This is a genomic window from Mesorhizobium atlanticum, assembly GCF_003289965.1.
GTDB lineage: Bacteria > Pseudomonadota > Alphaproteobacteria > Rhizobiales > Rhizobiaceae > Mesorhizobium > Mesorhizobium atlanticum.
On the sequence record NZ_QMBQ01000005.1, the window covers coordinates 553,701 to 608,927 of the forward strand.

The 55,227-nt window shown below is 64.7% G+C and carries 58 protein-coding genes (1 of these 58 cut by a window edge); 18 read left to right on the plus strand and 40 right to left on the minus strand.

All coding sequences use genetic code 11. The features are described from left to right. Positions 1-196 precede the first annotated feature (196 nt). The 3 genes from DPM35_RS20160 to DPM35_RS20170 form a co-directional block, all read right to left on the minus strand. Positions 197-772: a YceI family protein gene (locus DPM35_RS20160; protein ID WP_112128982.1), complete on the minus strand. Its 576-nt coding sequence runs from the start codon at positions 770-772 to the stop codon at positions 197-199. 65 nt (positions 773-837) lie between these two features. Then, positions 838-1,410 (minus strand): cytochrome b, encoded by a 573-nt coding sequence (locus DPM35_RS20165; RefSeq protein ID WP_112128983.1) that lies wholly within the window; start codon positions 1,408-1,410, stop codon positions 838-840. Positions 1,411-1,729: 319 nt separating this feature from the next. Beyond that, positions 1,730-2,620 (minus strand): LysR family transcriptional regulator, encoded by an 891-nt coding sequence (locus tag DPM35_RS20170; RefSeq protein WP_112128984.1) that lies wholly within the window; start codon positions 2,618-2,620, stop codon positions 1,730-1,732. 96 nt (positions 2,621-2,716) lie between these two features. On the opposite strand from DPM35_RS20170, the gene DPM35_RS20175 reads away from it, so the two are divergent. Continuing rightward, positions 2,717-3,712, plus strand: a complete 996-nt coding sequence (locus tag DPM35_RS20175) for an aldo/keto reductase (protein ID WP_112128985.1) — start codon at positions 2,717-2,719, stop codon at positions 3,710-3,712. 246 nt (positions 3,713-3,958) lie between these two features. Here the strand turns inward: DPM35_RS20175 and DPM35_RS20180 are convergent, their stop codons facing one another. The 9 genes from DPM35_RS20180 to infC all read right to left on the minus strand — a co-directional run bounded on the left by DPM35_RS20180 (position 3,959) and on the right by infC (position 12,307). After that, positions 3,959-4,561 (minus strand): nucleotidyltransferase family protein, encoded by a 603-nt coding sequence (locus tag DPM35_RS20180; RefSeq protein WP_112128986.1) that lies wholly within the window; start codon positions 4,559-4,561, stop codon positions 3,959-3,961. Positions 4,562-4,600: 39 nt separating this feature from the next. Then, positions 4,601-7,009 carry a phenylalanine--tRNA ligase subunit beta gene (pheT, locus tag DPM35_RS20185; RefSeq protein ID WP_112128987.1) on the minus strand — a complete coding sequence of 803 codons (2,409 nt, stop codon included), beginning with the start codon at positions 7,007-7,009 and terminating at the stop codon, positions 4,601-4,603. After that, a complete protein-coding gene (locus tag DPM35_RS20190; RefSeq protein WP_112128988.1) occupies positions 7,006-7,458 on the minus strand; it encodes a GFA family protein in 453 nt (150 codons plus the stop codon). The genes pheT and DPM35_RS20190 overlap by 4 nt, the downstream gene beginning before the upstream one ends. Next, positions 7,455-8,552 (minus strand): phenylalanine--tRNA ligase subunit alpha, encoded by a 1,098-nt coding sequence (gene pheS / locus DPM35_RS20195; RefSeq protein ID WP_112128989.1) that lies wholly within the window; start codon positions 8,550-8,552, stop codon positions 7,455-7,457. Before pheS ends, DPM35_RS20190 begins: the two co-directional genes overlap by 4 nt. Positions 8,553-8,712: 160 nt before the next feature. Next, on the minus strand, positions 8,713-9,114 hold the full coding sequence (gene rplT / locus DPM35_RS20200) for a 50S ribosomal protein L20 (RefSeq protein WP_071100686.1): 402 nt from the start codon (positions 9,112-9,114) through the stop codon (positions 8,713-8,715). Positions 9,115-9,151: 37 nt separating this feature from the next. Then, positions 9,152-9,355 (minus strand): 50S ribosomal protein L35, encoded by a 204-nt coding sequence (gene rpmI, locus DPM35_RS20205; protein WP_027166935.1) that lies wholly within the window; start codon positions 9,353-9,355, stop codon positions 9,152-9,154. A 220-nt stretch (positions 9,356-9,575) separates the two neighbouring features. Next, on the minus strand, positions 9,576-10,856 hold the full coding sequence (locus DPM35_RS20210) for a hypothetical protein (protein WP_181592079.1): 1,281 nt from the start codon (positions 10,854-10,856) through the stop codon (positions 9,576-9,578). 176 nt (positions 10,857-11,032) lie between these two features. After that, positions 11,033-11,680, minus strand: coding sequence for a methyltransferase family protein (locus DPM35_RS20215; RefSeq protein ID WP_112128991.1), 648 nt, complete (start codon positions 11,678-11,680; stop codon positions 11,033-11,035). 90 nt (positions 11,681-11,770) lie between these two features. Continuing rightward, positions 11,771-12,307, minus strand: a complete 537-nt coding sequence (gene infC, locus DPM35_RS20220; protein WP_112128992.1) for a translation initiation factor IF-3 — start codon at positions 12,305-12,307, stop codon at positions 11,771-11,773. A 213-nt stretch (positions 12,308-12,520) separates the two neighbouring features. On the opposite strand from infC, the gene DPM35_RS20225 reads away from it, so the two are divergent. The 4 genes from DPM35_RS20225 to DPM35_RS20240 all read left to right on the plus strand — a co-directional run bounded on the left by DPM35_RS20225 (position 12,521) and on the right by DPM35_RS20240 (position 15,910). Next, positions 12,521-13,291, plus strand: coding sequence for an alpha/beta hydrolase (locus tag DPM35_RS20225; RefSeq protein ID WP_112129126.1), 771 nt, complete (start codon positions 12,521-12,523; stop codon positions 13,289-13,291). 2 nt (positions 13,292-13,293) lie between these two features. Then, positions 13,294-14,436: a benzoate/H(+) symporter BenE family transporter gene (locus tag DPM35_RS20230; RefSeq protein WP_112128993.1), complete on the plus strand. Its 1,143-nt coding sequence runs from the start codon at positions 13,294-13,296 to the stop codon at positions 14,434-14,436. A gap of 115 nt (positions 14,437-14,551) precedes the next feature. Further along, positions 14,552-15,031 (plus strand): DUF2852 domain-containing protein, encoded by a 480-nt coding sequence (locus DPM35_RS20235; RefSeq protein WP_112128994.1) that lies wholly within the window; start codon positions 14,552-14,554, stop codon positions 15,029-15,031. Positions 15,032-15,151: 120 nt separating this feature from the next. Further along, a complete protein-coding gene (locus tag DPM35_RS20240; RefSeq protein ID WP_112128995.1) occupies positions 15,152-15,910 on the plus strand; it encodes a M48 family metallopeptidase in 759 nt (252 codons plus the stop codon). Positions 15,911-16,173: 263 nt separating this feature from the next. Here DPM35_RS20240 and DPM35_RS20245 read toward each other — a convergent pair whose 3' ends face one another. After that, on the minus strand, positions 16,174-16,389 hold the full coding sequence (locus DPM35_RS20245; RefSeq protein ID WP_112128996.1) for a hypothetical protein: 216 nt from the start codon (positions 16,387-16,389) through the stop codon (positions 16,174-16,176). A gap of 110 nt (positions 16,390-16,499) precedes the next feature. Between DPM35_RS20245 and DPM35_RS20250 the strand changes: the two genes are divergently transcribed. The 6 genes from DPM35_RS20250 (at position 16,500) to DPM35_RS20275 (ending at position 22,204) form a co-directional block, all read left to right on the plus strand. Then, complete coding sequence (locus DPM35_RS20250; RefSeq protein ID WP_112128997.1) at positions 16,500-17,159, plus strand: phosphoribosylanthranilate isomerase; 660 nt, start codon at positions 16,500-16,502, stop codon at positions 17,157-17,159. A gap of 86 nt (positions 17,160-17,245) precedes the next feature. Further along, a complete protein-coding gene (gene trpB / locus DPM35_RS20255; protein WP_112128998.1) occupies positions 17,246-18,466 on the plus strand; it encodes a tryptophan synthase subunit beta in 1,221 nt (406 codons plus the stop codon). 2 nt (positions 18,467-18,468) lie between these two features. Beyond that, entirely contained in the window at positions 18,469-19,308 is an 840-nt protein-coding gene (gene trpA / locus DPM35_RS20260; protein WP_112128999.1) for a tryptophan synthase subunit alpha, read from the plus strand. 39 nt (positions 19,309-19,347) lie between these two features. Then, positions 19,348-20,274 carry an acetyl-CoA carboxylase, carboxyltransferase subunit beta gene (accD, locus tag DPM35_RS20265; protein ID WP_112129000.1) on the plus strand — a complete coding sequence of 309 codons (927 nt, stop codon included), beginning with the start codon at positions 19,348-19,350 and terminating at the stop codon, positions 20,272-20,274. A gap of 137 nt (positions 20,275-20,411) precedes the next feature. Further along, the gene (locus tag DPM35_RS20270; protein ID WP_112129001.1) at positions 20,412-21,737 is read left to right on the plus strand and encodes a bifunctional folylpolyglutamate synthase/dihydrofolate synthase; all 1,326 of its coding nucleotides are present in this window, start codon (positions 20,412-20,414) and stop codon (positions 21,735-21,737) included. A gap of 47 nt (positions 21,738-21,784) precedes the next feature. After that, positions 21,785-22,204, plus strand: coding sequence for a VOC family protein (locus DPM35_RS20275; RefSeq protein ID WP_112129002.1), 420 nt, complete (start codon positions 21,785-21,787; stop codon positions 22,202-22,204). Between the two features lie 6 nt (positions 22,205-22,210). Here DPM35_RS20275 and DPM35_RS20280 read toward each other — a convergent pair whose 3' ends face one another. The 14 genes from DPM35_RS20280 to DPM35_RS20350 all read right to left on the minus strand — a co-directional run bounded on the left by DPM35_RS20280 (position 22,211) and on the right by DPM35_RS20350 (position 40,420). Further along, positions 22,211-22,435 (minus strand): plasmid stabilization protein, encoded by a 225-nt coding sequence (locus DPM35_RS20280; protein WP_112129003.1) that lies wholly within the window; start codon positions 22,433-22,435, stop codon positions 22,211-22,213. Positions 22,436-22,512: 77 nt separating this feature from the next. Continuing rightward, positions 22,513-22,794: a cupin domain-containing protein gene (locus DPM35_RS20285; RefSeq protein WP_040987071.1), complete on the minus strand. Its 282-nt coding sequence runs from the start codon at positions 22,792-22,794 to the stop codon at positions 22,513-22,515. Between the two features lie 145 nt (positions 22,795-22,939). Continuing rightward, positions 22,940-23,263, minus strand: coding sequence for a thioredoxin (trxA, locus tag DPM35_RS20290; protein ID WP_112129004.1), 324 nt, complete (start codon positions 23,261-23,263; stop codon positions 22,940-22,942). Between the two features lie 74 nt (positions 23,264-23,337). Next, positions 23,338-26,850, minus strand: coding sequence for a double-strand break repair helicase AddA (gene addA, locus DPM35_RS20295; protein ID WP_112129127.1), 3,513 nt, complete (start codon positions 26,848-26,850; stop codon positions 23,338-23,340). After that, on the minus strand, positions 26,847-29,966 hold the full coding sequence (gene addB, locus DPM35_RS20300; protein WP_112129005.1) for a double-strand break repair protein AddB: 3,120 nt from the start codon (positions 29,964-29,966) through the stop codon (positions 26,847-26,849). Before addB ends, addA begins: the two co-directional genes overlap by 4 nt. Beyond that, complete coding sequence (locus DPM35_RS20305) at positions 29,963-30,685, minus strand: nucleotidyltransferase family protein (protein WP_112129006.1); 723 nt, start codon at positions 30,683-30,685, stop codon at positions 29,963-29,965. Before DPM35_RS20305 ends, addB begins: the two co-directional genes overlap by 4 nt. Continuing rightward, entirely contained in the window at positions 30,682-32,193 is a 1,512-nt protein-coding gene (gene tsaE / locus DPM35_RS20310) for a tRNA (adenosine(37)-N6)-threonylcarbamoyltransferase complex ATPase subunit type 1 TsaE (protein ID WP_112129007.1), read from the minus strand. The genes DPM35_RS20305 and tsaE overlap by 4 nt, the downstream gene beginning before the upstream one ends. Positions 32,194-32,203: 10 nt before the next feature. Next, on the minus strand, positions 32,204-34,783 hold the full coding sequence (locus DPM35_RS20315) for a sensor histidine kinase (RefSeq protein WP_112129128.1): 2,580 nt from the start codon (positions 34,781-34,783) through the stop codon (positions 32,204-32,206). A gap of 190 nt (positions 34,784-34,973) precedes the next feature. Continuing rightward, on the minus strand, positions 34,974-36,374 hold the full coding sequence (ahcY, locus tag DPM35_RS20320) for an adenosylhomocysteinase (protein WP_112129008.1): 1,401 nt from the start codon (positions 36,372-36,374) through the stop codon (positions 34,974-34,976). A gap of 167 nt (positions 36,375-36,541) precedes the next feature. Next, positions 36,542-36,838: an HPr family phosphocarrier protein gene (locus DPM35_RS20325; protein WP_041000039.1), complete on the minus strand. Its 297-nt coding sequence runs from the start codon at positions 36,836-36,838 to the stop codon at positions 36,542-36,544. Then, entirely contained in the window at positions 36,835-37,236 is a 402-nt protein-coding gene (locus DPM35_RS20330) for a PTS sugar transporter subunit IIA (RefSeq protein WP_027166957.1), read from the minus strand. The genes DPM35_RS20325 and DPM35_RS20330 overlap by 4 nt, the downstream gene beginning before the upstream one ends. A 164-nt stretch (positions 37,237-37,400) precedes the next feature. Next, positions 37,401-37,862: an HPr kinase/phosphorylase gene (locus DPM35_RS20340; protein ID WP_112129010.1), complete on the minus strand. Its 462-nt coding sequence runs from the start codon at positions 37,860-37,862 to the stop codon at positions 37,401-37,403. A 10-nt stretch (positions 37,863-37,872) separates the two neighbouring features. Further along, a complete protein-coding gene (locus DPM35_RS20345; protein ID WP_112129011.1) occupies positions 37,873-39,657 on the minus strand; it encodes a sensor histidine kinase in 1,785 nt (594 codons plus the stop codon). Between the two features lie 61 nt (positions 39,658-39,718). Beyond that, complete coding sequence (locus DPM35_RS20350; RefSeq protein WP_095819116.1) at positions 39,719-40,420, minus strand: response regulator transcription factor; 702 nt, start codon at positions 40,418-40,420, stop codon at positions 39,719-39,721. 340 nt (positions 40,421-40,760) lie between these two features. On the opposite strand from DPM35_RS20350, the gene DPM35_RS20355 reads away from it, so the two are divergent. The 3 genes from DPM35_RS20355 (at position 40,761) to DPM35_RS20365 (ending at position 43,706) form a co-directional block, all read left to right on the plus strand. Next, on the plus strand, positions 40,761-42,371 hold the full coding sequence (locus tag DPM35_RS20355; RefSeq protein ID WP_112129012.1) for a phosphoenolpyruvate carboxykinase: 1,611 nt from the start codon (positions 40,761-40,763) through the stop codon (positions 42,369-42,371). A 189-nt stretch (positions 42,372-42,560) separates the two neighbouring features. Beyond that, the gene (arfB, locus tag DPM35_RS20360; protein WP_112129013.1) at positions 42,561-42,998 is read left to right on the plus strand and encodes an alternative ribosome rescue aminoacyl-tRNA hydrolase ArfB; all 438 of its coding nucleotides are present in this window, start codon (positions 42,561-42,563) and stop codon (positions 42,996-42,998) included. 90 nt (positions 42,999-43,088) lie between these two features. Further along, a complete protein-coding gene (locus tag DPM35_RS20365) occupies positions 43,089-43,706 on the plus strand; it encodes an alpha-ketoglutarate-dependent dioxygenase AlkB family protein (RefSeq protein WP_112129014.1) in 618 nt (205 codons plus the stop codon). Here the strand turns inward: DPM35_RS20365 and DPM35_RS20370 are convergent. From DPM35_RS20370 to hisB, 13 genes are all read right to left on the minus strand, one after another. Continuing rightward, the gene (locus tag DPM35_RS20370) at positions 43,669-45,234 is read right to left on the minus strand and encodes a hypothetical protein (protein WP_112129015.1); all 1,566 of its coding nucleotides are present in this window, start codon (positions 45,232-45,234) and stop codon (positions 43,669-43,671) included. The two genes, DPM35_RS20365 and DPM35_RS20370, sit on opposite strands and share 38 nt — an antisense overlap. Next, positions 45,231-45,668 (minus strand): GtrA family protein, encoded by a 438-nt coding sequence (locus tag DPM35_RS20375; protein ID WP_112129016.1) that lies wholly within the window; start codon positions 45,666-45,668, stop codon positions 45,231-45,233. Before DPM35_RS20375 ends, DPM35_RS20370 begins: the two co-directional genes overlap by 4 nt. Further along, on the minus strand, positions 45,646-46,338 hold the full coding sequence (locus DPM35_RS20380) for a class I SAM-dependent methyltransferase (RefSeq protein WP_112129017.1): 693 nt from the start codon (positions 46,336-46,338) through the stop codon (positions 45,646-45,648). The genes DPM35_RS20375 and DPM35_RS20380 overlap by 23 nt, the downstream gene beginning before the upstream one ends. Beyond that, positions 46,338-47,372, minus strand: coding sequence for a glycosyltransferase family 2 protein (locus DPM35_RS20385; protein WP_112129129.1), 1,035 nt, complete (start codon positions 47,370-47,372; stop codon positions 46,338-46,340). The genes DPM35_RS20380 and DPM35_RS20385 overlap by 1 nt, the downstream gene beginning before the upstream one ends. 76 nt (positions 47,373-47,448) lie before the next feature. Next, a complete protein-coding gene (gene coaA / locus DPM35_RS20390) occupies positions 47,449-48,408 on the minus strand; it encodes a type I pantothenate kinase (RefSeq protein ID WP_112129018.1) in 960 nt (319 codons plus the stop codon). A 36-nt stretch (positions 48,409-48,444) separates the two neighbouring features. Continuing rightward, a complete protein-coding gene (locus DPM35_RS20395) occupies positions 48,445-48,768 on the minus strand; it encodes a phosphoribosyl-ATP diphosphatase (RefSeq protein WP_112129130.1) in 324 nt (107 codons plus the stop codon). A gap of 71 nt (positions 48,769-48,839) precedes the next feature. After that, positions 48,840-49,631 (minus strand): imidazole glycerol phosphate synthase subunit HisF, encoded by a 792-nt coding sequence (hisF, locus tag DPM35_RS20400; protein WP_112129019.1) that lies wholly within the window; start codon positions 49,629-49,631, stop codon positions 48,840-48,842. Continuing rightward, the gene (locus DPM35_RS20405) at positions 49,631-50,470 is read right to left on the minus strand and encodes an arginase family protein (RefSeq protein WP_112129020.1); all 840 of its coding nucleotides are present in this window, start codon (positions 50,468-50,470) and stop codon (positions 49,631-49,633) included. The genes hisF and DPM35_RS20405 overlap by 1 nt, the downstream gene beginning before the upstream one ends. Continuing rightward, positions 50,470-51,213, minus strand: a complete 744-nt coding sequence (hisA, locus tag DPM35_RS20410; RefSeq protein ID WP_112129021.1) for a 1-(5-phosphoribosyl)-5-[(5-phosphoribosylamino)methylideneamino]imidazole-4-carboxamide isomerase — start codon at positions 51,211-51,213, stop codon at positions 50,470-50,472. Before hisA ends, DPM35_RS20405 begins: the two co-directional genes overlap by 1 nt. A 3-nt stretch (positions 51,214-51,216) precedes the next feature. Further along, positions 51,217-51,507, minus strand: a complete 291-nt coding sequence (locus DPM35_RS20415) for a DUF1330 domain-containing protein (protein WP_112129022.1) — start codon at positions 51,505-51,507, stop codon at positions 51,217-51,219. A gap of 2 nt (positions 51,508-51,509) precedes the next feature. Further along, complete coding sequence (hisH, locus tag DPM35_RS20420) at positions 51,510-52,160, minus strand: imidazole glycerol phosphate synthase subunit HisH (RefSeq protein WP_112129023.1); 651 nt, start codon at positions 52,158-52,160, stop codon at positions 51,510-51,512. Position 52,161: 1 nt separating this feature from the next. Next, positions 52,162-52,638 (minus strand): DUF2628 domain-containing protein, encoded by a 477-nt coding sequence (locus DPM35_RS20425; RefSeq protein WP_112129024.1) that lies wholly within the window; start codon positions 52,636-52,638, stop codon positions 52,162-52,164. A gap of 4 nt (positions 52,639-52,642) precedes the next feature. After that, positions 52,643-53,239 carry an imidazoleglycerol-phosphate dehydratase HisB gene (gene hisB / locus DPM35_RS20430; RefSeq protein WP_042637559.1) on the minus strand — a complete coding sequence of 199 codons (597 nt, stop codon included), beginning with the start codon at positions 53,237-53,239 and terminating at the stop codon, positions 52,643-52,645. Positions 53,240-53,457: 218 nt separating this feature from the next. Between hisB and hslV the strand changes: the two genes are divergently transcribed. The 4 genes in view from hslV to hslU are tightly spaced (at most 23 nt apart) and all read left to right on the plus strand, a layout consistent with a single transcriptional unit that may run on beyond the window. Further along, positions 53,458-54,009, plus strand: coding sequence for an ATP-dependent protease subunit HslV (gene hslV / locus DPM35_RS20435; protein ID WP_112129025.1), 552 nt, complete (start codon positions 53,458-53,460; stop codon positions 54,007-54,009). Between the two features lie 23 nt (positions 54,010-54,032). Next, positions 54,033-54,560, plus strand: a complete 528-nt coding sequence (locus DPM35_RS20440) for a GNAT family N-acetyltransferase (protein ID WP_112129131.1) — start codon at positions 54,033-54,035, stop codon at positions 54,558-54,560. A 3-nt stretch (positions 54,561-54,563) separates the two neighbouring features. After that, positions 54,564-55,160, plus strand: a complete 597-nt coding sequence (locus DPM35_RS20445) for a DUF2585 domain-containing protein (protein WP_112129026.1) — start codon at positions 54,564-54,566, stop codon at positions 55,158-55,160. 5 nt (positions 55,161-55,165) lie between these two features. Next, positions 55,166-55,227: the beginning of an ATP-dependent protease ATPase subunit HslU gene (gene hslU / locus DPM35_RS20450; protein ID WP_112129027.1), read on the plus strand. The gene runs 1,249 nt beyond the window's last position; 62 of the gene's 1,311 nt are visible here — the first part of the coding sequence; its start codon is at positions 55,166-55,168; the stop codon falls past the right edge of the window.

Genomic DNA, 55,227 nt, shown 5'->3' on the forward strand with positions numbered 1-55,227 from the left:
CCACGCAGTGGGGAGAGGTGACCCGGCGAAGCCGGGACGGAGAGGGGCCTTCGTAGAGTACTAACCAAAGAGTGGAGCAGCTTCACGACAGCACACTTCTGCGAAGGCTCTGCCGTCGCGCAGGGCGCCCCCCGCTCCGTCTCGGGCTGCGCCCGAGCCACCTCTCCCCCGCGTTGCGGGGGCGAGGAAATAGCGCTCAGCCCCTTCTCCCCGTCAGCGTCATGTCGAAATCGACGACATTGGAATAGAGCGGCGTGCCGACATCCATGCCGTAGCGCGACCTGAGCACCTTGCCGGTGACGTGGAACTTGATGGTCCCGCCCTTCAATCCGCCGAGCTCGGCGGTGAACTTCTCCGGGAACGTCTTGCCGCGCGCCGTCAGCCGGCCGGTAACGACCGCCGTCGTGTCGCCGGTGCGGGTCACGCTGGTCGAGCGGAACTGGATTTCCGGATTGTTGGCGGCATCGAACACCGCGTCGGAACGCAGGAAGGCGTCGATGCGGCCCTGCCCGGTGCCGACGCTCTCGGGATAGATGGTGAGGTCGACCTTGGAATGGCCGACATCGCTATTGTCGATGCGGATCGTGCCCTTGAAGCGGCCGAAGGCGCCGTCGAAGCCGCCGCCGCCGGCCTTGCCGATGGTGAAGCGGATCGAGGAGCCCGACGGGCTGATCGTGTAGCTGCCGGCGGCGTCGCTGAGCGCGACCGCGGCAACGGCGGGCACGGCGAGGCAAGCGGCAAAAGCCGCCAATCCGAGGATGCGCGCGTTCATGGTTTTTCCTTCCGCAGATACGCATTTTCTGCGTTCTCGCCCCACCAACGAATGATGGCGCCGATCTATTCCCCGCCTGACGAAGGTGTGATCATGCGCGCCAGCACCTTGTCGCGCAGCAGGAAATGATGACGCAGCGCCGCCGCGATGTGCAGCACCACCAGCGCGATGCCGGCATAGGCGAGATACCAGTGCGCCGCCGACCAGAAGCTTTCCGCGGCATCGGATTCGGCCAAGGGCAGGTTGGGCATCACGAACAGGTTGAACGGCATGGTCGGGATTTCCAGCGTCGACACCGACACCAGCGCCCAGCCGGAGAGCGGCAGCGCGATCTGGAAGGCATAGAGCGCGAAATGCGCCAGCGGCGCGGTCCTGCGCTCCAGCGTGCCGACCGAGGCAGGCAATGCGGGCGCCGGGTTGCCGAGCCGCCAGGCGATGCGCAGGATGATCAGGCCGAGCAGCAGGAAGCCGAAGGATTTGTGCAGCTGGATCAGCTCGAAGGACGTCCGCTGGCTTGTCGTGCGCACCATGACATAGCCGAGCGCGAACTGACCGATGAAGATGACGCCGATCAGCCAGTGCAGGACGATCATCGCCCAGCCATAGCGGGTGGGGGTATTGGTGAGGGATGTCTGCATGGCCGAAGAACGCCGCCGAGATCAGCTTTCTTCCGAAAGTATCCTATGCCGTGTCTCGTAGACAATTCCAGACGCCAGCGCCGCCCCTCATTGCCCTGCCGGGTATTTCTCCCCGCAAACGGGGAGAAAGTGGCTGGCCGCGGCGTTGGCGTTCTTTCCCGCAGCGTTTGCGATTGGCGAAACCGCCGGCGACAGCCCCCTTCTCCCGTTCAACGGGGAGAAGATGCCGGCAGGCAGATGAGGGGCAGCGCCGGCGTTTGACAGGATTTTGCGATCAACGCTGAATTGATAGCCCGCTGTAGGGGCCTCCAACGATCGCCTACCCGCCCACCTTGAAGAAGTCCACGAACGCCCTCAGCGCCGGCCGCATCTGCCGGCGGCTGGGATAATAGACGAAGAAACCTTCGAAGGACGGGCACCAGTCCTCCAGCACGCGGATCAACCGGCCGTCGGCAAGCGCCGCTTGGACATAGGGCTCGAAGACGAAGGCGAGACCAGCACCGTCGACCGCCGCCTGGGCAATCAGATGGTCCTCGTCCAGGATCAGCGGCCCTTGTGCCGCGATCTCTATTTCCTCGCCGTCCTTCTCGAATTCCCAGCGGTAAAGGATGCCGCTGGAGAAGCGGAAGCGGATGCAGCGGTGGTCGGCCAGGTCGCGCGGATGGCGCGGTTTCGGCATCGTCGCGAAATAGGATGGCGAGCCGACCACCGCGCCGCGAAGATCGGGGCCGATGCGTACCGCGATCATGTCGCGCTGCAGGCTTTCGCCGAGCCGCACGCCGGCGTCGAAGCCGCCTTCGACCACATCGGTGAAGCGATCCTCGATGACGATCTCCAGCACGATGTCGGGATAGGCTGTGGCGAAGGCGCCGAGCCTGGGCGTGAGCGTCAGGTGGGCGGCCGTGCGTGGCACGGTGAGCCGCAGATTGCCCGCCGGCCGGTCGCGCGCCTCGACCGCCGTCTCCAGCGCCAGGTCGATCTCGGACAGCGCCGGGCGCAGCCGCTCAAGCAGTCGCGCGCCTTCTTCGGTCGGCGCGACGCTGCGCGTGCTGCGCGCCAGAAGCCGCACGCCGAGCCGCGCTTCCAGGCTCGACACCGCGTGGCTCACGGCCGAGGGCGCTATGCCGAGCTCGCGCGCGGCGCCGCGAAAGCTGGCGCATTGGGCGACCGTGGCAAGCACGGCGAGCTGAGAGAGGTTGGCGCGGTTCATTGATCTATGTTTTAGAACAAGCCGTGCAAAGGAGAGCCGATTATCGAACGGACTGCAAGGCCTTATTTCCTGCCCATCGCAACAAGGAGATGCGCCATGCAAACCCGCAAACTCGGAACTGAACTCGAAGTCTTCCCCGTCGGCCTTGGCTGCATGGGCATGAGCTTCGCCTATGGCGGCCAGCCGGAGGCGGAGGCCATCGCCACGCTGCGCCGCGCCGTCGAAATCGGCGTGACCTTCTTCGACACCGCCGAAGTCTATGGTCCGTTCGAGAACGAAATCCTGCTCGGCAAGGCGCTGAAGCCGGTGCGCGACAAGGTCACCATTGCCACCAAATTCGGCTTCAAGATTTCCGAGAACGGCTCAGGCACCGACCGCATCATAGGCGTCGACAGCCGCCCCGAGCACGTCAAGGCGGTGGCGGAAGCTTCGCTGAAGCGGCTCGATACCGACGTCATCGACCTCTATTACCAGCACCGTGTCGACCCGAACGTGCCGATCGAGGACACGGTCGGCGCCATGGCCGAGCTGGTGCGCGAGGGCAAAGTGCGTGCGCTCGGCCTGTCGGAAGTGAGCGGCACGACGTTGCGCCGGGCGCATGCCGTGCACCCGATCGCCGCGGTGCAAAGCGAATATTCGCTGTGGAGCCGCGATCCGGAGGACGAGGTCTTCGCCGTCTGCCGCGAGCTTGGCATCGGTTTCGTCCCCTACAGCCCGCTCGGCCGCGGCCTGCTCACCGGCACGATTGCCAAGCCCGACGTGCTCGGCGCCGGCGACTGGCGCCTGACCCTTCCGCGCTTCCAGGCCGAGGCGATGGAAGCCAACAACGCCGTCATCGCGATGCTGGAGAAGACAGCGGCCGAGAAGGGCGTGACCCCGGCGCAGCTGGCGCTCGCCTGGGTCCTGCACCAGGGCGATTTTATTGTTCCCATCCCCGGCGCGCGGAAGATCCGCCACCTGGAGCAGAACACGGCGGCTGCGGGGATTGAGCTGAGCGCGGCGGAAGTCGCGGCGATCGGCGATGCATTGTCGCCCGACAAGGTGGTCGGCAAGCGCTATACGGAGGAACTGCTGGCGCTGGTGAATGGGTGAGCGGACGAAGGGCGCTTTGGCCTTTCGTTGAGAGGTAGGTGCGAGGCCCCCTCTCTGGCCTGCCGGCCATCTCCCCCTCAAGGGGGGAGATCAGATGTCGCGCCGGCTTTCGCTGATCGCCAACGTTGCAAAGGCAGCGCGCCGGCGCCGAAGCCGCCAATCTCCCCCCTTGAGGGGGAGATGCCCGGCAGGGCAGAGAGGGGGGCCTCGCGCCGACGTTTCTTATCTACTCTTATCTACGCACCCCTACCAAGGCAGCACGCTAATCTCCGGCCAGCACTCCCTGGCCCGCTTCCCCTTCGCCTCATGCGTCCGCTGATTATCCAGCACCCGGTTCGGCGTGATGCGAAACGAAAAGACGTCATCCAGCCCGAACGGCGCCACCAACTCCAACGCCCCGTCAGCACCGAACCGCACCCCAACCGCATGCGTCTTCGACGCAAAATAGCTCACCGATTCGCTCGAACTCGCGTATCGCGGGCATTCCTGCCCGAATTTTTGCGGATACCACAGATGCACCCGCGCCTGGTTGCGCACCTCGACCGGCAACGGCAGCCCCTCGAAATGCGCTGCTGCCCGGCGGATCACCGCATCCTCGGCCTCGTAGGAAAGGTCGGCGTCGTCGAAATAGAACAGGTCGACATCCTTGATGCCGTAGCCCGGTGGCTTGCCGGTGAGATGGTTCCAGACGCTGTTATAGAGCGCGCCGGAAACCACCAGCCAGTCCGGCAAGGCAAGTTCTCGCACCCGCGCCAGCGTCTCTGCCAACAGCGGGTCAGCCGCGACGATCCTTAGGAACGCCGCGCGCTGATCTTCGAAGGGCAGGCCGGAATAGCGGAGATGGCTCATCGCCCTTTGGAGGGCGATTCGCCACCTGCCGGCAATGCCTTATGCTCTGAGCACGCCACCCGTCTGCTTGCTGACGTTCTCGACGATGCGCTTGGCCAGCGCCTCGAAATCCTCGTCGGTCAGGGTTTTTTCGACCGGCTGGATCGAGACCTCGATGGCGATCGACTTCTTGGCTTCGCCAAGTGAGGCGCCCTCGAAAACGTCGAACACCGAAACGCCGGTGACCAGCTTCTTGTCGGCGGCAAGTGCTGCCCGCACCAGGGTGCCGGCCTCGACCGTCTTGTCGACGACGAAGGCGAAGTCGCGCTTCACCGCCTGGAAGGGCGAGAGTTCCAGCTTCGGCTTGGTGCGCGTCGGCTTGGCCTTCGGCTCCGGCACGGCGTCGACGAACACCTCGAAGCCGCAGAGCGGACCTGAAGCGTCCAGCCCGTCCAGCGTCTTCGGATGGAATTCGCCGAAAGTGCCGAGCACGGTCTTGGGGCCGAGCTTGATCGTGCCGGAACGTCCCGGATGATACCAGGCCGGACCGCCCGGCTCGATCTGCAGCCGGTCGACCGGCGCGCCACAGGCTTCCAGTGCCGCGATCGCATCCGCCTTGGCGTCGAACACGCCGACCGGGCCTGAATTGCCGGCCCAGCTGCGGCCCGAACCTTCGAGCTTCGCCGTGCCGCGACGCACGCCGGCCGCTACGCGCCGCTGCTGTTCGGGCGTGTCACCCTCATAGGTGCCGGACACCTCGAACAGCGCCACGTCGCCGATGCCGCGGTCGGCATTGCGCTGCGCGGCGGAAATCAGCCCAGGCAGCAGCGAGGGCCGCATGTCGGACATGTCGGCGGCGATCGGGTTGGCGAGTTTCAGGCCGTTCTGGCCGCCGCCGAACAGCTCGGCGTGCTTGGCCGGGATGAACGACCAGGTCACGGCCTCCATCATGCCTCGCACCGCCAGCGCTCGCTTGGCGGCGCGGGTGCGCACCTGCAGCGTGGTCAGGATCTTGCCGTTGACGGCATCATGTGAGGTGAGCGGCTGCGGCGCGATGTTGTCGACGCCGTGGATGCGCATCACCTCTTCGACCAGGTCGGCCTTGCCGTCGACATCCGGCCGCCAGGACGGCACCTTCACCTTGACGACGTCGCCCGAGCCCTGCGGCTCGAAGCCGAGGCGGGTCAGGATACCGAGGGCTTCCTCCCTCGGCACCTCGATGCCGGTCAGCCGCTTCACTTCCGACAGCGGGAAGGTGACGACTTTCGCCTTATGGCCGGCATAGCCCGCCACCTCCATCTCGCTCGGCGTGCCGCCGCAGAAATCGAGCACCAGCTTGGTCGCAAGCTCCACGCCCGGCACCATGAATTCCGGATCGACGCCGCGCTCGAAGCGATAGCGCGCATCGGTGATGATGCCGAGCGCGCGGCCGGTGCGGGCCGTGGTGATCGGGTCCCAGAGCGCCGATTCGATCAGCACGTCGGTGGTGTTCTCGTCGCAGCCCGAGTGCTCGCCGCCCATGATGCCGGCGATCGATTCGACACCATTGTCGTCGGCGATCACGCACATTTCCGGCGTCAGCCTGTATTCGCGCCCGTCAAGCGCCAGCACCTTTTCGCCGTCCCTGGCGCGCCGCACCACGAGGTTGCCGGCGACCTTCTTCGCGTCGAACACATGCAGCGGCCGGCCGCGGTCGAAGGTGACGTAGTTGGTGATGTCGACCAGCGCGCTGATCGGGCGAAGCCCGATGGCGATCAGCCGCTGCTGCAGCCATTTCGGCGACGGGCCGTTCTTGACGCCCTTGACCAGCCGGAGCGCGAAGCCCGGGCAAAGCTCCGGCGCCTCGATCGTGACCTTGACCGGGCATAGGCCTTCGCCGGCATGCGGCATGATCGCGCCGCCGGTGAGGCGGCCGAGCCCGCTCGCCGCGAGATCGCGCGCGATGCCGTAGACGCTGGTCGCGTCCGGCCGGTTCGGCGTCAAATTGATCTCGATGACCGGATCGTCGAGATGCGCGTAAGCCGCGAAGCTGGTGCCGACCGGCGCGTCCTCGGGCAAATCGATGATGCCGTTATGCTCATCGGAGATTTGAAGCTCGCGCTCGGAGCACATCATGCCATGGCTCTCGACGCCGCGGATCTTGCCGACCGAGAGCGTCACGTCGATGCCCGGAACATAGGTGCCGGGCGCAGCGAAAGCGCCGATCAGGCCGGCGCGGGCGTTCGGCGCCCCGCACACAACCTGCACCGGCGGCTTGCCGTTGCCGGTGTCGACGGTCAGCACGCGCAGCCGGTCCGCGTCGGGGTGCTGCACCGCCGTCAGCACCTTGGCGATAACGAAGGGCTTCAGGCCGGCCTTGTCGTCGACATGTTCGACTTCGAGGCCGATCGCGGTCAGCCGCTCGACGATCTCGGCAAGCGAGGCGTCGGTCTCGAGATGGTCCTTGAGCCAGGAGAGGGTGAATTTCATGGTGCTGTTCCGTTTGGTCCTTGCCCTTCGGGCCCTTGTTGATTGGGTCGGGGCACGCTGGTCTTCAGATGCCTGGGCAAATCGTCCGGCATGTGCAGGAAGGGCAGTTGCTCACGCACATAGGCATGCAGCGTCGGCTTGAAATAGGCCGGCATGTCCATGGCGCCGAGCATGAAATAGATCTTGTTGTCGAGCCGCCGGTCGACATAGGCGATCGGCGAGCCGCAGATGCCGCAGAAGGAGCGCTCCACCGGGCCGTTGCGGTAGCTTTTCAGCGACTTGCCTTCGAGCGCGACCTGATCGGCCAGGAAGCCGACAAAGGCCGACACCGGCGCCCCGCTGGCGCGCCGGCAATCGCCGCAATGGCAATAGCTGATGTGGTGCGGCTCGGCCGAGGCCTCGAACCGCACCGCGCCGCAACGGCAGCCGCCGGTGTGTGGTGCCGTCATGCAGACAGCCCCCCGAACAGCGTCGGCAGGTCGAGCGGCCGGAACCCGTAGTGGCTGAGCCAGCGCACGTCGGCGTCGAAGAAGGCGCGCAGGTCCGGCATGCCGTATTTCAGCATGGCGATGCGGTCGATGCCCATGCCCCAGGCAAAGCCCTGATACTCGTCGGGATCGAGCCCGCCGGCGCGCAGCACGTTGGGGTGCACCATGCCGCAGCCCAGGATCTCCATCCAGTCGGAGCCTTCGCCGAAGCGAACTTCGCCCGGACGCGAGCGGTCGCACTGGATGTCGACCTCGAGGCTGGGCTCGGTGAACGGGAAGAAGGACGGCCGGAAGCGCATCTTGACGGAAGGCACCTCGAAGAAGGCCTTGCAGAACTCCTCCAGCACCCACTTCATGTTGGCGACATTGGCTGTCTTGTCGACCACCAGTCCCTCGACCTGATGGAACATCGGCGAGTGCGTGGCGTCCGAATCCTGCCGGTAGGTCTTGCCGGGGATGACGATGCGGATCGGCGGCTTCTGCCGCTCCATGGTGCGGATCTGCACGGGCGAGGTGTGCGTGCGCAACAGCTTGCGCTCACCCTTCTCGTCCGGCTGGAAGAAGAAGGTGTCGTGCATCTCGCGCGCCGGATGCCCCTCGGGGAAATTCAGCGCCGTGAAATTATAGTAGTCGGTCTCGATATCCGGACCTTCGGCGATCGAGAAGCCGAGATCGCCGAAGATCGCCGCGATCTCGTCGATCACCTGGCTGATCGGATGGATGCGGCCGCGCTCGGCCGGCGACTGGCGAACGGGGAGCGTGACATCGACCTTCTCGGCGGCGAGCCGGGCGGCGATCGCCACATCCTTCAGCTCCGCCTTGCGCTGGGTGAGCGCCTCGGTGACGCGGTTCTTCAAACCGTTGATCGCCGGGCCCTTCACCTGCCGCTCCTCGGCGCTCATGGCGCCCAGCGTCTTCAGCATTTCGGAGACGGAGCCCTTCTTGCCCAGCGCCGAGACGCGCACCGCCTCGATCGCGGCCTCGTCCGAGGCCGCCGCGATCTCGGCGAGCAACGAAGCTTCCAGGGCTTCAAGATTTCCAGCGGTGGCGTTCACGGCGAGATTCTTTCTATTCGGTGGCTGGCGTCAGCGTGCGTCACGATTTTGGTTACGCGGGTGCCATTTTGGTTACGTCGGGGGCCAAAAAAGAACCCGCGCCAGCCGTGCCAGCGCGGGTTCCCCAAATCAGTACTAGAAATGCTTGGGAAGCGCTGGCTTAGGCGACAGCGCTCTCAAAAGCATTCGGCGTGGTGTTCTTCAGATATTCGAGCGCGACCTTGGCCTTGGCCACCAGCGCGGCGAAAGCCTGCGGCTCGTGGATGGCCATGTCCGAAAGGATCTTGCGGTCGATCTCGATGCCGGCCTTGTTGAGGCCGTCGATGAAGCGGCCATAGGTCAGGCCGTGCTCATGCACCGCAGCGTTGATGCGCTGGATCCACAGCGCGCGGAACGAGCGCTTGCGGTTCTTGCGGTCGCGGTAGGCGTACTGCAGCGACTTCTCAACCGCCTGCTTGGCGATGCGGATGGTGTTCTTGCGGCGGCCGTAGAAACCCTTGGCGGCTTTCAGGACCTTCTTGTGCTTGGCGTGGGCGGTAACGCCTCTCTTTACGCGTGCCATGTCATGATCTCCTTAAAACGTTGTCCAAGCCGAGGGATTAGAGGCCGTTCGGCAGAAAATTCTTGATGACCTTCTTGCCGTCCGGTTCAGCCAGAACCATCGTGCCGCGGGCATCGCGAATGAACTTGTTGGAACGCTTGATCATGCCGTGGCGCTTGCCGGCGGCAGCCGACAGCACCTTGCCGGTGGCAGTAATCTTGAACCGCTTCTTGGCGGCCGATTTGGTCTTCATCTTGGGCATTTTGCTACTCCGTATTGGTGGCGCACCATCGCGCTTCTTTTCTCGCTTCGGGCCGACCAAAGCCCGAAAAGCAAATGAAACCGCCACGGCATGCCCTGCCGGGCGGTTTTCTTGGAACGGCGGTCCTATAGATCAAACAGGGCCGGTGTGCAACACCCGAAGCTGCGCGACCTCTTCAAGTCGCAGAAGACCAGAGACCGCTAACGCAGCGCTCCATTGGTCATGGATCGCCTCGTGTGGACTCGAGATTGAAAAGGACACGTTCCAACACATATTCATCGCCGTCGAAGACGAACTCGGCGCGATCAAATCCATAGCCCCAGTGCTCTGGAGCACCCGCCACCACTTCTTTCCCATCGATGGTCGTGGTCGCGGGCAAGGCCCACACCTTGTCTCTCAATTCCTTTGTTGGTGGCCGATCGCCCAGGTAGCAATAAGCGAAGCCTCGGTTCCGTCCGTCATCGACATCGACATTTGTTGTAATTACCGACTGTAGGGTTTCATAAGCCGCCGTCCTCGCGGCCTGCTCCACAGGCCATTTGTCCTGCCTCATCGAACTGTCCGCCGGATAGAACGCGGCCGCACCCTCGGTACTGCCTCTCAGCCCTACCAATTGCACCCCGTCGCGACGCAATGCCCCGAAGTCCGGGTCCCAGAAGCCTCCGTTTATCTCAAGGGCCAGCCCATCGTCGCGGGTCTGCTTTTTCGCCTTTTTTCGCGCTTCGCGAATTTCGCTCGTAAGAGAGGCTTGCGTGGTCGTGTCCAAGAGTGTCTGGGAGATTGTCCAGTAGCGGGCAGCGTTCGATGGCCGGTACTTGCGCACGATTTCCCGCTCCGGCCCGGACAGTCTCCAGCGGGAAAAGGCGGAGCAACTTCGTCCGAACGCCGGGTAGGTTCTTGTGAGGCCCAAGAGTCCGAGTTGATAGTCATTTTGTGCCGAATGATACTGACTGCGCGTGACGATGTTCTGCGGGCCATCGGCGCGGAAGGAATCGAACTCGGCGCGCGTCGCGCGCTCGACGGTCGCCTTGTCGAAGCGCAGCACCGATTTCGGGCTCCGATAGGCGTCGTCCGTCATGTAGCCGATACCGAACGCCACGGTATCGGCATTGTCGTAGACGACCATCACCGGCAGGAAATCCGCCGGCACACCGCCGTTTGCCGTCGTGTCGCCCCGGCAGGCGTCGGGCGCGCGCACCACTACCGCCTTGTTGTCGCTCATGCGCTGGCCCCAAACGGTTGGGATCAACCCAGCCTCGTACGTCGAGGAACTGTCTTTGTAGTGGATGTTGAGGACGTTGCAGCCGACGACGATGTCATAGTGCTGCTGCTCGCCCTTATAGGCAAAGTCCACCTTCAGGCGGAAATACGTGCCACGATCAACATAGGCATCCTTGGTAAAGGACCATTGCCCCATCCGCTGGTTGGCGGTTGCCGCCACCCAAGCCAAAGCCAGGAGAATGAACCCGCCGACGGCGGCAACGGCAGTCCTCACCCTCAAGCTTTGCTCCGTGTGAAAGACATTCGCAAATGTGGTGATGCCGACCTGACGCTCGACACAGAGCACCCCTCGGCGCTTTATTTGCCGCGATCATCGCTACACCATTCGTGTAGCCAGATTATTAACATGTCCGGAAGTTAGCCCGACACTTCGACAGTGCTTCTGTCCGTCAACTCTTACGGCAATCTGAACCACACCGGCAACATCCCCGACTGCTGCGCGCCGTCGATCAGCTCGAAGGCCGGCAGCGCCACCAGGAACACCAGGCCGTCGAGCAGCGTGTTCAACAGCAGGCGCGGCTTGAAGCTGCCGGTATCGCCTTCCTGGTAGAGCCGGAGGTTCGGGAAGAAACGCGGCACCTTGGCAAGATAGGCCGCATAAGGGGCGCCGAGAACTTCCTTCAGATACCGCTCCTCGCGCAGGATGACGATGTGGAACGCGCCGGCGCACAGCAATGCAAAGAGAATGATGCCTGAAAACGAGCCGATCTGCGCGCCGACGCCGGCGGCCGCCACCGTCGAGAACAGATAGAGCGGGTTGCGGGTGATCGAATAGGGCCCGCCGGTGACCACTTCGGAGGATTTGCGCCCGCCGATATAGAGCGTCGACCACAGTCGCCCGACTATGCCGAGGAAGATCAGGAGCACGCCGAACATCTCGATCGACTCGTGCACCGGCGTGTTTGGCGGAAAAGTCGACTGGCCGAACAGAAGCGCGGCAAACAGCACCACGATCAGAACGGCCAGCACGAGGCGGCGCATATGCTGATAGCCGCCGAGACCCGGCGTTTGCCGGGCAGGCTTGGACTTGACTTCATCGGCCATGAGGAAACCCCGATCGTCGAGCGGCGATCGGATAGAAAACAGGCGTCCCGCCGATCGTCGGGACGCCCTGCACCATGATTTTGGCGGGATTTAGCGCGGCGCCAGAACCATCATCATCTGGCGGCCTTCGAGCTTCGGTTCCGCCTCGACCTTGGCGATCGTCGACACTTCCTCGCGCACCTTGTTCAGAAGCTGCATGCCGAGCTCCATATGCGCCATCTCGCGGCCGCGGAAGCGCAGCGTCAGCTTGACCTTGTCGCCTTCCTCGAAGAAGCGCCGCACGGCCTTCATCTTGGTCTCATAGTCATGGCTGTCGATGTTCGGGCGCATCTTGATCTCCTTGATCTCGATGACCTTCTGGTTCTTGCGCGCTTCGGCCGCCTTCTTCTGGTTGGCGTATTTCAGCTTGCCGAGATCGAGGATCTTGACGACCGGCGGCACCGCGTTGGGCGATATCTCGACGAGATCGAGCCCGGCCTCTTCGGCCAGCAGCAGCGCGTCGTTGATGGAAACATCGCCGCGGTTCTGGCCGTCGGCATCGATAAGCTGGACCCGGGGCACCCGGATGTCTCGGTTGGAGCGCGGCCCGTCCTTGGTGGGTGCCGCTGCTTTGAAAGGTCTGCGAATGGTCGTGGTCTCCTCGGCCGTTTCGTTCAGGGTTCAGTAAATTCAAATTGCTGGACGCGCCTATGTGGGGAGCGCGGGGCGTGAGTCAATAGCACAGCCCGGTTGGAAAATCACCTGTCCGCTTGCCTTTACCTGCACCAAGCAAAGAAATGCCGCGAGCACTTTTCGTTGAACCACCGCCTGTGTCAAAAGACCGGCGGAAAGGACAAGCCCATGGCCGCCAGCGCTCCGGTTTTCATCGATGTGGACGGATCGAGCATCGCCGTCAGGCAGGCGCCCGGCGCCGCACCCGGCGTGGTGTGGCTCGGCGGCTACAAGTCCGACATGCTTGGCACCAAGGCCGAGGCCCTCGCGGCCTGGACCGGCGGCGAGGGCCTTGCCTATCTGCGCCACGACTATTCCGGCCATGGCGAGTCGGGTGGCGAATTCGCCGACGGCACGATCTCCAGATGGCTGGCCGAGAGCCTCGCAGTCTTCCGGCGCTTCAGCAAAGGCAAGCAGATCCTGGTCGGCTCCTCGATGGGGGCGTGGATCGCGCTGCGCATGGTGCAGGAATTGCGCCGGTCGGGCGATGACCGCGTGGCTGGTCTCGTGCTGCTTGCGCCGGCGCCTGATTTCACGGTCGAGTTGATCGAACCGGTGCTGACCAAGGCACAGAAGCGCGATCTTTCGAAAAAGGGATTTTTCGCCGAGCCGTCCGGCTATTCGGACGAGCCTTATATCTACACCCGAGCGCTGATCGAGGACGGCCGCGCCAACCGGGTCATGACAGGACCGATCGACACGCACTGTCCGGTGCACATATTGCAGGGCTTGGCCGATCCGGACGTGCCGTCCAGCCATGCGCTGAAGCTGGCATCGATGCTGCCCGCCGACGATGTGACGCTGTCGCTGATCCCCGATGGCGACCATCGTTTGTCCCGTCCCGAAGATCTCGACATGCTGAAGCGCGCCGTCGCCGACATGGTGAGGCGGGCCGCCTGACCATGCGCATCTCCATCCCGATATCCGCCTTCGTCGCGGCGATCGTCGGCTTTGGCGGCACGCTGGCCCTCGTCATCGCCGCCGCCAAGGCCGTCGGCGCCACACAGATCGAGACGGCGAGCGGCGTGACGGCGATCTGCCTGGCCATGACGATCGAATGCCTGTGGCTGTCCTGGCGCACGAAAATGCCGGTCATTACCGCCTGGTCGACGCCGGGTCTCGCGCTGATCGCGGCCTCCAGCGGTTTCACGATGCCGCAGGCCGTCGGCGCCTTCATGGTCACCGGTGTCCTTCTGGTCGCCACCGGCCTGTTCAAGCCGTTGACCCGGCTGATCGCGCAGATCCCGGCCTCGGTCGCGTCCGGCATGCTGGCCGGCATCCTAGTCAGCTTCGCCGTCAACGCGGTGAAGACCATTCCCGCCGATCCCTGGCTCATCCTGCCGCTGATCGCCGCCTTCTTCGTCATCCGCCTGTTCAATCCGGCTTTATCGGTGCTGGTGGTGCTGATCGGCGGCGGCCTTGCCGCTTTCCTCACCGGTCGCGTCGGCAGCCTGCCTGTGCCGGAACTGTCGACATTGACGTTCATTGCACCGCAATTCACCGCATCGGCGATCATCGGCCTTGCCCTGCCGCTCTATCTGGTCACCATGGCCTCGCAGAACCTTTCCGGCCTGGCGGTGCTGCGCGCCGCCGGCTATCATCCGGAACCCGGCCCGCTGATCGGCGTCACCGGCCTGTTCTCGCTGCTCTCGGCGCCATTCGGCGCCGCGACCACCAATCTCGCGGCGATCTCGGCCGCCATCTGCACAGGCCCCGATGTCCATCCAGATCCGGCCGAGCGGTGGAAGACCGGGCCCTTCTATGCGCTCGCCTATCTCATCTTCGCCATCTTCGGCGCCTCGCTCGTGGCGATCTTCGCCGTCCTGCCGCAAAGCCTGATCGTGCTGGTCGCGGGGCTTGCCTTGACGGCGCCCCTGGCCAACGCGCTGTCGATAGCCCTTCATGACGCTGGCGACCGCATGCCGGCCACCGTCACCTTCGCCGTGACGGCTTCTGGGCTCACGCTCTTCGGCGTCGGCGCGGCATTTTGGGGGCTGGTTGCCGGAATGGCAGTGCTTTTCCTGGAAAAACTCAAAAAGCGATAATCATTTCAGATGCTTCGCCGGTTTTGGCCGGACTTGCCTTGAATCGCCGATTCCGCCTTCCCATTTCGATTCCACGCAGCCGGTTTGGCTGTCTCCAATGGAAGGATTGGGAGAAATGAATACGACTGCATTGATCCGTCCGGCCTGGACGCCGGCCACCATCGCACTGATGGTCATCGGCTTCATGGTATTCTGGCCGCTCGGCTTCGCCATGCTCGCCTACATCATCTGGGGCGACCGGCTGGAAGGGTTCAAGCGTGACGTCAACCGCGCGACCGACGGCATCTTCGCCGGCTGCCGCCGCGGTTCCGACAAGGCGGCCCGCTGGGGCCACGGCTCGGCCCGCACCGGCAACGTCGCCTTCGACGACTGGCGCGAGAAGGAACTGGAGCGCCTGGCCGAAGAGCGCCGCAAGCTGGACGAGATGCTGACCGAGTTCGACGACTACGCCCGCGAACTGCGCCGTGCCAAGGACCAGGAAGAGTTCGACCGCTTCATGGCCAACCGCAACAAGCATACCGCGCCGACCACCACCGACTCGGCCGACAAGCCCGCTCCCAAGCGCGGCAAGGGCACGAACCTGCTCGACGACTGAGATCCTGCGACAGGTCTCGGCTAGATATGCGGCGTCGCATCTTGCGGCGCCGTTTCTTTTTTGTTCTCATTGTAGCCTCCCTCCACTGGCCGTTTTTTTCGAATCGCGTATCGTCCAGCCATGACCCTCGGCTTCTTTCGCAATCTGACCAAGCCAAAGCCCACGCCCGTCGTGGAGCGCGAACATTGCGTCGCCGGGCGAACGTTGCCGCTGAAAATCGTCGAAAGCGCCAGGGCCAGGCGGCTCACTTTGCGCATCGATTCCGGAGGCCAGGGCCTGCGCGTCACCGTGCCGCCAGGCCTGCGCCGGGGCGAGGTGGAAAAATTCCTCGACCGCCATCAGGACTGGCTGGAGCAGCGCCTGGCCAAGGTGCCGACCCGCCCGCAAGTGCGGCCCGGCATAAAAATCCCGATCCGCGGCGTGCCGCACCGCATCGTGCATGAGCCTTCGAAGCGCGGCACCGTTACCGTTTCGCGCGACGAGCGGGGTCAGCTTCTGATCGTGCACGGTGAGCGTATCCACCTGCCGCGCCGCGTCGCCGACCATTTGAAGCGCGAGGCCAAGAAGGAGATCGAGAAGCTGGTGGTCAAGCACACCGAGGCGATCGGCAAGCGCGCCAAGGCTATAAGGTACAAGGATACCTCCAGCCGCTGGGGGTCATGCACCTCGGAGGGCAATCTCTCCTTCTCCTGGCGCATCATGATGGCGCCGCCGGCGGTGATAAACTACCTGGTGGCGCACGAGGTGGCGCATCTCAAGGAGATGAACCATGGCCCGAAATTCTGGAAACTGTGCGAAAAGCTCTGCCCGGACACCGACCGCTGCAAGGACTGGCTGAAGCGGAATGGCGGGGCGCTGCAGGCTATTGTGTTTGAGTAGCTGCAACGGCGGCAATAGTGCGACGACCGTCGCTACTGCCGGCGCAAACGCTGGAGATTAGCTGAGCCATCTCAGCTTCGTCATCCACGGGCGGAGCAGGGAGCGAAGCGACGCGCGCAGTCCCGAGGATCCATGCCGTGACGTGCGAGCGCCGCAGCGGTTCAGAAGTCGCTTTGCATTGACGGGAAGGGAAGCGTCCCGGAACGGCGTTTTATTCTCGATCGCGGCACCATTCGGCCGGCGCAGTGCCTGACCAACACCCCTCAATCGTCATTCGCCGCATTCAACTCCTCAGGCCGCAGCCCTTCCTCGATATGCGGCCAGGGCAGAAAATCCCGATCGAAGGCATCGCTGCCGAAATACTCCAGAGCCCGGTGCGCCTCGGCGCCGTTGAAGGCGGCCTTGTCCATCAGATGCGCGATCACCTCGCGCGCCTGGGCGATCTTCTGCCTGAGTTCGGCAACGGTCCGGTCGGCCATGATTGTCCTGCTCCCGCCTGTGGTCCCCTTATGAAGGTAGCGTTTTCCGCCGCGCCGGCAACAGCATGCTTTTTCTCGACTCTTTTCCCGTTTCGTGCCAAGCCCGCGCAATGACGCTCGACATCAAGATCTGCGGATTGAAGACCGACGCCGCGATGGCGGCCGCCCTTGCCGGCGGCGCCAGCCATGTCGGGTTTATTTTCTTCCCCAAGAGCCCGCGTTATGTCGAGCCGGCCGAGGCCGGCCGCCTGCGCGTGGCGGCGCGCGGCAAGGCCCTGGCGGTCGCCGTCACCGTCGATGCCGACGATGAGTTCTTGGATAACATCGTCGCGAAAATGCAGCCGGACATGCTGCAGCTGCACGGTTCGGAAACGCCCGACCGCGTGGCGGAACTCAAGGCCCGTTACGGCCTCCCGGTCATGAAGGTGTTTTCCGTCAGTGAGGCAGCCGATCTTGAGCGGATACAACCATTCGTCGGGATTGCGGATCGCCTCATGTTCGACGCCAAGCCGCCGAAGGGATCGGAATTGCCGGGCGGCAACGGCGTTGCCTTCGACTGGCGCATCCTGACCGGCCTTGACGCAGGGCTCGATTACATGCTTTCCGGAGGGCTCAACGCCGCCAATATCGGCGATGCCCTGAGACTGGCCAACCCTCCCGGAATAGATGTTTCGTCCGGCGTGGAAAGCGCTCCGGGCGTCAAGGATCCGGCGCTGATCGAGCAGTTTTTCCGGGCCGTCAGGGCCGCGCGCGACGACCGCGCCGCCTGAGCAGGCTCAAACCCGAGCATGTCCCGGAAAAGTGGAATCCGGTTTTCCGAGAAGGACATGCTCACTTAGTCAAGGAGAGATCGGCGATGAACAAGCCGGCTATGCCCAATTCCTTCCGCACCGGACCCGACGAGCAGGGCATGTTCGGCATTTTCGGCGGCCGTTTCGTTGCCGAAACGCTGATGCCGCTGATCCTCGACCTCGAAGAGCAGTGGAACAAGGCCAAGAACGATCCGGAATTCAAGGCCGAGCTGCAGAACCTCTCCACCCATTATGCCGGGCGGCCCTCAAAGCTCTATTTCGCGGAAGGGCTGACGAAACATCTCGGCGGCGCCAAGGTTTATTTCAAGCGCGAGGACTTGAACCACACCGGCTCGCACAAGATCAACAATTGCCTCGGCCAGATCCTGCTGGCCAAGCGCATGGGCAAGAAGCGCATCATCGCCGAGACCGGCGCCGGCCAGCACGGCGTTGCGTCGGCTACGGTGGCGGCGCGCTTCGGTTATCCTTGCGTCGTTTACATGGGCGCCACCGACGTCGCCCGCCAGAGTCCCAACGTCTTCCGCATGAAGCTGCTCGGCGCCGAGGTGCGGCCGGTCACTGCTGGCCACGGCACGCTGAAGGACGCCATGAACGAGGCCCTGCGCGACTGGGTCACCAATGTCGAGGACACCTACTACCTGATTGGCACCGCCGCCGGCCCGCATCCCTATCCGGAGCTGGTGCGCGACTTCCAGTCGGTGATCGGCTCGGAGGCCCGCGCCCAGATGCTGGAGCAGGAAGGCCGGCTGCCGGATGTCATCATCGCCGCCGTCGGCGGCGGCTCCAACGCCATCGGCCTCTTCCATCCCTTCCTTGACGACAAGGATGTCCGCATCATCGGCATCGAGGCCGGCGGGCGCGGCCTCGACGGCGTCGAGCATTGCGCTTCGATGAATGCCGGCAAGCCCGGCGTGCTGCACGGCAACCGCACCTATCTGCTGCAGAACGCCGATGGCCAGATCCTCGACGGCCATTCGATCTCGGCCGGCCTCGATTACCCTGGCGTCGGCCCCGAGCATTCCTGGCTGCGTGATTCCGGCCGCGTCCAGTATGAGCCGATCCTCGACGACGAGGCGCTGGAGGCCTTTCAACTCACCACGCGGGTCGAAGGCATCATCCCGGCGCTGGAATCGGCGCATGCCATCGCCCATGCGATGAAGATCGTGCCGAAGATGGACAAGGACCAGCTCGTCATCGTCAATTTGTCCGGCCGCGGCGACAAGGACGTGCATACGGTGGCGAAGATGCTGGGCATGGAGATCTGACAATGACCACCCGCATCGACCGCCGCATGGCGAAGCTCAAATCCGAGGGCCGTCCGGCTCTGGTCACCTACATCATGGGCGGCGACCCCGACTACGAGACCTCCCTGTCGATCATGAAGGCGCTGCCAGTCTCCGGCAGCGACATCATCGAGCTCGGCATGCCCTTCTCCGATCCGATGGCCGACGGTCCGGCGATCCAGGCGGCGGGTCTTCGGGCGCTGAAAGGCGGCCAGACCCTGGCCAGGACGCTGAAGATGGCGTCCGAGTTCCGCGCCGGCGACGACGAGACGCCGATCGTGCTGATGGGCTATTACAATCCGATCTACATCTACGGCGTCGATCGCTTCCTCGCCGATGCCAAGGCAAGCGGCATCGATGGCCTGATCGTCGTCGACCTGCCCCCGGAAATGGACGAGGAGCTCTGCATTCCGGCGCTGAAAGCCGGCGTCAACTTCATCCGCCTGGCCACGCCGACCACCGACGACAAGCGCCTGCCCAAGGTTTTGGAAAACACCTCCGGCTTTGTCTATTACGTCTCGATGACCGGCATCACCGGCTCGGCGCTTGCCGACACGGCCAAGGTCTCAGCGGCGGTCACGCGCATCAAGGGCCACACCGCGTTGCCGGTCTGCGTCGGCTTCGGCGTCAAGACGGCCGAGCAGGCGCGCGTCATCGGCGCCTCGGCCGACGGCGTCGTCGTCGGCACGGCGATCGTCAACGCGGTCGCCAATGTGCTGGGGCCAAAGGGCGAGAAAACAGCCGATCCGGCCGAAGCCGTGGCCACTCTGGTCAGCGGCCTTGCCCAGGGCGTCCGCTCGGCCCGCCTTGCTGCCGCCGAATAGTTTTCCTACCTCTTCCTCGTAGGGACAGGAGCCGAAGCGATGAACTGGATCACGAACTACGTTCGCCCGAAGATCAATTCGATGCTCGGCCGGCGCACCGACATGCCGGAAAACCTCTGGATCAAGGATCCCGAGACCGGCGAGATGATCTTCCACAAGGATCTCGAGTCCAACCAGTTCGTCATCCCGGCTTCCGGCCACCACATGAAGATCTCGGCCAAGGAGCGGCTGAAATACTTCTTCGACGACGGCAAATACGAGGTGCTGGAAAATCCCAAGGTCGTCCAGGACCCGCTGAAGTTCCGCGACGAGAAGCGCTACACCGACCGTCTGAAAGAGGCCAAGACGAAGACCGGTCTGGAAGACGCTATCCTCAACGCGCTCGGCACCATCGAAGGTCTTCCGGTGGTGGTCACCGTGCAGGATTTCGCCTTCATGGGCGGCTCACTCGGCATGGCCGCGGGCGAGGCCATCGTCCATGCCTTCGAGGTCGCGCTGCAGCGCAGGCGGCCGCTGATCCTGTTCGCCGCCTCCGGCGGCGCCCGCATGCAGGAAGGCATCTTGTCGCTGATGCAATTGCCGCGCACCACGGTCGGCGTCGACCGGCTGAAGGAAGCAGGCCTGCCCTATATCGTCGTGCTGACCAACCCCACCACGGGCGGCGTCACGGCTTCCTATGCCATGCTGGGCGACGTCCACATTGCCGAGCCCGGCGCGCTGATCGGCTTTGCCGGCCCGCGCGTCATCGAGCAGACCATTCGCGAAAAACTGCCCGACGGCTTCCAGCGCGCCGAATATCTGATGGAGCATGGCATGGTCGACATGGTCGTCTCGCGGCTCGAGATGCGCCAGACCATTTCCCGGCTCTTGAAGATGCTGCTCAAGGTGCCGCAAGCCGAGAAGCCGCTGGAGCCGGAAATCCTGCCGCCGGCAGTGGTCAACGCCGAGGCGCGGCCGCAAGCCTGACGGGATATCGGCCCGACGCGACATCGTTCGCCGCGAACCGCGATTTGCGCCGTCCATTGTCTGCTGTAGCCTCTGATTTGCGCATGGCCGTTCCGAAACCGATTCCCGGTTTCGGAAGCATGCGCTAGGATTCCACCATGACAACGCTCTCCGCCGAACGCGAAATCGAACATCTGATGACGCTGCATCCGAAAGGCTTCGACCTTTCGCTGGACCGCGTCACCCGGCTTCTCGAACGCCTCGGCAACCCGCAGGACCGGCTGCCGCCGGTAATCCACATCGCCGGCACCAATGGCAAGGGCTCCTGCGCCGCCTTCTCGCGCGCGCTGCTGGAGGCGGCCGGCCATCTCGTCCATGTCCACACCTCGCCGCATCTGGTGAACTGGCATGAGCGCTACCGGCTGGCGGCCGAAGGCGGCGGCAAGCTCGTCGAAGACGACATTTTCGCCGAGGCCATCGCGCGCGTCGCCGAGGCCAATCAAGGCCAGAAGATCACCGTGTTCGAGATACTCACCGCCGTCACCTTCATCCTGTTTTCGGAGCACCCGGCGGAGGCGGCCATTATTGAGGTCGGTCTCGGCGGCCGCTTCGACGCCACCAATGTCATCAAGCGGCCGGCGGTTTCGGTGATCATGCCGATCTCGATGGACCACGAAGCCTACCTCGGCGACCGCGTCGAGCTGATCGCCGCCGAGAAGGCCGGCATCATGAAGCGCGGCTGCCCGGTGGTGATCGGCGCCCAGGAAAGCGAGACAGCTCTTCAGGTGCTGATCGAGACGGCCGAGCGGCTGGATTGCCCGACCGTTGTCTATGGCCAGGATTTCCTCGCTTTCGAGGAAAACGGCCGCATGGTCTACCAGGACGAGGACGGGTTGATGGACCTGCCCTTGCCGCGCCTGCCCGGGCGCCATCAATACGCCAACGCCGCGGCGGCGATCGCCGCCGTCAAGGCGGCCGGCTTCGAGATCAGCCACCGCGCCACCGAGCGGGCGATGACCCATGCCGCCTGGCCGGCTCGCATGCAGAAGCTGACGCAGGGCAAGCTGGTGGACCTTGCGCCGAAAGGGGCCGACATCTGGCTGGACGGCGGTCACAATCCCGGCGCCGGCATCGTCATCGCCGAAGCGCTGGCCGAGCAGGAGGAGAAGAATCCGAGGCCCCTGGTGCTGATCTCCGGCATGATCAACACCAAGGACCAGACCGGCTATTTCAGCGCCTTCAAGGGCCTCGCCCGCCATGTCTACACCGTGCCGGTGACCAACAGCGATGCGGGCGTCCCGAACGACGAGCTGGCCTTGCGGGCCGAAGAGGCAGGCCTGTCGGCCGAACCGGTCAGCTCCGTCGCCAGCGCGCTGATGCTGTTGCGCGACAGCTGGGACGGCCCCGCGCCGCGCATCCTGATCGGCGGCTCGCTCTATTTCGCCGGCGCCGTGCTGGCCGAGAACGGCACGCCGCCGACATAAGCTGAGATAGCGCTGCGGATTTCGGCGGGGGCCGAAAGGAACCGGCCATGATCAAAGTGAAGCAGCTCGCTCATGTCTGCATCTTCGCGCATGACCTGGAGGCGACGCGCTCCTTCTATCGCGACGTGCTTGGCATGGACACAAGGTTCAATTTCCAGCGCGACGGCGGGATTTTCGGCTTCTATCTCGACTGCGGCGGCCGAAGCCATGTCGAGGTCTTTGAAAAGAACGAGGCCAGTTACAGCGACCGCAACCAGATCAACCACTTCTGCCTGGAAGTGGAGGACATCGACGCGGCCATCGCCCATATCCGATCAAGGGGCGTTGAGATCACGCCGAAGAAGCTCGCCTGCGACGATACCTACCAGGCCTGGATCAGCGATCCCAACGGCGTAAGGATCGAGCTGTTCGAATACACCGCCAAAAGCGCGCAGTTCGCCGGCGGCGATCGCGTCGCGGACTGGTGACTAAATCTAGCGGCCTTCGCGGATAATTTTCTCAAGATCGATGTCGGCTCCGCTGCTTGCAACCAGGCGAGCATAGAAGCTGGATGCGGGTTCGCGCCGCGCTTCCTGAATCTCATAGGACTCGAGCGCGCGTTCGATCACATCGGCCATGGAACGATTCTCACGACGCGCAAGTCGATGAGCAAGGTTCCATGCTTTTGCGCTACGGACTGAGAGTTTCGTTTCGGCCATCTGGAATTCCGCTTGCCGGAAATAGATACCGACAGAGCTTAGTCATCAAGATGGCAGATGATGGCTAGCCAACCAGCCTACTTCAGCTCGATCTCTATAAAAGCGTATTCGCCGTCATTGGCGTTGATGACGTCATGCTCGACGCCTTCCCTGCGGAAATAGGGCGCTCCCTTCTTCATCTCGGCGAAGGATTCGCCATCCTTGGTCACCAGCTTCACCTTGCCATCCATCAGCGGCACCACGACATAGTCATGGCCGTGGCGGTGCCAGCCGGTGTTGGCGCCGGGCGCGAAGCGGTATTCGGTGACGATCACGCGCTCATTGTCGACATGGACTGTGGCCTTGGCTGTTCCGGTCATGGCGTTCTCCTTTTCTTGTAGAAGAGGAGATGGTGAGAGCGAACGTGAGGGCCAGAGCGCGTCGAGCGATGACGCCAAAGAAAAAGCCCGGCGCGATGGCCGGGCTTGTTCCTTGGATATCCGAATTGGGGATATCCGAATTGGCTTAGGCGATGGCGCCGTTGATCCAGTGCGACAGCGCGGTCTTCGGCGCCGCGCCCACTTTCATGTCGGCCACTTCGCCGCCCTTGAAGATCATCAGCGTCGGGATCGAGCGCACGCCAAACTGCGCGGCAAGCTCCGGATTCTCGTCAATGTTGAGCTTGGCAATCTTCACCTTCGAGCCGAGCTCCTTGGCGATCTCTTCTAGCGACGGGCCGATCATCTTGCACGGACCGCACCACTCCGCCCAGAAATCCACCACGACCGGCTCCTTGGCGTTGAGCACATCGGCCTGGAAATTGCCATTGTCGACCTTGACGGTGGCCATGCTGAAATCCTTTCGAAAACTCGGGTTGCACCAAATGTGGTGGTTGTGGCGGCGATCTTCAAGCAGTTCTTGTGTCACGCTCCCGTGAGTCGGGCAAGGGCATCGTCCATGGCCGCGGCCGGCAGCTCGATCAGCCGCGGCGCCTCGGTGAACAGCAGCGCCGCCGTCACCTCGCGTCCGGGATAGAGCGGCTGGAGCAGCGCGCGATAGAGCGCAAGCTGCAGCACATAGGCCGGAGGCACTTCGGCCAGGCTCGCCGGCGCCGGCCGGTTGGTCTTGTAGTCGACGATCGAAACCTTTTCCGGCGTGACCGCCAGCCGGTCGATCTTGCCGGATATGGAACGCAGCCTGCCCTTCACCTCCAGGCTGCCCATGATCGCGACTTCCGCGCGGGACGACGGCGAGAACAACGCGCCGAAGCGATTGTCCGACAGGATGGAGAGCACCGCTTCCAACGCCCTGTCGCGCTCGTCCGCCGGCCAATCGGCGCCGGCGCGCGCCAGGTAGCGTTCTGCGGCTCCTCGCCTTTGCGCCTCGGCGATGCCTGGCAGCATCTGCAGCAATTTGTGCAGGGCAAGGCCGCGCACAACGGCGAAGCCCGGCTCGGCGGCAGCGTCGAGCACCGGGGAGCGCGTATCGGGAATGGCGTCTTTCGCTTCCTCGATCAGCGCGGAGGCGCCGGAAGGCGAAAGCGGCCGCGGCAGCTCCTCATAGGGCGGCAATGGCTGGAACAGGGTGTCAGGCAGCGGCGCAGTGCGCTCGAAGGGGCCGGCCTCATCGATGCTGGTCAGCGCCACCGGCGGCAATTTCGTCATATGGAAGCGATGCACGGCCACATCGGCCGTCGCCGGATGCCGCCGCTCGGAACTCTCGGGCGCGCCCAGCAGCGCGCGGCTGACGATCGAATGCCAGGTGCCGGGGCTGGGCTCCCGCTTGCCGTGATAGCCGCAGACGACCAGCCGGTCCTCGGCGCGCGTCATGCCGACATAGAGCAGCCGCCGGTATTCGTCATCCGCCAGCTCGCGCGCCCGAACCGAAGCCGCCTTCGAGACGCCATTGGCGACATCGCTGGCCGAGCGCCACAGATAGCCCTTGCCTTTCCATTGCGTCCCCGAGCTCTCGAACGGCATCAGCCGCGGCAGATGCTGGTCGCTGAACGGCGCCGAGCCGCCGTCGACCAGGAAGACCACAGGCGCCTCCAGGCCTTTGGCGGCATGCACGGTCATGACCCGCACCTCGTTGCGCGTCTGGTCCATCTCGCGCTTGATCTCGGGGCCGGCGTTCTCCAGCGTAGACAGGAAGGATTCCAGCCCCGGCAAGCCAGTGCGTTCCTCGGCCAGACAAAAACTCAGGAACTCGTCGAGGATGTCGCCGGCTTCGGGCCCGAGCCGCGCCGTCATCTTGCGGCGCAACCCGTCGCGCGCCAGGATCGCTGCGTAGAATTCGAACACCGGTTTGAACGCCACCTCGGTTGCCCAGCCATCGAGCCGGCTAATGACAGCGGCGAGCGAAACATCTTCGGCGGCATGGTGCCTGAGCGAGGCAATCAGCGACTGGCCCTTCGGCCTTTCGCCGGCAAGCGTCAATAACGTCTCCTCGGAGACCTCGAAGATCGGGCTGCGCAGCACAGCGGCCAAGGAAAGATCGTCCTCCGGCTGGATCAGGAAATGCCCGAGCGCGATCAGATCCTGCACAGCGATATGGCCGGGCAGGCTCAGCCTGTCGGCTCCGGCGACGGGGATCTGACGGTTTTTCAGGCTGCGCGACAGCGCATGGACGAAGCGATCGCGCTTGCGCACCAGAACGAGGATGTCGCCGGCGGTCAGTTTCCTGCCCTTGCCCTCTATGACCTCGCCGCTGCGCAGCCAGTTCTGGATGGTCGTCGCGACATGCTCGGCGACGCGCACGGCAGGCGCGCTGGCATGGTTGACCGGCAAGGTCCAGTCGTCGGGCTCCTCGACCATTTCGGCGCCTATCGACGGCCACACCTCGACATAGCCCGGCGCGTCATTGCGGATCGCCTTGTGGCTGAGCGGATCGGGATCGTGGCTAATGCCGCGCCTGACACTGGGTTCGGCGAAGACGCGGTCGACCGCTGCCAGCACGTCGTCGCTCGAACGGAACGACCAGGTAAGCTTGAGATTGGCGAAGGCGGCTTCGGCGTCGCGCACGCGCCCGGCAAACAACAGCCGGCTTTCGGCGAAGGAATCCGGCGCCGCGCCCTGGAAGGAGTAGATCGATTGCTTCTCGTCTCCCACGGCAAAGATCGTGCGCGTGACCGCCTCGCGCTGGCCGAGCCCGGCAAAGAATTCTTCCGTCAGCTTCTTCACCACCTCCCATTGGTCCGGGCTGGTGTCCTGTGCCTCGTCGAGCAGGATGTGGTCGATGCCCTGGTCGAGCTTGAACTGCACCCATGGTCCGGCATCCGGCCGTGACAAAAGGCTGACCGTGCGGGTGATGAGGTCGTTGAAATCGAGGAAGCCCCGCCCGCGCTTCAACTGCTCGTAGCGCGCGATCAGCCAGCCGGCGACGGTGAGCGCCGCGGCAGTGCCTTCGAGCATCCGGAATAGCGCCAGCCGGTCCGACACGTCGAGGATTGCCTTGGCCGTCGCGAGGTAGCGTTCCGGCAGATCCGGCAGCCGGTCGACCAGCGCCTTCTTGAAGATTTTTGGCGGCTCATAGGGGGCGCCGTCGGCCTTGAGGAAGGCCTTTGCCAGCAGCCGCAGCCGGCGGATCGGGTCGGCTTCGGCGAAGGCGCCCCGCGCATAGGGGATGACATTGTTCAGCACCTGCCGCGCGTCGGCGGCTTCGGCGGCCTGCGCGAACTCGGCGAACTGGCGAGGAGCGAACCCAGGCAGCGGCCAGAGCGAGGCGGCGATGTCCTCGGCCGTCTGTCCGGGCCTGAAGCCGAATTCGGCGAAGAGCGGCCGGAAATCCCGCTCCCCGCCGAGCTTGGCGATGAAGTCGCGCAGCTCGTCGCGCTTGCCGACGATCTCGCCAAGCAGGGTATCGAGACCGAACTCGCCGCCGCGCTCCAGCACGGTGGCAAAGGCTTCCGCCAGGCCTTCGACGCCGGCGCCCGCGCCCGAGATCATGTCGCGGCGGGCATCGGCGAACAGCGAGGCTTCCATCTGCGGATCGAGCATCTCGAAATGCGCCGGGATATTGGCCTCGAGCGGAAACTGGTGCAGCACGGATTCGCAGAAGGCGTGGATGGTCTGGATCTTCAGCCCGCCCGGCGTCTCCAGCGCCTCGGCAAACAGGCGCCGCGCGCGCCGCATCATGTCACGGTCGGCGCCGCGGCCGTCCAGCGCCGCGATCCTGACCGCCAGCTCCGCATCGGGCAGCGCCGTCCATTCAGAGAGCGTCGAGAACACGCGGTTCGACATGTTGGCGGCGGCAGCCCGCGTGTAGGTGAGGCACAGGATCTTCGACGGGTCGGTGCCGTTGAGCAGAAGCCGGATGACGCGTTGCGCCAAGACATGCGTCTTGCCCGAGCCGGCATTGGCCGACACCCAGGCCGAATAGGCCGGATCCGAGGCGCTTGCCTGGCTGGCGGCGGTATCGGAGGGGATCGGATATTTCATCCTTCCGCCTCGTCTTCGCTGGCGCCGCCGGCCGACCATTCCAGCACGCGCGCCAGGTGATCGTAATCGCCATCGGCTTCGCCCTCGCGGAAAGGAAGGGCGCGCGACAGATAGCCGGTGGTCGGGTCGGCATAGTGGAAAAGCAGCCGCTCCAGCCGCGCCCAGGCTTCCTCGGACAGGTCGTTGGCGGTGCGGGGCTTGCGGTTGTATTCGAGGATCGATTCCTCGAACACCTCGCCATTCGGCTTCAGCCGCACGAAGGCCAGCTGCGAGGGTTCGCGAATGCCGAGTTCCTTGAAGGCGCCGCGCCTGAGCAGCGCGCCCTCCAGCGCAAGCTGCGGCGACAAGAGCGTGTGCGCCTGCGCTTTCGAGGGCGAGGAGCCGGTCTTGTAGTCGAGTATGTCGGCCATCCCGCCGGCCAGCAGGTCGACGCGGTCGGCATAGCCCGACAGCGTCACGCCGGTACGGCCGACCACCGTCTTCTCGGCGCGTTCCTCGGCATAGCGCCTCGCCACCGCATCGGCGCGGCCATCCTCCCATTGGATGATGTTTTCGGCGAGCTTTTCGAAGCGCGGCCACCACACAGCCTCGATATCCGGCGGAAGCTTTGCCTCGGCAAAGCAGAGACGGCCGGCTTCGATGAGGCTTGCCAGCGCGTTCGGCGCCCTTGGATCCTCCACCCGCCGCGAGAACAGATGCAGGATCTCGTGGAACAAAGTGCCGCGTTCGGCGGCGCCCGGATCGCGGATCAAAGGCTCGAGCGGCATCAGGCCGAGGATGCGCCGCGCATAGACCGCGTAGGGGTCGCGGCGCAAAGTCTCGATCTCGGTGACCGAGAAATGCTGCGGGCGCATGCTGAGCGGCGGCCTGGGCTGCGGGCGGGGGGCAAAATCCTTCTTCTCGCCGGCATCGAGCGAGCGCGCCCAGCCGAGCAGTGCGTCGCCCCGCCCGCGAAGGGCCGCCGCCGGCTCCTTGCCGATGAAGGTCAGCATGCGCTGCAGCCAGCGCGACGGCACCGCCGGTGCGTCGCCCGACCGCGCCGAGCGCGTCAGCACCACTTCCGCCGCGCCCATTGCCATCTGGAAATCATGCGCGGCAAGGCCGATGCGCCGCTCCGGCGGCTCAAGGTCGATGCCGGTCTTCATCAGCCGCGACATGAAGCGGTCGCTCTCGGGCTTGCGCGGCCAAACCCCTTCATTGAGCCCGCCGATGACCAGCGTGTCGACATTCTGCAAGCGGGCTTCCAGCGCGCCCCAGATGGCGATGTTGCGGTCGGTGCCTTGCGCCGGCTTCACCGTCTCCGGCGCGATCAGCGCTTCCATCACGTCGGGCCATTCCGAAGCGGCAAAGGTGAAGGGAGAGGACGCCGCCACCAGTCCGCGCAACAGCTCGGCGAGTTTTTCGCCGGCGTCGCCGGCATAGAGGTCGACGAGGCTGCCGTCGGCCGCGCGGCCCAGATCCTCCAGCGCGACCACGCTTGCGCTGGTCAGCGTCGCGATATCGGCATCCTTCTCATTGCGCATCGCGGTGAGCGGCGAAAGCGCCTTGGTAAGGCGGCCAAGCATGCCGCGCGCCTGCTCGATGCCGCGCACGGTCAGGCGCGAAAACCAGAAGGGCTGTCTTGTGTCGCCGCTCAGCTCCGCGAGCCGTGTGTCAAAAAGTTCACCGAGCGATGCGACATCCGGCCGGCCCGTGCCGCCGCGCAGCGCCACCAGCTCGATCAACTCGGCCGCCTTGCGCACGCTCTGGCGTTCGAGGCCGAGACCGAGCAGCGGATGCTTGAGCAAGGACAACAGGCTTACCGGATCGCCGGGCCGGAAGGCGGCGCTCAGCGCGAGCCTGAGCAGGCTTGCGGCCGGCGTGTTGATGAGCGGCGCGCCGCCGGAATCGTCGGCCACGACGCCGAAACGCAGAAGCTCGGCCGAAACCCGTCGCGCCAGCGCGCGGTCGCCAGTGACAAGCGCCGCGCGCTTGCCCGGTGCCTCGACGGCAAGTTTGAGCGCAATAGCGATAGCCGCCGCCTCGTCGCGTTCGTTCGCCGCTTCCACAAGCGTCACGCCTGCCAGCGCCTGTTCGATGTCATGGGCCGAAAAGCGCGGTCGCGTCTCGGTCCAGTATTCGGTGGTCTCGGCCGGCCGCAGCGCCTCGCCGACAAGCGTCGCGCGCAGCGCGAGCGGCGGCGGCGCGGCGACCACGTCCTCGACGTCGCGGCGCGGGATGCCGATGCTGCCGATCAGCTTGGCGAGGCCGTATTGCGGATGGCCGAGCGTTGCCGGACGCGCGCCGGGCGCCGTGATCGCCGCGAAGGAAGCGTCGTCCAGCTCGCGGTCGAGCCCGGGCAGGACGACGGCGCCGTTGGGCAGGCCGGCGATCACGCCAAGCAGTTCGGCGGTTGCGGGAATGGAGCCGGTCGAACCGGCGGCGATCACCGGTCCGGCCGGCGGATTGCGCTTCAGCCGCGCCGCCTCCAGCCGGATCAGCGCGCTGCGATGCGCGGCCGGATTGGAGCGGTTGCGTTCCTTGAGCAATTCCGGCCAGTTGTCGGTGACGATACCGAGGAAATCGAGCGTCACCTGCCACCAGCCGGCGAGATTGCCGGTGACCAGCGTCGCGAGCTTCGCCCAATCCGTGCCCTCGGTCTCGATCTCGTCCATCAGCCGGGCGAGGTCGCGCGCCAGCCAGATGGCGTCGGCGGCCGAGGTCGGCACGACGAATTCCTCGTTGAACCGCTCCCTGACATGCGCCGGCAGGCTTTCCTTCCAGGCGCGCACCAGCGGCGCCAGCAACAGCAGCCGCTCCTGCGCCGCGATCGGTGGCGCGAGGTCTATCGCCGTCGCCGCCTCGGCGTCGAAGGCCGCCTCGTCCTCGTCGAATTCGCCGAGCGGCCGCACCGTCGGCAGGATGGCCGAGCGTTGACCGAGCATATCGACGAAGGCGCCGCGCAGCGCGCGCGCCGCGCGGCGCGTCGGCACATAGATGGTAGCGTCGGCCAGCGCCAGCGGCTCGCCGTCGAAACGGAAGCCGGGGATCAGCCGCCCGCCGAGCAACGCCTCCGCCAGCGTCGGCAGGAACGGCGCTCCGGGTGGGATGGAAAGGACGCGGCGCGCGCCGCTCATACCGCCTTCGCTAGGGCGCCGGCAACGGCCGCCTCGGCGGCGGGAATGGCGTCTGGCGTGCCGACGGTGATCCAGCGTCCATGCATCTTCATGCCGAACAGGCGCCCGGCGGCGATAGCCTTGTCGAAATAGACATTGAGCGAATGCGAGCCGGTGGGCGCGTCCTTGAAGATACGCGGATGGATGATGGCAGCGCCGGCATAGATCAGGCCGGTCGGATCACCCTTCGAGCGCCGCAACGCGCCGTCGGGCGCAACCAGGAAATCGGTGCCGACGCAGTGCCCGGTCGCTGAGTCGAGATCGGTAAGCATCAGCAGAATATCCATTCTGGCGGCGTCCCATGCAAGGGCAAGGCGCTCGAGGCTGGGCTGACCGCTGTCGATCCAGAAGGTATCGGCGTTGATGATGTAGAAGGGCTCGCTGCCCAGAAGTGGCAGCGCCTTGACGATGCCGCCCGCCGATTCCAGCAGGGCCTCGCGCTCGTCGGAGATGACGATCTTCGGCGCCCGGCGTCCGGCGACATGGGCGACGATCTGCTCGGGCAGGTAGTGCACATTGACGACGGCCTTGGCGATGCCGGCGGCCTCCAGGCTGTCCAGCCCCCAGTCGAGCAAGGTCTTGCCGGCGATCCTCACCAGCGGCTTCGGCGTCGTGTCGGTGATCGGCCGCATGCGCTTGCCGAGCCCGGCCGCCAGCACCATCGCCGTCGTCGGCTTCATGGGAGCCGTTCCTCGAGCAGGCCGTGGGCCATGTAGAATTCCTTCAGGCTGGCCAGCGCCGGATGCGCCAGCGCCCGCCTCAGATAATCGCGGATGCGCGGCAGGTGTTTTAGATAGTAAGGCTTGCCGTCGCGCTTTTCGAGCCGCACGAAGATGCCGAGGATCTTTGAATTGCGCTGCGTCGCCATGATCGCGTAAGCCTCGGCGAAAGCGGCTTCGTCGAAGGGGCCGGCGGCGTGCCGCGCCGCGACATAGGCCGCGACCGTCCGCCGCTCGATCTCGGGCGAGACGGTGACGCGCGCGTCCATGGCCAAGGATGCGACGTCATAGGCCGCCGGCCCGATCAGCGCGTCCTGGACGTCGACGATGCCGAGCCGGTCCAGGCCGGACCGCTCCGCGCGCCAGATGATGTTGGGCGAATGGAAATCGCGCAGCATAAGCGTGTATTCGCTGCCCGCGAGGCGGTCGAGCACTGCGTTCCATTGCTTGTGATAGCCGGCCCGCAAGGCGTCGCTCGGCGCTTCGCCGGTAATCCAGGGCACATACCAGTCGACCAGAAGATCGGCCTCGATCAGCATGGCGTCCCGATCGAAAGGCGGCACGTCGTGGAACACGCCGGGCGCTGCTTCCATGCGCTCCGGCCAAGCCTTGCCATGCATCATGGCCAGCAGTTCGGCCGCCGCTTGGTAGCGTTCGGCGATGGGCTGGCCGTCGCCGCTCAAAAAGCCTTCGGAACCGAGATGCTCGAGGAGCAGAAAACCCTGGTCGAGATCCTGGGCATGGATCACCGGCACGCTGACTCCGTTCGCAAGCAGCGCCTTGTCGATGGCGACGAAAGCGGCGACGGATTGCGCCGTATGGGCGATCACCGCGTAAGGCTTGCCGTCGCGCACGGGCGGGCCGAGCACCAGGCGCGGCGAGTTCATCAGCACGCCCGGCGGCTCGCCAGGCAGGGAGACGATCTCGTAGGAGCGGGCGGAGGCGTCGCCGACGAAATGGCGGCGGCTGGCCTTGCCCCAGCCCGCGGATGCCAGGAAATCGCGCATGGCCAGCGATCGTGCCGCGCGATCATAGGCCGGTCCCTGTCCGGACAATCGCGCCACGCGGCCCTCGCCATGTTCGGCAAGATCGACCCAGAGCGCGTTTGCCGGCAGTCGGTCTCCCGCCCGTTCCGGCCACTCGATGAGCGCCGTACCCTGCGTCAGCGCATCGTCGAGGCCGAGCTCGTCGAGCTCGTCCGGCGCCGACAGCCGGTAGAGGTCAAAATGGTGGACCGGGACTCGCGTCTCGTAGCTCTGTACCAGGGTGAAGGTCGGGCTCGGCACCTCGAGATTGGCGTCGTCGGCCAGCGCCCGGATCAGCGCGCGGGCGAGCGTCGATTTGCCGGCGCCGAGATCGCCTTTGAGCGCGACCGCGTCGCCGGCGCGCAATGCCATGGCGAGGTCCTCGCCAAGCCTTGCCGTTGCCGCCTCGTCGGCGAGAAAACACTCCAGCACCATCCCTGTCATATAGGCTGCGCTACTCGGCCGCGTCGCGGATGCCCGCGGGCGTATCCGGGATTCCGGAAGGCTTGTCCGGGAAGGTGCAGATCACCGTGGTGCCCCTGTCCTGGCCGGTCTCGATGCGCACGCTTCCGCCATGCAGTTCGACGAAGCTCTTGACGATCGAGAGCCCCAGTCCGGCGCCGCGCCGCCGCCCGCCATTGGCTCGCGGCTCGAAGCGGCGGAAGACCGACTCCAGCACGTCCGGCGGCATGCCGGGGCCGTCATCATGCACCGAGAACTCGACGCCGTCGGCCAGCCGCCGGCAAGTAAGCCGGATCGTGCTTGCCTCCGGCGCATAGTTCGCCGCGTTGCTGAGCAAGTTGTAGAGGATCTGGCGGATGCGGGTCTCGTCGCCGTGGAAGCTCGCCGGCGCCTCCGTCGCATCGATCGCGAGCTTGATCCGGTGCTCGTCCAGCCGGTCGGCAACCAGTTCGGCCGCCGCGGCGATCGTCCGGTCGATGTTCATCTCGGAAATGTCGAGTTGCATGATGCCGGCGTCTACGGTGGCCAGGTCGAGAATGTCGTTGACGATGGTGAGCAGCACCGATGACGACGAGCCGACATACTCGACGTATTCGCGCTGCTTCGGCGTCAACGGCCCGGTGGCGGGCAGCGACAGCAACTCGGTGAAGCCGATGATATTGGTCAGCGGCGAGCGCAGCTCATAGGACACGTGCTGCACGAACTCGTTCTTCAACTGGTCGGATTTCTCCAGCGCTTCGTTCCTGTCCTTCAGCGCCCGCTCGACATTGACGGTGTCGGTGACGTCGACGAAGGTGATCATCACCTGGCCGTTGGGCAGGTGGATCACCGCGTAGCTCAGCACGTTGCCGTTGACGAGCTCGATCTGGCCGCGGCGGTCGCGGCGCTCGTCGTCGAAGCCGGTGACCGCGGCGACGAAGCCGCCCCACGGGCTGTTCGCGGCGCGCTGGTCGCACAGGTCGCGGATCGCCGAGACATGGACATTGGGCTTGACCGCTTCCGCCGTCAGCCCCCACAGCGCGACGAAGGCCGGATTGGACAGGCGCAGCCGCCCGTCCGGACCGAACACGACCACGCCTTCGGCGAGGTTGTCCAGCGTCTCGCCCTGCACCCGCACGGCGGTCTGATAGCGGCTTTCGAGATCCATCTTCTCGGTCAGGTTCTCGAACACCCAGGTGACGCCGCCCTTCGGCTGCGGGTTCGCCACCACGCGGATCGTCTTCCCGTCCGGCAGGTGCCACCAGTGCTCCTGCGATTCGACGGCGCGATAGGCGCTGAGCAGGTTCTCCTTCCAGCGCCGCCATTCCGGCTGCTCGGCGATCCTGCCTTCCGAGCGCAGCCGGTCGAGCAGAAGCGTGTTGGAAGGAGCGCTGAGCAGGAAGCCCGAGTCGAGCCCCCAGAGTTTCTGGAAGGCCTGGTTGAAGAAGCGCAGCTTTTCCTCGGTGTCGAAGATCGCCACCGCGGTATTCAACTGGTCGAGTGTGTCGGCATGGCTGCGCACGGTCCGCTCATATTCGGCGCGGATCGTCTCGGCCGCGCTTGTGTCGCAGGCAAGCCCCGCCGAGCCGTCGGCGCCGGCGAAGTCGGTGACCGCGAACATGCGGCGGTCGCCTTCGATGACGGTGGAAAGCGTCTGTTCGAAGACCGGGCGCGTCTTGTGCTGCTCGGCGATCTGCTCGCGCGCCTGGCCGCCTAGGAACTCCTTGGCGTCGCGCACGGCGGCGGCCGGGCTTTCGGCCTCCACCGCCTCGGCATAGGCGCGGTTGACCCATTGCAATCGCCCGTCCGCGCCGCGCAGCCATGCCGGCATCTTCAACGCGTCGAGCAGGCCGATCATGGTGTCGTGGTCGGCGCTGAGCCGCTGGTTCTCGATCTTCAGCCTGGCCTGGTTGCGCAGCGTCTCCGACAGCGACACGAAGCGCACCAGCACATGCGCCGCGCTTTTGCGGCCATGCACTTCCAGCGGCACGCCGGCCTGCGTCTCGATGACCAGATCGAAGGCCTTCGCCTGTTCGCGCAGCGCGGCGACCGCGTGTTCGAGCGCCGCCGCCGAGCGCGGCATCAGCCAGCGGCCGAAGGCAAGGAAGGCGGACCTGTCGTCGGGCGCGCCGCTTTCCAAAGGCAGGCTGCCGATGAGCTCGGGCTTCTTGTTGTCCGTGGCCCAGACGATCAGCCGCTGGTCGCGCAGGTTGAGCAGCGCCTCGGAACGCTGCAGCGCCGCGTTGACGTCCGCGATGCGGGCCCTGAGCTGGACATTCTGCGCGGCGGTGCGCGCGCGCTCGCGGATCAGGAAGATGGCCGAGACAAGTGCTGCGCCCATCACGCCGACGAACATGGCGAGCTGCATGACCTCGACGGTGCTGACCGGCGCCCCGGTTTTTCCCGCCAGGCTTGTGTCGGCGCGTGCGGCAAAGGCGAGCAGCGGGCTGGCAAGCGCCGAGGTGGCAAGAAGCAAGGCCGGCCGCAGGCCGGCGCGAAAACCGCCGCCGTTCACGGCGGGCCCGGCTTCGTTCGAATCCTTATGGCCGCCGGAAACGGCCTGTCCCGCGCTTGGCGGGTAATCCCCCGGCATGTCTTGGTCCTCTTCGCCGCTTGAATGCAAGACCGCCCTGAATGCGTCCCCGGCCCATCCTGTCCCCGGACCGCGAATCACAACAATAACGCCTGCCGGAATCGGCGTGAAGAATCATTGGCGCAAAAAATAAAGCCGGGCGGAAAGTCAACCACCCGGCTTCAATATCTGGTAGATAATTTCGCTTTGGTTAATAGCGGTAGTGTTCCGGCTTATACGGGCCCTGCGGCGTCACACCGATATAGGCGGCCTGTTCGCCGGACAGCTCGGTCAGCTTGGCGCCGAGCTTGTCGAGATGCAGCCGCGCCACCTTCTCGTCGAGGTGCTTGGGCAGCACATAGACCTGGTTCTGATACTGGCCGTGCTTGGTGAAAAGCTCGATCTGGGCCAGCACCTGGTTGGTGAACGAGGCCGACATGACGAAGCTCGGGTGCCCGGTGGCGTTGCCGAGGTTGAGCAGGCGTCCCTCCGACAGAAGGATCATCCGCTTGCCGTCCGGGAAGGTGATCAGGTCGACCTGCGGCTTGACGTTGGTCCATTTCAAATTGCGCAGCGCCGCCACCTGGATCTCGTTGTCGAAGTGGCCGATATTGCCGACGATCACCATGTCCTTCATCGCCCGCATATGGTCGAGCGTGACGACATCCTTGTTGCCGGTGGTGGTGATGACGATGTCGGCGGTCGGGGCCGCATCCTCCAGCGTGACCACCTCGAAGCCGTCCATCGCTGCCTGCAACGCGCAGATCGGGTCGACCTCGGTGACCTTGACGCGGGCGCCGGCGCCGCGCAGCGAGGCCGACGAGCCCTTGCCGACGTCGCCATAGCCGCATACCACCGCGACCTTGCCGGCCATCATCGTGTCGGTACCGCGGCGGATGCCGTCGACCAGTGATTCCTTGCAACCATATTTGTTGTCGAATTTCGATTTGGTGACGGAATCGTTGACGTTGATCGCCGGGAAGGGCAGCAGCCCCTTCTTCTGCAGCTGATAGAGACGGTTGACGCCTGTGGTGGTCTCCTCGGTGACGCCGCGGATCGCTTCGCGCTGCTTGGTGAAGAAGCCGGGCGAGGCCTTCAGGCGCTTCTTGATCTGCGCGAACAGGATCTCTTCCTCCTCGCTGCCAGGATTAGACAGCACGTCCTCGCCGGCCTCGGCGCGCGCGCCGAGCAGGATGTACATGGTGGCGTCGCCGCCGTCGTCGAGGATCATGTTGGAGGTGCCGCCGTCGGTCCACTGGAAGATGCGGTCGGTGTAGTTCCAGTAATCCTCGAGCGACTCGCCCTTGATGGCGAACACCGGAATGCCGGCCTCGGCGATCGCGGCGGCCGCATGGTCCTGCGTCGAGAAGATGTTGCAGGAGGCCCAGCGGATGTCGGCGCCCAGCGCCTTCAGCGTCTCGATCAGCACCGCCGTCTGGATGGTCATGTGCAGCGAGCCGGTGATGCGCGCGCCCTTGAGCGGCTGCTTGGCGCCGAATTCCTCGCGGCAGGCCATCAGGCCCGGCATTTCGGTTTCGGCGATCTCGATCTCCTTGCGGCCCCAGCCGGCAAGCGAGATGTCGGCGACCACATAGTCCTTGCTACCCGTCATGGCAGTGCTCCGGTGTGATTTTTTTCTCAAAGACGCGCCGGCGCCGGGAGGCGCGAGGGAGGGCGCGGTTGCCGGCCTGACTAGCAGATCGGTCGCCATCCGACAATGGGACATAAAGAAATCTTTATGCGCGCATGTCTTGGAAGCGCGGAATGTGAAGCCGGGGACTAGATTTCTTCGCCGAAGCGCGAGGCGACCAGCTGCTCCAGCGCGTCCATGGCCGGCACGGCTTCCGGGCCGCTGGCGATCACGCGGATCGAATAGCCCGGGCTCGCCGCCAGCATCATCAGGCCCATGATCGAGGTGCCGCCGACCTTCACTCCGTCCTTCTCGACATGGATCGTGGCATCGAAGCCGGAGGCGACCTGGACGAACTTGGCCGACGCTCGCGCATGCAGGCCGCGCTGATTGATGATCGGGAACTCCCGCACAACCTCATCCGTTTGCGGCGCCGATGCGTTCATTTGCTGCTCAGGAGCTGACTGGCGACGTTGATGTATTTGCGGCCCGCCGCCTGCGCCTCGTCGAGCGCGGCGGCCATGTTGTCGCCTTTGCGGATCGAGGAGAGCTTGATCAGCATCGGTAGGTTCATGCCGGCGATCACTTCGGTGCGGCCGGATTCCATCACCGAGATGGCGAGGTTGGACGGCGTGCCGCCGAACATGTCGGTGAGCACGATGACGCCGGCGCCCGTATCGACGCGCGCCACCGCATCGACAATGTCGGCCCGGCGCTGCTCCATGTCGTCGTCGGCGCCGATGGCCACGGTCTCGAAATTGTCTTGCGGCCCGACGACATGCTCTACGGCATGCCGGAACTCGGTGGCGAGTTGACCGTGCGTCACGAGCACGAGTCCGATCATTCTCTGGTGGCTCCCGTCATCGCCGCTTCACAGGCGTATATTATGTTCGCCAGCCATTCCAGGCGGCGGGAGCGCTATCTTGTCGACGCGCGGCCGGTTGACAAGCCCAAAATTGCGGCGGCTTGGGCCATTTTGACGCATCGCAGCAAAAAACCCAGGCCGGATCATGAAAAAGGCTGGATCGACAGCCGCGCCATCACCGCCGGTAAGGCGGAGGCTGCGTTGCGCTCGACAAGATCGATGCGCGGCACAGGACAGCCCGCGATCGGCTCGCTGATATCTTCCTGGAAACGGGCCATTTCTTCCTTCGGGACGAGCCGGATATGCAGGTCGATCACGCCGGCCGGCTCGAACGGCAGCGGGCATGGCATGAAGCCTGGCACTTCGGCGAGGCCGGCGATGGTGGCCGGCGCACGGCAGATCAATCGCCCGCCATGCGCGGCGGCAAGCAGCCTGTCGTCGCTGATCAGATATGAAAACAGTCCGCGCGCCCGGCAATGGTCGATGAGCGTCAGCGCCAGTGTCGTCTTGCCGGCGCCCGACGGCCCCGTGATGAGGACGCCGCAATCGCCGATAAGAATCGCCGTTCCATGGATGTTTTCAGGCTTCACGGCAGGGTCGGACATGCCCGTCAGATCAGCCTTCCGCCGGCAGCGTCACCACGAAGCGCGCGCCCTTGATCTCGCCGGGCTTGGTGCCGGGGATGTTTTCCGCCGTCAACGTGCCGCCATGCGCCTCGACGATCTGGCGGCTGATCGAGAGGCCAAGGCCGGAATTCTGGCCGAACGCCTCGCCGGCCGGCCGGTCGGTGTAGAAGCGCTCGAAGATGCGGTCGATGTTCTCGGCCCGGATACCCGGGCCGTTGTCGTCGACGGTGACGATGTTGAACTTGCCCGCGCGCGCCAGTGAGATCGTTATGTGGCCGTGCTCGTCGGGCACGAAGGAGCGCGCGTTCTCGATCAGGTTGGTGATGACCTGGCCGATCCTCAGATCATGGCCGACAACGAAATAGCCCTTGGCGCCGGCCGGCAGCTTGGCGACCTTCAGCTCGATCTCGACGGCCTTCTTGTTGCGCGTGGTCTCGCGCGAGACTGCGACCAGATCGGTGATGAACTTCTTCAGGTCCACGGTTCCGGCGTCCTCACGCGCGAGCTCCGCGTCGAGACGGGAGGCGTCGGAGATGTCGGTGATCAGCCGGTCGAGCCGCTTCACGTCGTGCTGGATGATCTCCATCAGGCGAGCGCGAGACGTGTCGTTCTTCGCCAAGGGCAGCGTCTCGACGGCGCTGCGCAGCGACGTCAGCGGGTTCTTCAATTCGTGCGAGACGTCGGCGGCAAAGCTTTCGATCGCCTCGATGCGCGCGTAAAGCGCATTCGTCATGTCGCGCACGGCGATGGACAAATTGCCGATCTCGTCCTGCCGGTCGGAAAAGTCCGGGATTTCCTCGCGATTCTTGACGCCGCGCCGCACCCTGACGGCCGCGGCGGAAAGCCGCCGCAGCGGATTGGCGATGGTGGACGCCAGAAGCATCGACAGGATCGCGGTGACCAGCGCCGCGACGCCGAACACGCGCAGGATCGCCTTGCGCTCCGCCGCGACGATCTTGTCGATGTCGCCGCCCTCGGTGGACAGCATCAGCACACCAAGCACGGCACGAAAACGCTGGATCGGCACCGCGACGGAGACGATCTGCTCGCCCTGCTCGCTCACCCGCACGATGGTCGACGGGCTGCCGGTCAGCGCCTTGACCACCTCTGGGAAGGCCGCGCCGTTGCCGCCGGGCTGCTCGTGATAAACGGGCAGGTCCTTGTTGCGGAAGAAGTCGAAGATGAACTTCTCGACCCGCTCCACAAGGCCGGGCTGTTCGTCGTCGACGGGCGGCAGGTCGTAGCGCAGGATCTGGCCGCGCGAATAGAGATGCCGGGAATCGAGCAGGAGGTTCGCGTCGCGGTCATAGATACGGGCGCGGGTGCGCGTCGGCGAGATCAGTCGTCTGAGCACCGGCGCGACGCGCTCGGGGTTGATCGGGAAGTCGAGATTGTCGAGCTGGTCCGACCCCGGCCCCAGGCTCTCGCCGGCCTGCAGCTCGAGCAGCTTTTCCGGGTCGATGCTGATCGAATCGGTTTCCACCGTCGCCGAGGCGGCGATCGCGCCGGCGATGATTTCGCCCTGCGTCATCAAGCTCTCGACGCGGGCGTCGATCAGGCCGTCGCGGAAGGTGTTGAGGTAGAGGATGCCGGTCACCAGCACGGCAAGGCCGGCCAGGTTGAGGAACAGGATGCGCCGCGTCAGGCTGGAGAAGATGTGGTGGCCGAGAAACCGGCGCATCGGCACCGTGAACCTCGACACGAAGGCGGGCACGATCCGCGGCGGACGCCTTGCCGCGCCCGCCCGTCTGCCTCGCTCTACTTCCACTGCCATCGACTAGCAGCTCCCGGTCCGTTCCTGTGCATGCCCACCCGTTCGGGCGACATGCATTACCTTAAGCCTCGCGGAACCGGTACCCGACTCCGTAAAGGGTTTCGATCATCTCGAAGTCGTCGTCGACGGCCTTGAACTTCTTGCGCAGCCGCTTGATGTGGCTGTCGATGGTGCGGTCGTCGACATAGACCTGCTCATCATAGGCCGAATCCATCAGCGCATCACGGCTTTTCACCACGCCGGGGCGCTGCGCCAGCGAATGCAGGATGAGGAACTCGGTCACCGTCAGGGTCACCGGCTCGCCCTTCCAGGTGCAGGTATGGCGTTCCTGGTCCATCACCAGCTGGCCGCGTTCGAGCGAGCGGGCCTGCTGGGCGGGCGCCTTGGCCGCCGCCTCGCGGGCACTGGTCCGGCGCAGCACCGCGCGCACGCGCTCGACCAGCAGCCGCTGCGAGAAGGGTTTGCGGATGAAGTCGTCGGCGCCCATCTTGAGGCCGAACAATTCGTCGATCTCGTCGTCCTTCGACGTCAGGAAGATGACCGGCAGGTCCGACTTCTGGCGCATGCGGCGCAACAGCTCCATGCCGTCCATGCGCGGCATCTTGATGTCGAGGATGGCGAGGTTCGGCGGCCGGGCCGCCAGGCCTTCCAGCGCCGACGCGCCGTCAGTGTAGGTTTCGACCCGATAGCCCTCGGACTCGAGCGCGATCGACACCGAGGTCAGAATGTTGCGGTCGTCGTCGACAAGCGCGATTGTTGCCATTTCAAGTGGCTCCCTCATGAGCTGTCCCTTCTGTCGTCGAGAAGGGGCTTTTGCAGGACAAATTGGGTACAAAATGTGGCACGGGCCCTGTCGGAAGTCACGGGCGCTCTGCCGCTACACACCATCGCACCCGTACCGGGATTGGACGAAGCAAACCTGCCAATCCTTTGGGCAACCTCTGTGATTTTTTGCACATATAAACGATTTAAACAACTTTCAAATTTTTTAAATCGATTAATGATTTGATATCATTCGGCTTTTCTGGTTCTGAACCTGCGGCCCCGGCGCGGGCTCCGGGAAATCACCCGTCATATGCGGCCAAATCCAGAGAGGAAATTTGATGTCGGAAGCCGGCAAACGCAACCCCGACTGCGCGATTGACGCGATCGGCCTGAAGACCACGGGCGTGGTGCGCTACAATTTCGGCGCGGCCGAACTCTACGAGGAAGCGGTCCGGCGCGGCGAGGCAAGGCTGACCGCGCAGGGCGCGCTCGTCGCCGAGACCGGCCAGCACAGCGGGCGTTCGCCGAAGGACAAATTCGTCGTGCGCGACGAGGCGACCGAACCGCATGTCTGGTGGGACAACAACAGGGCGATCTCGCCCGCCCAGTTCGAGGCGCTGCTTGCCGATTTCCGCGCCCATGCGGCGGACAAGGATCTCTATGTCCAGGACCTGGTTGGCGGCGCAGACGCCGACCTCAAGCTGCCGACCCGGGTCATCACCGAATACGCCTGGCACTCGCTTTTCATCCGCAACCTGCTGATCCGCCCGCAAGCCGCGGAGCTCGAGCGTTTCCTCCCCGACATGACGATCATCGACCTGCCGTCCTTCCGGGCCGATCCGGCGCGTCACGGCACCCGCACCGAAACGGTGATCGCGGTCGACCTGATCCGCAAGATCGTGCTGATCGGCGGCACGTCCTATGCCGGCGAGATGAAGAAGTCGGTGTTCACGATGCTGAACTACCTGCTGCCGGAAAAGGGCGTGATGCCCATGCACTGCTCCGCCAATGAAGGCCCTGCCGGCGACGCGGCCGTCTTCTTCGGCCTGTCCGGCACCGGCAAGACGACCCTTTCCGCGGATCCGTCGCGCACGCTGATCGGCGACGACGAGCATGGCTGGGGTCCGCACGGCATCTTCAATTTCGAGGGCGGCTGCTACGCCAAGACCATCAGGCTGTCGGCCGAGGCCGAGCCGGAGATCTTCGCCACCACGCAGCGCTTCGGCACGGTGCTGGAGAATGTCGTGCTCGATGCCGGCCGCGTGCCGGATTTCAACGACGGCAGCCTCACCGAGAACACGCGCTGCGCCTATCCGCTGGACTTTATCCCCAACGCCTCGAAGACCGGCCGCGCCGGCCATCCGAGGAACATCATCATGCTGACCGCCGACGCTTTCGGCGTGATGCCGCCGATCGCGAAATTGACCCCGGCGCAGGCGATGTATCACTTCCTTTCCGGTTACACCGCCAAGGTCGCCGGCACGGAAAAGGGCGTCACCGAGCCGGAAGCGACCTTCTCGACCTGCTTCGGGGCGCCCTTCATGCCGCGTCATCCCTCGGAATACGGCAATTTGCTGCGCGAGCTGATCGCCGAGCACAAGGTCGATTGCTGGCTGGTCAACACCGGCTGGACCGGCGGCGCCTACGGCACCGGCCGCCGCATGCCGATCAAGGTGACGCGCGCCCTGCTCGGCGCCGCGCTCGACGGTTCCTTGAAGTCGGCCGAGTTCCGCACCGACGCCAATTTCGGCTTCGCGGTGCCGGTGGCGGTTCCGGGTGTCGACGGCGCCATCCTCGACCCGCGCTCGACCTGGGCGGACAAGGCCGGCTACGACCGCCAGGCCGCGAAGCTGGTCAACATGTTCGCGACCAACTTCGAGAAATTCGAACGCCATGTCGACGCAACCATCCTCGGCGCCGCGCCGCGCCTGCAGGAGGCGGCGGAATAAGAGCTGCCTCGAGCGTCCTCACCTCCAAGGCCTGGCCAGCGCAATTCCAGGAAAAGTGTGAAAACGGTTTTCCATCCGGAATTGCGCCAACCTAGAGAGCCAGCGAGGATTCGCCGTTTTCCGTGAAACGGTGAAGCCTCCTTGCGCCGGGCCTTTTCTTTTCGTGGCCGTCGCGCCATGAGTGCGTGCATGGCGAGCGACGACGACATCATTATCTCCGGCGAAGCCGTTATCCACCCGGGCGACCTGCACGAGGATTTCATCCGCTCCTCGGGGCCGGGCGGCCAGAACGTCAACAAGGTGGCCACCGCCGTGCAACTGCGCTTCGACGCGGCGAACGCTTCGGGCCTCAGCGAGCGGGTCCGCGTCCGCGCGATCAAGCTTGCCGGCCAGCGCGCCACCAAGGACGGCGTCATCGTCATCGAGGCCGGCCGGTTCCGCACCCAGGAGCAGAACCGCGCCGACGCGCGGGCGCGCCTGACCGCGCTGGTCGCCAAGGCGGCCGAGCCGCCACCGCCGCCGCGCAAGAAGACGAGGCCGTCCAAAGGCGCCGTGGAGCGCCGCCTCAAGAGCAAGGCGGGCCGGTCGACGGTGAAGAAGCTGCGCGGTCGGGTCGACAGCGACTGAGGACAGCATACCGGAACCGGGCGGCCGTTTTCGGGTCGCGGACCTGTTCCTTAGGTGGCATGCTCTCGGGCCAATTGATCGGATCGATCCATGCTCGTTCTGCCCAAAGGCGTCCGCCACATGCCGGGCTACCTCGCGCGCCCCGCCCAGGAAGCGCTGGTCGAGGAGATCCGGCGCGTCGTGCAGGCCGCGCCCCTCTATGTTCCGGCCATGCCGCGCACCGGCAAGGAGATGAGCGTGCGCATGACCAATTGCGGCGCGCTCGGCTGGGTGACCGACAGGGAGCGCGGCTATCGCTACCAGCCGACGCACCCGGTGACGGGCGAGCCGTGGCCGCCGATCCCCGAAGCCTTGCTGAAATTGTGGCGCGAGGTTGCTGCCTACCCGCATCCGCCCGAGGCCTGCCTGGTCAATTTCTATGCGGCGGATGCCAGGATGGGCCTGCACCAGGACCGCGACGAGCAGGATTTCGACGCGCCTGTGGTGTCGGTGTCGCTGGGCGACGACTGCCTGTTCCGGGTCGGCCAGAACACACGCGAGGGCGGCACCAAATCGTTCAGGCTTAAGAGCGGCGACGTCGTCGTGCTCGGCGGCGAAGGGCGCCTCGCCTTCCATGGCGTCGACCGCATCTATCCCGCGACATCGGCCCTGTTGAAGAATGGCGGTCGCATCAACCTGACGCTGCGGCGGGTGACGGTGCCTGGCTGAGGCCGGCGTTGCGCAGCATGACACGTACATTGTCGTCCTCGGCGATCATCTCATATCCGCTCAGGAAGCTGGCATAGTCCTGCCGACTGGAAAGTGCCGCGTTCATGGCCGTATCGGTTTTCTGAATGATTATCAGCATAGGCCGCTTGGTCTTGAGCTCGTCGAGCTTGCCGTCGATGTAGTGATCGAAAACCTGGCGGTAGTGATCCGCGGCAGCATGATTGCCGGCCCGCGCCTCGGTCGCGGAAAGATAAAGGGAAAATCCACCGAGCCAGTCGCTGCAATAGCTCGATATCCATGTCCCGCCAAGCATGCGCGTCAGCGGATGCCCGGCCGCGATGTCGGAGCCGACAAGGGCGACGGTTGGGTTTTGCACTGCGGCCCTGACCTTGGCGACAAGGTCCGTGTTGGGGCTCTGCGTTTGCATGAACGGGATGGCCGCGGCCGCGACCATGGCGGCCAGCATCACCTTGCGCCCCGGTTCGATCGCTCCCGGCGGGCGCGTCATTGGGTTGATTTGTGCCGTTCTCAAAAGCAGCGCCGTCAACAACAGGCTGAACGCCGGAAATGCGTGATAGGGCCAACCCTTGGCCTGGTAGACCAGCGGCACCATGGCCGCCAGGGAAGCAAGCGCGAACACCGCGACCAGCGGCGAGAAAGGCAATCCGGGCCGCAGCAGGCGCAGCATCAGGAGCCCGACCAGATAGACCGGCCCATACATCAGCAGCACCGTCTGGAGGTTCCGCACCCGCATATAGGTGTCGACAAGCATCGGGTATATCGCGTCGAGGAATTGCGGGTAGAAATGGCGCACCGCAACGACATAGGCGACGCCGATCAGGCCGATCACCCAGTATTCGGCGGCGAAAAGCGGCCGGATCGAGCGGCGGCGCCAGGCAACATAAAGCGCCGGGACAAGCACGACCAGCGCATAATAGGGCTTGACCAGCACCAGAATGCTGCCGCTGAGGCCGGCAAGCAGCGCCAATGGTAGGCTAGGCGTTCGACCCTCGGGCGGCGCCGCGCGCCATGCCGTCAGCACCAGCAAGGGTGCAAACAATGCCATTCCCAGATGCTCGCGCTGGGTGAACGCGTTGCCGGGAAAGATGACCAGCAGGCCGAGGAAAAGCGGCAGCAGGGCAAACAAGGTGGCGTTCTCGGCAAAGCCGGCACACCGCGCAATGACAACGGCAAGCCCCAATCCGAGCAGGCAGATCGCATAGGAATAGCCAAGGACCGCGATCTCCGGCGATATGCCGAGCTTGTGCGCGAGCGCCACGGCAGGCATGAACAGCCACGGCGTGAAGGGCGGATTGGCTTCGATGAGATCGACATACAAACGGTCACCGCCGAGCATGCGCTCGCACATGGTGATTATCCAACTGGTGTCGGACACCACGCCCCATCGCGTCTGCCAGGGAATGGCGGCCGCCAGAACCACGGCCAGCAGGACCAGCGTCCGAACGCGACGCTTCGGAACGGATCCGTCAGCCGACCGGGAGGCGAGGCGGTCCTGGAGCGCGCTCATAGGGAGCCGTTCCGCGGCCTGGCGAGGGTTTTTCCAAAAACCCAGTGGCGAAGCACCACGTAATTGACAAACGGAACAAACAGGCAGGTCAGCACGATCGGTATCTGCGCCGGAAGCCCGAGCTTACCCGACAGGATGGCAGGAAAGGCGGAGGATATGGCGAGACCGAGCAAGGTGAGAACGACGAAGCGAGGTGCCTCGAAACGATGTGCCCCGCCAGAAGAAAACGTAAAATACTTATGCCCCGCATAGGAGAAGGCGGAGGCCACGGCATAGGCGATGACAGAACCCGCGACGGGGTCCATCATGATCGGCCTGCCCGCCGAAAACATTGCGGCCAGCAAGGCATAGAGCAATGTCGCGCCGACGCCGGTCATAAGGAACCGGATCAGACGTTGGCCCGTGCGCAAGTCAGACACGGCCGCTGCAGACATACTGCGCTCCAAGCGGCGCGCGCGCAAACCAGCTTTCGACCTTGCGCGCAAACGGGCTGGCGAAGGGAAGCAGGAGGAAATGCCTGCTGTCGATGTCGGCGAGCCCGGCCGCCTTCAGTAGACGGCCGGCCCTATGCCGGCTGATCAGGACGGCATCCTCGTCGAAGGGACAGCGAAGCACGGCCAATCGCGTCAAAGGGTTGAAGGGATTGTGTTCGATCAGGCAGATCGCGCCGCCGGCGCGGACGACGCGCCGCATCTCGGAAACGAAAGCAGGCCACTGCTCCGGCGGCACGTGATGAACCACGCAGACCGCGAAAGCGAGATCGAAAGTGTCATCCGCATAGGGCAGTGCCGGGCCTGGATAGTCCCTGTACGTGACCCATGGGTTGTCACCCCTGGCCCGCGCCACGGATTCCGTCGATATGTCGCAGCCGTCCAGGGTCGAGAAAAGCGGCCGAACATACGGATGCAGGGCTCCGATGCCGCAACCGACATCGAGGGCCCGAACACCGGCTCCGCCTTCGGCAAGGCCGCGCTCGGCAATCACCCGGGCCAGCGGCTCTACTTTGGCCTGCAGGAAAAAATCATGCTTCAGGCCGGAGAAGCTGATCGACTCGTCGACGGTCCGGTTGTAGGTGGACCGGTATTGATCGAAAAGCGCCGCCATCAGCCAAATCTTCTGTCGCGCGCCGACGGCGATGCCGTCGACCGGTTGCGGTTCTCTGCCGCCATGTTCACCGCTTCCTCAAAGCCAGTCAGACGGTCGATCACGTAGAGCGGCCGTCGCTTCACTTCGGCGTGGATGCCGCCGACATAGAGGCCGACAATGCCGGTCATGAAGAGATTGATGCCCGACAGGAAGGAGATGATCACGACCGTAGAGGTCCAGCCATGGACGATGCCGCTGGCAAACAGCCAGGAAAACAGGGCAAAGACGCCAAGCAGGGCGGCGAAGCCGGAAACGGCGAGACCGGCCCACAGCGCCAGCCGCAAAGGCTTGTCGGAAAAGCCGATGACGCCATGGACCGCCAGCCGCACCATTTTCCAGAACGGATATTTGGTTTCGCCAGCCGCTCGCTCGGGTCGTTCGAACGACACCGCCGTCTGCTTGAAACCCATCCAACCGAACATGCCGCGCACGAAGCGGTCGCGCTCCGGCATCTGCTTGAATGTATCCAGGGCCTTTCTTCCCACGAGCCGGAAATCGCCGACGTCACGGGGGATAGTCACCGAGGTCATCTGCTCGAGGGCGCGGTAGAAGAGGCTGGCGCTCACACGCTTGAACAGCGTTTCGCCCTCGCGTTTGGTGCGGCGGGCATAGACGATCTCGTAGCCTTCCTTCCATTTGGCGACGAGGTCGAGCACCACTTCGGGCGGATCCTGCAAGTCCGCATCCATGACGACCACAGCATCGCCGGCAGCCGCGTCCATGCCGGCGGTGATCGCGATCTGGTGGCCGAAATTGCGCGACAGTTCGATCAGCCGGAAGCGTGGATCCGAAGCGGCCATGCCGCGCAGGAAGATGACGCTTGTGTCCCGGCTGCCGTCGTCGACGAAGATCGCCTCGGCGCTGTCGTCGAGCTTGTCGAGCAAGGCGTTGATCCGCCGCACAAGCAGCGGCAGCACCGCCTCTTCATTGAAGATCGGGATGACCAGTGAATAGACCGGGGCCTTGCGGCCAGCGGCATTGCCCGCATTAATCACCGGTTGCCTCCCGACACCCGCTGGAGTTTGGCTGCCAACGCTAGTCGGGATTGCCTAAGGCGCCGTTAAGGGATCACAATTTCCTCAGGGCCACTTCCTCGATCAGGTGATTGGCGCCCTTGCGCAGGATGAGATCGGCCCGCGCCCTGGTCGGCAGGATGTTCTCGCGCAGGTTCTTAAGGTTGATATTGGCCCACAGCCCCTCGGCAATGGCGCGCGCGGCATCCTCGGAAAGCTGCGAATAGCGGTGGAAGAAGGAGTCCGGATTGCGGAAAGCGGTCTCGCGCAGCCGCATGAAGCGCTGGATGTACCACTGGTGGATCAGCTTCTCGTCGGCATCGATATAGATGGCGAAATCGAAGAAGTCGGACAGGAACGGCACGATCTTGCCGTCCTTCGGCAGCTTGCCCGGCTGCAGCACGTTGATGCCTTCGAAGATCAGGATGTCGGGACGGTCGATGGTGACGAACTCGCCGGGGATGACGTCATAGGTCAGGTGCGAATAGACCGGCGCCCGGACGCTGCCTTGCGCCGACTTGATGCCCGACAGGAATCTCAGCAGCGCGCCGACATCGTAGCTTTCGGGAAACCCCTTGCGCTCCATGAGGTTCTCGCGGCGCAGGATCTCGTTGGGCAACAGGAAGCCGTCGGTGGTGATGAGATCGACCTTGGGGCTCGATGGCCAGCGCGCCAGAAGCTCCTTCAGCACGCGCGCCGTGGTCGACTTGCCGACCGCGACGGAACCGGCGATGCCGATGATGAAAGGCGTCTTGACGATGTCCTGAGCCTTGAAGAAGGCCTGGCGCTGCCTGAACAGCAGCTGGCTCGCCTCGACATGGGCCGAGAGCAACCGTGACAGCGAAAGATAGATGCGCCTGACTTCTTCGAGGTCGACCGGGTCGTTCAGCGAGCGCAGCCGGTCGATTTCTTCCTCGGTCAGCGTCAGCGGCGTGTCGGCGCGAAACTGCGACCATTGCTCGGCGGAGAAGAAACGATAAGGGGAGTATTTCTCGGTCGGAGCAAGCTGGTCCATCGAGTTTCCTGCCCTCCTCGCCGTCAGCCCGGGCCATCAGCCCCGGGGCCGGGACGCCTTTTCGGCAACCCCCGAGCGGCCGGTACGCCCCTCGAGTTCCTTCAGCACGTCGTCCAGCGGAATGCCCGCTATGCCAAGCACGACCAGCCAATGATACATAAGATCGGCGCTTTCCGAAACGAGGGCCTGCTTGTCGCCGCGGACGGCGGCGATAACGGTTTCCACAGCCTCCTCGCCGAGCTTCTGCGCCGCTTTGTCCATACCCTTGGCGAACAGTTTCGCCGTCCACGATTCCGGGTCGCCGGAATGGGCGCGCTGGTGGATGATCGTTTCCAGCTCGGCGAGCGAAAATTGAGCCATGTCGGTCATCTATCTGCTTGTTTAAGCGTGATCTTTTCCGAAAACTGGTCCCCACCTTCCGGGATCATGCTTTAAGCCCGATGGATGGCCGAGTCCAGCCGCATCGGCAGGCCGGCCTTGGCCATATATGCCTTGGCCTCGGCGATCGAGTAGGTGCCAAAATGGAAGATCGAGGCGGCAAGCACGGCCCCCGCGTGGCCGTCGCGTATGCCTTCGACCAGGTGATCGAGCGTTCCGACGCCACCCGATGCGATGACCGGCGCGCGCACCGCGTCGGCGACGGCGCGGGTCAGCGCAATGTCGTAGCCGGCCTTCGTGCCGTCGCGGTCCATCGAGGTAAGCAGGATCTCGCCGGCGCCGCGATCGACCATGCGAGCGGCGAAGTCGACCGCGTCGATGCCCGTCTTCTCGCGCCCGCCATGGGTGAAGATCTCCCAGCGATCGGGCTCGCCGGCCGCCGACACCTTCTTGGCGTCGATGGCCACGACAATGCACTGGTTGCCGAACTTGTCGGCGGCTTCCGTGACGAAATCCGGGTTCTTCACCGCCGCCGTGTTGATCGACACCTTGTCGGCGCCCGCCAGAAGCAGCTTGCGGATATCGGCCACCTGGCGCACGCCGCCGCCGACGGTGAGCGGCATGAAGCATTGCTCGGCCGTCCGGGCGACCACGTCGAAGATCGTCTCGCGATTGTCCGACGACGCGGTGATATCGAGGAAGCACAGCTCATCGGCGCCCGCGGCATCATAAGCCTTGGCGGCCTCTACCGGATCGCCGGCGTCGATGAGGTCGACGAAATTGACGCCCTTGACCACGCGGCCGTTCTTGACGTCCAGGCAGGGGATGACGCGGGCTTTCAGCATCACTTGCCTTCCAGTGTGGACAGCAGGTCGACCACCAGCTCGCCGACCAGCGGCGGCACGTCGCCCTTGGGGTCGAAGGCCGGATCATAGGCGGAAATGGTCAACCCGGCGATGGTGAGCGGGCCGGCGAGGCCGCACATCGCCATGCGCACCTGCTCCGGCGCCGGGCCGCCGGGCGTGGTGTAGCGGTTGGCCTGCAGCTTCTCGGGATCGTGCACGTCGAGATCGACATGCATGTGGACCTGGCGTGCGCCGTCGGCTTTCAGTCTCTGCGCCGCGCTCTTCCAGTCGGGGCATTCGGTCCGGATGATCGGCAGCTTTTCCAACAGTTCCTTCTCGGCGCCGTCGAGGTCGCGCGCGTTGACCAGGACGGAGCGCGACGGATCGACCGGCTTGAAGCCGGGGATCTGGTTCGCCATCGACCGCCAGCAGAGGCCGAGCACCGTGGCCAGCGCCATGCCGTCGAGGAAGCCCGTTGTGGTGGTCTCCGGCGTGTTGAGGTCGCCATGCTGGTCGGCCCAGACGATGGCGTCGGCGCCGGCGCCTGCCACGGCGCCGGCGGCGGTCAGGCAGTTGCCGGCCAGCACGATCGGAAACCGCTTCTTGTCCAGCGCCATGCGGACTTCGCCTGACACGGCGCGGCAGACGGCAAAGCCGGTGCCGATCTCGCGCTCTTCTTCGTCCTCGACCACCTTGCCGATGTCGTTCACCTCGACATCATGGCCGGCAAGCCTCAGCGCATCGGCCAATCCGCCGGAAATCAGCGCGTCCGGACCTTGGCCGCAGCCGCTGTGGAAATGGCCGCTGTCATAGGATGCCAGGATGATCGAAATGTTCACTATTCTGCCTCCGCCCGCTCGCCGCGCAGGATCGCCAGCGCCTCGGCCGGGTCGATACGTCCGTCATATAGGGCGCGGCCGGAGATCGCGCCTTCGAGTTTTTTCGCGTCGGGCATGGTCATGCGCACGATGTCGGCAATGGAGGCGAGGCCGCCGGATGCGATCACGGGAATGGAAACCGCTTCCGCGAGGTCGATGGTCGAATCCCAGTTGATGCCGGTCAGCACGCCGTCGCGATCGATGTCGGTGTAGATGATGGCGGCAACGCCGGCGCCCTCGAATTTCCTGGCGAGCTCAATGACGCCGAGCTCGGAAGCCTCGGCCCAGCCTTCCACTGCGACCTTGCCGCCCTTGGCGTCGATCCCGACGGCGATCTTTCCCGGAAAAGCCTTGCAGGCTTCCTTGACGAGTTCGGGTTCGCGCACGGCCACGGTGCCGAGGATGACGCGCGTCAGGCCGCGGTCGAGCCAGTCTTCGATCTGCGGCAAGGTGCGGATGCCGCCGCCGAGCTGCACCGGATTCTTCGTCGCCTTCAGGATGGCGCCGACCGCCGCCGAATTGACGCTCTGGCCCTTGAAGGCGCCGTTGAGGTCGACGACATGCAGCCACTCGAAGCCCTGGTCCTCGAAGGCCTTGGCCTGCGCGGCGGGATCGTCGTTGTAGACGGTGGCGGTGGCCATGTCGCCGTGTTTCAGGCGCACGCACTTGCCGTCCTTGAGATCTATTGCCGGAAACAGGATCATGGGTCAGGCGCCCTCGACGATGACGAAATGACCTGTCGAAGTGGCGAGCCTGTGTTTCGAGGCGCGCTGATATTCAGGCGAATGATAGCATTCGATCGCCTTATCGTAGGACTCGAACTCCACCAGCACGTGGCGGTTGCCGGTCGGTCCTTCCGGACTCTCGTAGCGGCCCGCACGGACCGCGAATTTCGCGCCGTACTTCGCGAAGGCGACGGCATTCGCTTCAATATACTGCTTGTAGACGTCCGGATCGCGCACGTCGATCATCGCCATCCAATAGCCCTTCCTGCTCATTTTCAGGGCCTCCATTTCAGGAAATTGGTGATCAGCGCCAGGCCGAGCGCCTGGCTCTTCTCGGGATGGAACTGCGTGCCGGCGAGGTTGTCGCGGGCAACCGCCGCCGTCACCGGGCCGCCATAGTCGGCAACCGCCAGCACCTCGTCCGGGTTCTTCGCTTCCAGGTGGTAGGAATGCACGAAATAGGCGTGCAGCCCTCTCGGACCCGTCTCGATGCCGGAAAACAGCGGATGGGGGCGGATAAGCTCGATCGTGTTCCAGCCGATCTGCGGGATTTTCAGCGCCGGATCGGACGGTGTGATCTCCTTGACGTCGCCGGCGATCCAGCCAAGGCCTTCGGTGATGGTCTTTTCCAACCCGCGTTGCGACATCAGCTGCATGCCGACGCAGATGCCGAGGAACGGCCGCCCCTTGCGCAGCGCTACCTCTTCCACCGCTTCCCACATGCCTGGCACCGCGTGCAGGCCGGCGGCGCAATCGGCATAGGCGCCGACGCCCGGCAGCACGATGCGGTCGGCGGAACGCACCCGCTCGGCATCGGCCGTCAGCTCGATCGTCGCGGCTATTCCTCCCTCGCGCGCGGCGCGCTCGAAGGCCTTGGTGGCCGAGCGCAGATTGCCCGAGCCGTAGTCGATGATGGCTACCCGCATGTCAGGGCCTTCCAGGCGTATGGGTCAGTCCCAGCGCCATGCCGGTTTGCGGCGGGCGCGCCAGCGACGCATCCGGGACGATGCGCGGCAGGGCTGGCCGCTCCTCGCTCTCCTCGCCGGCTTCCAGTGCATGGCGCGTCTCCGCATCGGCGAGATTGCCGGCCTCGACCACGCCCCATTCGCGCCAGCCGCGCCGCCGCAGCGAAGCGATGCGCAGGTCCTGGCCTTCGAAGCCGATATAGAGCGAGATCAGCAGCGACAGCAGCGATCCGGCCCCTTCGAGCCCGAGCCTCTCGCCGGCCACCGACAGGATCGCCATGACGGCGAAAGTCAGGGCCGCCTCGATCCACAGCCGGTGCCAGGCGAGCCAGAGCGGCGCGACCAGGAAGCCCAGCCAGGTGAAGCTGTCGCGCACGAAAATTGCGTCCTCGGCCTTGTTGCCGCCGGCCGGCGGCTGCATCACGACATAGATCGCCATAGGGTTATCCTTTCAGGGATCCCTTGGTGGACGGCACCGCGTCGGGCTGGCGCGGATCGGGCTCGAGTGCTGCCCGCAGCACGCGCGCCACGGCCTTGAAGCAGGTCTCGGCAATATGATGGTTGTTGGCGCCGTAATGATTGGTCACATGCAGCGTGATGCCGGCATTCTGCGCCAGCGCCTGGAAGAATTCGCGCACCAGTTCGGTGTCGAAGGTGCCGATCTTCGGCGACGAGAAGCCGACGTTCCAGACCAGGAAGGGCCGGCCGGACACGTCGATCGCCGCCCTGGTCAGCGTCTCGTCCATGGCGAGATCGATCGAGGCGTAGCGCATGATGCCGCGCCGCTCGCCCAGCGCCTTGCTCAACGCCTGGCCGATCGCGATCCCGGTATCCTCGACCGTGTGGTGGTCGTCGATATGCAGGTCGCCCTTGGCCTTGATGGTCATGTCGATCAGCGAGTGGCGCGACAGCTGGTCGAGCATATGGTCGAAGAAGCCGACGCCGGTCGAAATGTCGGCTTTGCCCTTGCCGTCGACATGGACGGAGACCGAAATCTCGGTTTCCTTGGTCTTGCGGCTGACTTCGGCCGAACGCGTCATCGCTCTGTCCTTGTTGCCTGGTTTAGAGGCGCCGGGGCTTGAAAACGAAAGCCTTCTATCAGCATGATCCGGCGATTGCCAGTTGCCATTCCGGCCGCTATCGGCCTCGGCCGAGGGGCGGTTTGCAATCGTTGGCCCTATGCATACATATGGCCGATCAAACTTACTCGTACCGCGCCAATCGCCTTTTCAAGGGATAGCGCGAATCGGAGCTCAAAATGTCGAATGAACTCACCATGCACGCCACGACCATCGTCAGCGTGCGCAAGGGCAACAAGGTCGTGATCGCCGGCGACGGCCAGGTCAGCCTCGGCCAGACGATCATGAAGGGCAACGCCCGCAAGGTGCGCCGCATCGGCAAGGGCGGCAACGTCATCGCCGGTTTCGCGGGCGCCACCGCCGACGCCTTCACCCTGCTCGAGCGGCTCGAAGCTAAGCTCGAACAATATCCGGACCAGCTGACGCGCGCCTGCGTCGAGCTCGCCAAGGACTGGCGCACCGACCGCTACCTGCGCCGCCTGGAAGCCATGATGCTCGTCGCCGACAAGTCGGTCTCGCTGGCGCTGACCGGCAATGGCGACGTGCTCGAGCCCGAACACGGCGTCATGGCCATCGGGTCCGGCGGCAACTACGCCCTGGCCGCGGCCCGCGCGCTGATCGATACCGACAAGGACGCCGAGGAGATCGCCCGCAAGGCCATGCAGATCGCGTCCGACATCTGCGTCTACACCAACAACAATTTCGTTGTCGAAACGCTCGATGCCGCCTGAGGTCCATGATCGGGGAGAGGATCATGGCCGACCAGGAGCATAGCTACGATTTTCGGCCGGTCACCGAGAAGGATCTGCCGTTGATCGCCAAGTGGCTGCGCGAGCCGCATGTCGCTGAGTGGTGGGACGATCCGGAAAAGGAAATCGCCGAGATCCGCGAGCACATCGATTCGGTCTCGGTGGAGCCGCTGATCGTCGAGCTCGACGGCAGGCCGATCGCCTATCTGCAGAGCTATGACCCGTATCTGGAGGACGACCATCCCTATGCCGACCAGCCCTTCGGCACGCTGGGCGTCGATCTCACGATCGGCCCGCCGGAGCTGGTCGGTGCGGGCCACGGCTCGGCAATCCTGAACCAGTTCGTCGAGGAGCTGTTCGAGGAAGGCGCGCCGCGCGTCATCATCGACCCGCATCCCGACAATGGCCGCGCCATCCGCGCCTATGAGAAGGCCGGCTTCAGGCCGATCGGCCGCAGGCATTCGCAATATGGGGATGTCGTGCTGATGGCCGTCGATGCGGACGAAGACGACGATGAAAATCTGGGGGACTGACGAATGACCGCGCCTGAGGACAAGACGCTTTCCGCCTATGAGGACAGCTGGCGCATGGGCCTGCTGCTCGTGCTCGCCTTGATCGTTTTCCAGGCGGGCACCTTGTACGGCATGGGGCATCCGCCGATCTGCACCTGCGGCTACGTCAAGCTCTGGCACGGCGTGGTCAACAGCTCGGAGAATTCCCAGCACATCGCCGACTGGTACACCTTCTCGCACATCATCCACGGCTTCCTGTTCTATGCGCTGGCCTGGGCGCTGTTCCCGCGCTCTCCGGTGGGCTTGAGGCTCGCCTTCGCCGTCTTCATCGAAGGCGGATGGGAGATCCTGGAGAACAGCCCCTTCATCATCGACCGCTACCGCGCCGGCACGATCTCGCTCAACTATTACGGCGACTCGATCATCAACTCGGTGTCCGACACGCTGTTCATGGCGCTGGGATTTGTGATGGCGCGAAAGCTACCTATATGGGTGATCGTGGCCCTGGCGCTCATCTTCGAGCTCGGCACGGGCTACATCATCCGGGACAATCTGACGCTCAACGTGATCATGCTGCTGCATCCGTTCGAGTCCATCAAGCAGTGGCAAAGTGGAATTTGAGTAATATGAGCACCTTTTCTCCCCGCGAAATCGTTTCGGAACTCGACCGCTTCATCATCGGCCAGAA

Excerpts from the sequence above, each read along its gene's own strand:
- rplT (WP_071100686.1), bottom strand. The coding sequence starts at position 9,114 with ATGGCACGCGTAAAGAGAGGCGTTACCGCCCACGCCAAGCACAAGAAG.
- DPM35_RS20380 (WP_112129017.1), bottom strand. The coding sequence starts at position 46,338 with ATGGCGGCGCTTTTCGATCAATACCGGTCCACCTACAACCGGACCGTC.
- DPM35_RS20280 (WP_112129003.1), bottom strand. The coding sequence starts at position 22,435 with ATGGCCGAAACGAAACTCTCAGTCCGTAGCGCAAAAGCATGGAACCTT.
- DPM35_RS20270 (WP_112129001.1), top strand. The coding sequence starts at position 20,412 with ATGACAACGCTCTCCGCCGAACGCGAAATCGAACATCTGATGACGCTG.
- DPM35_RS20330 (WP_027166957.1), bottom strand. The coding sequence starts at position 37,236 with ATGATCGGACTCGTGCTCGTGACGCACGGTCAACTCGCCACCGAGTTC.
- hisH (WP_112129023.1), bottom strand. The coding sequence starts at position 52,160 with ATGCGGGTAGCCATCATCGACTACGGCTCGGGCAATCTGCGCTCGGCC.
- DPM35_RS20305 (WP_112129006.1), bottom strand. The coding sequence starts at position 30,685 with ATGAAGCCGACGACGGCGATGGTGCTGGCGGCCGGGCTCGGCAAGCGC.
- arfB (WP_112129013.1), top strand. The coding sequence starts at position 42,561 with ATGGCGAGCGACGACGACATCATTATCTCCGGCGAAGCCGTTATCCAC.
- trpA (WP_112128999.1), top strand. The coding sequence starts at position 18,469 with ATGACCACCCGCATCGACCGCCGCATGGCGAAGCTCAAATCCGAGGGC.
- hisF (WP_112129019.1), bottom strand. The coding sequence starts at position 49,631 with ATGCTGAAAGCCCGCGTCATCCCCTGCCTGGACGTCAAGAACGGCCGC.
- DPM35_RS20325 (WP_041000039.1), bottom strand. The coding sequence starts at position 36,838 with ATGAACGCATCGGCGCCGCAAACGGATGAGGTTGTGCGGGAGTTCCCG.
- DPM35_RS20425 (WP_112129024.1), bottom strand. The coding sequence starts at position 52,638 with ATGGCGATCTATGTCGTGATGCAGCCGCCGGCCGGCGGCAACAAGGCC.
- DPM35_RS20235 (WP_112128994.1), top strand. The coding sequence starts at position 14,552 with ATGAATACGACTGCATTGATCCGTCCGGCCTGGACGCCGGCCACCATC.
- addA (WP_112129127.1), bottom strand. The coding sequence starts at position 26,850 with ATGAAATATCCGATCCCCTCCGATACCGCCGCCAGCCAGGCAAGCGCC.
- DPM35_RS20165 (WP_112128983.1), bottom strand. The coding sequence starts at position 1,410 with ATGCAGACATCCCTCACCAATACCCCCACCCGCTATGGCTGGGCGATG.
- DPM35_RS20230 (WP_112128993.1), top strand. The coding sequence starts at position 13,294 with ATGCGCATCTCCATCCCGATATCCGCCTTCGTCGCGGCGATCGTCGGC.
- DPM35_RS20345 (WP_112129011.1), bottom strand. The coding sequence starts at position 39,657 with ATGGCAGTGGAAGTAGAGCGAGGCAGACGGGCGGGCGCGGCAAGGCGT.
- trxA (WP_112129004.1), bottom strand. The coding sequence starts at position 23,263 with ATGGCCACCGTCAAGGTCGACAATGGCAATTTCCAGGCCGATGTGCTC.
- DPM35_RS20440 (WP_112129131.1), top strand. The coding sequence starts at position 54,033 with ATGGCCGACCAGGAGCATAGCTACGATTTTCGGCCGGTCACCGAGAAG.
- ahcY (WP_112129008.1), bottom strand. The coding sequence starts at position 36,374 with ATGACGGGTAGCAAGGACTATGTGGTCGCCGACATCTCGCTTGCCGGC.
- tsaE (WP_112129007.1), bottom strand. The coding sequence starts at position 32,193 with ATGACAGGGATGGTGCTGGAGTGTTTTCTCGCCGACGAGGCGGCAACG.
- trpB (WP_112128998.1), top strand. The coding sequence starts at position 17,246 with ATGAACAAGCCGGCTATGCCCAATTCCTTCCGCACCGGACCCGACGAG.
- DPM35_RS20240 (WP_112128995.1), top strand. The coding sequence starts at position 15,152 with ATGACCCTCGGCTTCTTTCGCAATCTGACCAAGCCAAAGCCCACGCCC.
- DPM35_RS20350 (WP_095819116.1), bottom strand. The coding sequence starts at position 40,420 with ATGGCAACAATCGCGCTTGTCGACGACGACCGCAACATTCTGACCTCG.
- DPM35_RS20225 (WP_112129126.1), top strand. The coding sequence starts at position 12,521 with ATGGCCGCCAGCGCTCCGGTTTTCATCGATGTGGACGGATCGAGCATC.
- hisA (WP_112129021.1), bottom strand. The coding sequence starts at position 51,213 with ATGATCCTGTTTCCGGCAATAGATCTCAAGGACGGCAAGTGCGTGCGC.
- DPM35_RS20315 (WP_112129128.1), bottom strand. The coding sequence starts at position 34,783 with ATGCCGGGGGATTACCCGCCAAGCGCGGGACAGGCCGTTTCCGGCGGC.
- coaA (WP_112129018.1), bottom strand. The coding sequence starts at position 48,408 with ATGGACCAGCTTGCTCCGACCGAGAAATACTCCCCTTATCGTTTCTTC.
- DPM35_RS20395 (WP_112129130.1), bottom strand. The coding sequence starts at position 48,768 with ATGGCTCAATTTTCGCTCGCCGAGCTGGAAACGATCATCCACCAGCGC.
- DPM35_RS20180 (WP_112128986.1), bottom strand. The coding sequence starts at position 4,561 with ATGAGCCATCTCCGCTATTCCGGCCTGCCCTTCGAAGATCAGCGCGCG.
- DPM35_RS20215 (WP_112128991.1), bottom strand. The coding sequence starts at position 11,680 with ATGGCCGATGAAGTCAAGTCCAAGCCTGCCCGGCAAACGCCGGGTCTC.
- DPM35_RS20355 (WP_112129012.1), top strand. The coding sequence starts at position 40,761 with ATGTCGGAAGCCGGCAAACGCAACCCCGACTGCGCGATTGACGCGATC.
- DPM35_RS20365 (WP_112129014.1), top strand. The coding sequence starts at position 43,089 with ATGCTCGTTCTGCCCAAAGGCGTCCGCCACATGCCGGGCTACCTCGCG.
- DPM35_RS20340 (WP_112129010.1), bottom strand. The coding sequence starts at position 37,862 with ATGTCCGACCCTGCCGTGAAGCCTGAAAACATCCATGGAACGGCGATT.
- DPM35_RS20160 (WP_112128982.1), bottom strand. The coding sequence starts at position 772 with ATGAACGCGCGCATCCTCGGATTGGCGGCTTTTGCCGCTTGCCTCGCC.
- DPM35_RS20415 (WP_112129022.1), bottom strand. The coding sequence starts at position 51,507 with ATGAGCAGGAAGGGCTATTGGATGGCGATGATCGACGTGCGCGATCCG.
- DPM35_RS20370 (WP_112129015.1), bottom strand. The coding sequence starts at position 45,234 with ATGAGCGCGCTCCAGGACCGCCTCGCCTCCCGGTCGGCTGACGGATCC.
- DPM35_RS20245 (WP_112128996.1), bottom strand. The coding sequence starts at position 16,389 with ATGGCCGACCGGACCGTTGCCGAACTCAGGCAGAAGATCGCCCAGGCG.
- DPM35_RS20375 (WP_112129016.1), bottom strand. The coding sequence starts at position 45,668 with ATGTCTGCAGCGGCCGTGTCTGACTTGCGCACGGGCCAACGTCTGATC.
- hisB (WP_042637559.1), bottom strand. The coding sequence starts at position 53,239 with ATGACGCGTTCGGCCGAAGTCAGCCGCAAGACCAAGGAAACCGAGATT.
- DPM35_RS20275 (WP_112129002.1), top strand. The coding sequence starts at position 21,785 with ATGATCAAAGTGAAGCAGCTCGCTCATGTCTGCATCTTCGCGCATGAC.
- DPM35_RS20170 (WP_112128984.1), bottom strand. The coding sequence starts at position 2,620 with ATGAACCGCGCCAACCTCTCTCAGCTCGCCGTGCTTGCCACGGTCGCC.
- accD (WP_112129000.1), top strand. The coding sequence starts at position 19,348 with ATGAACTGGATCACGAACTACGTTCGCCCGAAGATCAATTCGATGCTC.
- pheT (WP_112128987.1), bottom strand. The coding sequence starts at position 7,009 with ATGAAATTCACCCTCTCCTGGCTCAAGGACCATCTCGAGACCGACGCC.
- hslV (WP_112129025.1), top strand. The coding sequence starts at position 53,458 with ATGTCGAATGAACTCACCATGCACGCCACGACCATCGTCAGCGTGCGC.
- DPM35_RS20445 (WP_112129026.1), top strand. The coding sequence starts at position 54,564 with ATGACCGCGCCTGAGGACAAGACGCTTTCCGCCTATGAGGACAGCTGG.
- DPM35_RS20175 (WP_112128985.1), top strand. The coding sequence starts at position 2,717 with ATGCAAACCCGCAAACTCGGAACTGAACTCGAAGTCTTCCCCGTCGGC.
- rpmI (WP_027166935.1), bottom strand. The coding sequence starts at position 9,355 with ATGCCCAAGATGAAGACCAAATCGGCCGCCAAGAAGCGGTTCAAGATT.
- DPM35_RS20250 (WP_112128997.1), top strand. The coding sequence starts at position 16,500 with ATGACGCTCGACATCAAGATCTGCGGATTGAAGACCGACGCCGCGATG.
- DPM35_RS20285 (WP_040987071.1), bottom strand. The coding sequence starts at position 22,794 with ATGACCGGAACAGCCAAGGCCACAGTCCATGTCGACAATGAGCGCGTG.
- DPM35_RS20190 (WP_112128988.1), bottom strand. The coding sequence starts at position 7,458 with ATGACGGCACCACACACCGGCGGCTGCCGTTGCGGCGCGGTGCGGTTC.
- addB (WP_112129005.1), bottom strand. The coding sequence starts at position 29,966 with ATGAGCGGCGCGCGCCGCGTCCTTTCCATCCCACCCGGAGCGCCGTTC.